The organism is Pseudomonas sp. GW823-FHT06B06 (genome assembly GCF_058795195.1).
The window spans coordinates 113152-162489 of sequence record NZ_JBXAHO010000014.1 but is presented as its reverse complement, the minus strand read 5'-3'; the positions used below and the strand labels follow the sequence as shown (position 1 = coordinate 162489).

General features: G+C 59.3%; 48 protein-coding genes, 4 tRNA genes and 1 pseudogene (1 of these 53 only partly in view). 23 read left to right on the top strand and 30 right to left on the bottom strand.

The features are described 5' to 3' along the window. The first annotated feature begins 339 nt into the window (after nt 1-339). From panB to AC1Q8Q_RS15410, 7 genes are all read left to right on the top strand, one after another. The gene (gene panB, locus AC1Q8Q_RS15440) at nt 340-1140 is read left to right on the top strand and encodes a 3-methyl-2-oxobutanoate hydroxymethyltransferase (RefSeq protein ID WP_492615211.1); all 801 of its coding nucleotides are present in this window, start codon (nt 340-342) and stop codon (nt 1138-1140) included. Then, nucleotides 1137-1997 (top strand): pantoate--beta-alanine ligase, encoded by an 861-nt coding sequence (panC, locus tag AC1Q8Q_RS15435; protein ID WP_020798595.1) that lies wholly within the window; start codon nt 1137-1139, stop codon nt 1995-1997. Before panB ends, panC begins: the two co-directional genes overlap by 4 nt. Before the next feature lie 222 nt (nt 1998-2219). Continuing rightward, nucleotides 2220-3884 carry a glucose-6-phosphate isomerase gene (pgi, locus tag AC1Q8Q_RS15430; RefSeq protein WP_020798596.1) on the top strand — a complete coding sequence of 555 codons (1665 nt, stop codon included), beginning with the start codon at nt 2220-2222 and terminating at the stop codon, nt 3882-3884. Nucleotides 3885-4044: 160 nt separating this feature from the next. Next, on the top strand, nt 4045-5982 hold the full coding sequence (acs, locus tag AC1Q8Q_RS15425) for an acetate--CoA ligase (RefSeq protein ID WP_020798597.1): 1938 nt from the start codon (nt 4045-4047) through the stop codon (nt 5980-5982). Nucleotides 5983-6089: 107 nt separating this feature from the next. Then, nucleotides 6090-6959 carry an oxygenase MpaB family protein gene (locus AC1Q8Q_RS15420; RefSeq protein WP_033039530.1) on the top strand — a complete coding sequence of 290 codons (870 nt, stop codon included), beginning with the start codon at nt 6090-6092 and terminating at the stop codon, nt 6957-6959. 169 nt (nt 6960-7128) lie between these two features. After that, nucleotides 7129-8145 carry a class I SAM-dependent rRNA methyltransferase gene (locus AC1Q8Q_RS15415; protein ID WP_168758955.1) on the top strand — a complete coding sequence of 339 codons (1017 nt, stop codon included), beginning with the start codon at nt 7129-7131 and terminating at the stop codon, nt 8143-8145. Nucleotides 8146-8238: 93 nt separating this feature from the next. Further along, on the top strand, nt 8239-11193 hold the full coding sequence (locus AC1Q8Q_RS15410) for a DUF748 domain-containing protein (protein WP_033039526.1): 2955 nt from the start codon (nt 8239-8241) through the stop codon (nt 11191-11193). A gap of 162 nt (nt 11194-11355) precedes the next feature. Here AC1Q8Q_RS15410 and AC1Q8Q_RS15405 read toward each other — a convergent pair whose 3' ends face one another. Both AC1Q8Q_RS15405 and AC1Q8Q_RS15400 read right to left on the bottom strand, forming a co-directional pair. After that, entirely contained in the window at nt 11356-11709 is a 354-nt protein-coding gene (locus AC1Q8Q_RS15405; protein ID WP_168758957.1) for a BON domain-containing protein, read from the bottom strand. A gap of 311 nt (nt 11710-12020) precedes the next feature. Beyond that, on the bottom strand, nt 12021-12440 hold the full coding sequence (locus AC1Q8Q_RS15400; RefSeq protein ID WP_020798602.1) for a pilin: 420 nt from the start codon (nt 12438-12440) through the stop codon (nt 12021-12023). A 312-nt stretch (nt 12441-12752) separates the two neighbouring features. Here AC1Q8Q_RS15400 and AC1Q8Q_RS15395 point away from each other — a divergent pair, with 312 nt between their 5' ends. The 5 genes from AC1Q8Q_RS15395 (at nt 12753) to AC1Q8Q_RS15375 (ending at nt 16440) form a co-directional block, all read left to right on the top strand. Next, on the top strand, nt 12753-13970 hold the full coding sequence (locus AC1Q8Q_RS15395) for a type II secretion system F family protein (protein WP_492615210.1): 1218 nt from the start codon (nt 12753-12755) through the stop codon (nt 13968-13970). 1 nt (nt 13971) lies between these two features. Further along, nucleotides 13972-14844, top strand: coding sequence for a prepilin peptidase (locus AC1Q8Q_RS15390; protein ID WP_492615209.1), 873 nt, complete (start codon nt 13972-13974; stop codon nt 14842-14844). Further along, nucleotides 14841-15464, top strand: a complete 624-nt coding sequence (gene coaE, locus AC1Q8Q_RS15385; RefSeq protein ID WP_033039521.1) for a dephospho-CoA kinase — start codon at nt 14841-14843, stop codon at nt 15462-15464. The genes AC1Q8Q_RS15390 and coaE overlap by 4 nt, the downstream gene beginning before the upstream one ends. Next, nucleotides 15461-15661 (top strand): DNA gyrase inhibitor YacG, encoded by a 201-nt coding sequence (yacG, locus tag AC1Q8Q_RS15380; protein WP_020798606.1) that lies wholly within the window; start codon nt 15461-15463, stop codon nt 15659-15661. The genes coaE and yacG overlap by 4 nt, the downstream gene beginning before the upstream one ends. A gap of 218 nt (nt 15662-15879) precedes the next feature. Further along, on the top strand, nt 15880-16440 hold the full coding sequence (locus AC1Q8Q_RS15375; protein WP_020798607.1) for a hypothetical protein: 561 nt from the start codon (nt 15880-15882) through the stop codon (nt 16438-16440). A 21-nt stretch (nt 16441-16461) separates the two neighbouring features. Here AC1Q8Q_RS15375 and AC1Q8Q_RS15370 read toward each other — a convergent pair whose 3' ends face one another. From AC1Q8Q_RS15370 to AC1Q8Q_RS15350, 5 genes are read right to left on the bottom strand one after another with little or no spacing between them, the layout of a single operon-like run. After that, nucleotides 16462-16779, bottom strand: a complete 318-nt coding sequence (locus tag AC1Q8Q_RS15370; RefSeq protein WP_168759233.1) for a cytochrome C oxidase subunit IV family protein — start codon at nt 16777-16779, stop codon at nt 16462-16464. A 13-nt stretch (nt 16780-16792) separates the two neighbouring features. Next, nucleotides 16793-17497: a heme-copper oxidase subunit III family protein gene (locus AC1Q8Q_RS15365; protein ID WP_033039518.1), complete on the bottom strand. Its 705-nt coding sequence runs from the start codon at nt 17495-17497 to the stop codon at nt 16793-16795. A gap of 6 nt (nt 17498-17503) precedes the next feature. Beyond that, complete coding sequence (locus AC1Q8Q_RS15360; protein WP_492615208.1) at nt 17504-18196, bottom strand: cytochrome c oxidase subunit 3; 693 nt, start codon at nt 18194-18196, stop codon at nt 17504-17506. After that, a complete protein-coding gene (gene ctaD, locus AC1Q8Q_RS15355) occupies nt 18193-19968 on the bottom strand; it encodes a cytochrome c oxidase subunit I (protein ID WP_020798611.1) in 1776 nt (591 codons plus the stop codon). The genes AC1Q8Q_RS15360 and ctaD overlap by 4 nt, the downstream gene beginning before the upstream one ends. Nucleotides 19969-20016: 48 nt before the next feature. After that, nucleotides 20017-21477 (bottom strand): c-type cytochrome, encoded by a 1461-nt coding sequence (locus AC1Q8Q_RS15350; RefSeq protein ID WP_492615207.1) that lies wholly within the window; start codon nt 21475-21477, stop codon nt 20017-20019. A gap of 180 nt (nt 21478-21657) precedes the next feature. On the opposite strand from AC1Q8Q_RS15350, the gene AC1Q8Q_RS15345 reads away from it, so the two are divergent. After that, nucleotides 21658-21999, top strand: a complete 342-nt coding sequence (locus AC1Q8Q_RS15345; protein ID WP_020798614.1) for a hypothetical protein — start codon at nt 21658-21660, stop codon at nt 21997-21999. A 20-nt stretch (nt 22000-22019) separates the two neighbouring features. Here the strand turns inward: AC1Q8Q_RS15345 and AC1Q8Q_RS15340 are convergent, their stop codons facing one another. Together AC1Q8Q_RS15340 and AC1Q8Q_RS15335 are read right to left on the bottom strand one after the other, a co-directional pair. After that, entirely contained in the window at nt 22020-22709 is a 690-nt protein-coding gene (locus tag AC1Q8Q_RS15340; protein WP_020798615.1) for an energy-coupling factor ABC transporter permease, read from the bottom strand. 76 nt (nt 22710-22785) lie between these two features. Then, entirely contained in the window at nt 22786-23718 is a 933-nt protein-coding gene (locus AC1Q8Q_RS15335; protein ID WP_020798616.1) for a LysR family transcriptional regulator, read from the bottom strand. A 120-nt stretch (nt 23719-23838) separates the two neighbouring features. Between AC1Q8Q_RS15335 and AC1Q8Q_RS15330 the strand changes: the two genes are divergently transcribed. Beyond that, nucleotides 23839-24081, top strand: a complete 243-nt coding sequence (locus AC1Q8Q_RS15330; RefSeq protein WP_033039509.1) for a DUF2790 domain-containing protein — start codon at nt 23839-23841, stop codon at nt 24079-24081. 13 nt (nt 24082-24094) lie between these two features. On the opposite strand, the gene AC1Q8Q_RS15325 is transcribed toward AC1Q8Q_RS15330, so the two are convergent. From AC1Q8Q_RS15325 to AC1Q8Q_RS15315, 3 genes are read right to left on the bottom strand one after another with little or no spacing between them, the layout of a single operon-like run. Further along, nucleotides 24095-25363: an OprD family porin gene (locus tag AC1Q8Q_RS15325; RefSeq protein WP_020798618.1), complete on the bottom strand. Its 1269-nt coding sequence runs from the start codon at nt 25361-25363 to the stop codon at nt 24095-24097. A 17-nt stretch (nt 25364-25380) separates the two neighbouring features. After that, entirely contained in the window at nt 25381-26598 is a 1218-nt protein-coding gene (locus AC1Q8Q_RS15320) for a benzoate/H(+) symporter BenE family transporter (RefSeq protein ID WP_020798619.1), read from the bottom strand. Then, on the bottom strand, nt 26595-27962 hold the full coding sequence (locus AC1Q8Q_RS15315; RefSeq protein WP_020798620.1) for an aromatic acid/H+ symport family MFS transporter: 1368 nt from the start codon (nt 27960-27962) through the stop codon (nt 26595-26597). The genes AC1Q8Q_RS15320 and AC1Q8Q_RS15315 overlap by 4 nt, the downstream gene beginning before the upstream one ends. 221 nt (nt 27963-28183) lie before the next feature. Between AC1Q8Q_RS15315 and AC1Q8Q_RS15310 the strand changes: the two genes are divergently transcribed. Genes AC1Q8Q_RS15310 through AC1Q8Q_RS15295 form a run of 4 tightly spaced genes read left to right on the top strand, consistent with a single transcriptional unit; the run spans nt 28184 to nt 30919 of the window. Then, nucleotides 28184-28810: a DUF1780 domain-containing protein gene (locus AC1Q8Q_RS15310; protein ID WP_003228301.1), complete on the top strand. Its 627-nt coding sequence runs from the start codon at nt 28184-28186 to the stop codon at nt 28808-28810. Further along, nucleotides 28807-29334, top strand: a complete 528-nt coding sequence (locus AC1Q8Q_RS15305; protein WP_033039503.1) for an MOSC domain-containing protein — start codon at nt 28807-28809, stop codon at nt 29332-29334. Before AC1Q8Q_RS15310 ends, AC1Q8Q_RS15305 begins: the two co-directional genes overlap by 4 nt. A 52-nt stretch (nt 29335-29386) precedes the next feature. Beyond that, a complete protein-coding gene (locus tag AC1Q8Q_RS15300; RefSeq protein ID WP_020798622.1) occupies nt 29387-29560 on the top strand; it encodes a DUF3094 family protein in 174 nt (57 codons plus the stop codon). A 60-nt stretch (nt 29561-29620) separates the two neighbouring features. Next, nucleotides 29621-30919, top strand: a complete 1299-nt coding sequence (locus tag AC1Q8Q_RS15295) for an NAD(P)/FAD-dependent oxidoreductase (RefSeq protein ID WP_020798623.1) — start codon at nt 29621-29623, stop codon at nt 30917-30919. Between the two features lie 195 nt (nt 30920-31114). Here the strand turns inward: AC1Q8Q_RS15295 and AC1Q8Q_RS15290 are convergent. The 7 genes from AC1Q8Q_RS15290 to rluD all read right to left on the bottom strand — a co-directional run bounded on the left by AC1Q8Q_RS15290 (nt 31115) and on the right by rluD (nt 36370). Further along, a tRNA-Pro gene (locus tag AC1Q8Q_RS15290) sits at nt 31115-31191 on the bottom strand. 95 nt (nt 31192-31286) lie between these two features. After that, nucleotides 31287-31362 (bottom strand) — tRNA-Lys (locus AC1Q8Q_RS15285). 5 nt (nt 31363-31367) lie between these two features. Further along, nucleotides 31368-31444 (bottom strand) — tRNA-Pro (locus AC1Q8Q_RS15280). A gap of 9 nt (nt 31445-31453) precedes the next feature. Then, nucleotides 31454-31529: transfer RNA gene (locus AC1Q8Q_RS15275), tRNA-Asn, on the bottom strand. 301 nt (nt 31530-31830) lie between these two features. After that, nucleotides 31831-34395 carry an ATP-dependent chaperone ClpB gene (gene clpB / locus AC1Q8Q_RS15270; RefSeq protein ID WP_033040376.1) on the bottom strand — a complete coding sequence of 855 codons (2565 nt, stop codon included), beginning with the start codon at nt 34393-34395 and terminating at the stop codon, nt 31831-31833. 263 nt (nt 34396-34658) lie between these two features. Continuing rightward, nucleotides 34659-35411: a peptidoglycan editing factor PgeF gene (gene pgeF / locus AC1Q8Q_RS15265; protein WP_020798625.1), complete on the bottom strand. Its 753-nt coding sequence runs from the start codon at nt 35409-35411 to the stop codon at nt 34659-34661. Further along, complete coding sequence (gene rluD, locus AC1Q8Q_RS15260; RefSeq protein ID WP_033040377.1) at nt 35408-36370, bottom strand: 23S rRNA pseudouridine(1911/1915/1917) synthase RluD; 963 nt, start codon at nt 36368-36370, stop codon at nt 35408-35410. The genes pgeF and rluD overlap by 4 nt, the downstream gene beginning before the upstream one ends. Before the next feature lie 151 nt (nt 36371-36521). Here rluD and AC1Q8Q_RS15255 point away from each other — a divergent pair, with 151 nt between their 5' ends. From AC1Q8Q_RS15255 to AC1Q8Q_RS15240, 4 genes are all read left to right on the top strand, one after another. Continuing rightward, nucleotides 36522-37544: an outer membrane protein assembly factor BamD gene (locus AC1Q8Q_RS15255; RefSeq protein WP_020798627.1), complete on the top strand. Its 1023-nt coding sequence runs from the start codon at nt 36522-36524 to the stop codon at nt 37542-37544. A 136-nt stretch (nt 37545-37680) separates the two neighbouring features. Next, the gene (locus tag AC1Q8Q_RS15250; protein WP_033040380.1) at nt 37681-37914 is read left to right on the top strand and encodes a PP0621 family protein; all 234 of its coding nucleotides are present in this window, start codon (nt 37681-37683) and stop codon (nt 37912-37914) included. Beyond that, nucleotides 37904-39490, top strand: coding sequence for a sensor histidine kinase (locus tag AC1Q8Q_RS15245; RefSeq protein ID WP_492615206.1), 1587 nt, complete (start codon nt 37904-37906; stop codon nt 39488-39490). The genes AC1Q8Q_RS15250 and AC1Q8Q_RS15245 overlap by 11 nt, the downstream gene beginning before the upstream one ends. A 2-nt stretch (nt 39491-39492) precedes the next feature. Continuing rightward, nucleotides 39493-40824 (top strand): sigma-54-dependent transcriptional regulator, encoded by a 1332-nt coding sequence (locus AC1Q8Q_RS15240; RefSeq protein WP_168758962.1) that lies wholly within the window; start codon nt 39493-39495, stop codon nt 40822-40824. Between the two features lie 102 nt (nt 40825-40926). On the opposite strand, the gene thiO is transcribed toward AC1Q8Q_RS15240, so the two are convergent. The 7 genes and pseudogenes from thiO to AC1Q8Q_RS15205 form a co-directional block, all read right to left on the bottom strand. Then, nucleotides 40927-42027, bottom strand: coding sequence for a glycine oxidase ThiO (gene thiO / locus AC1Q8Q_RS15235; RefSeq protein WP_168758963.1), 1101 nt, complete (start codon nt 42025-42027; stop codon nt 40927-40929). Nucleotides 42028-42082: 55 nt separating this feature from the next. Further along, the gene (locus AC1Q8Q_RS15230) at nt 42083-42484 is read right to left on the bottom strand and encodes a type IV pilin protein (protein ID WP_033040385.1); all 402 of its coding nucleotides are present in this window, start codon (nt 42482-42484) and stop codon (nt 42083-42085) included. A 14-nt stretch (nt 42485-42498) separates the two neighbouring features. After that, nucleotides 42499-44331, bottom strand: a pseudogene (locus AC1Q8Q_RS15225) (pilus assembly protein); the annotation flags it as partial. Between the two features lie 103 nt (nt 44332-44434). Beyond that, nucleotides 44435-44905, bottom strand: coding sequence for a pilus assembly PilX family protein (locus AC1Q8Q_RS15220; protein ID WP_033040389.1), 471 nt, complete (start codon nt 44903-44905; stop codon nt 44435-44437). Nucleotides 44906-44916: 11 nt separating this feature from the next. Then, entirely contained in the window at nt 44917-45636 is a 720-nt protein-coding gene (locus AC1Q8Q_RS15215) for a prepilin-type N-terminal cleavage/methylation domain-containing protein (protein WP_020798636.1), read from the bottom strand. Beyond that, nucleotides 45633-46082, bottom strand: coding sequence for a type IV pilus modification protein PilV (gene pilV / locus AC1Q8Q_RS15210; RefSeq protein ID WP_020798637.1), 450 nt, complete (start codon nt 46080-46082; stop codon nt 45633-45635). Before pilV ends, AC1Q8Q_RS15215 begins: the two co-directional genes overlap by 4 nt. After that, nucleotides 46079-46552: a GspH/FimT family pseudopilin gene (locus AC1Q8Q_RS15205; RefSeq protein ID WP_020798638.1), complete on the bottom strand. Its 474-nt coding sequence runs from the start codon at nt 46550-46552 to the stop codon at nt 46079-46081. Before AC1Q8Q_RS15205 ends, pilV begins: the two co-directional genes overlap by 4 nt. Nucleotides 46553-46619: 67 nt before the next feature. On the opposite strand from AC1Q8Q_RS15205, the gene AC1Q8Q_RS15200 reads away from it, so the two are divergent. Then, a complete protein-coding gene (locus AC1Q8Q_RS15200; protein ID WP_151143308.1) occupies nt 46620-47132 on the top strand; it encodes a GspH/FimT family pseudopilin in 513 nt (170 codons plus the stop codon). 4 nt (nt 47133-47136) lie between these two features. Here AC1Q8Q_RS15200 and ispH read toward each other — a convergent pair whose 3' ends face one another. The 4 genes from ispH to ileS all read right to left on the bottom strand — a co-directional run. Further along, nucleotides 47137-48084: a 4-hydroxy-3-methylbut-2-enyl diphosphate reductase gene (ispH, locus tag AC1Q8Q_RS15195; RefSeq protein WP_020798640.1), complete on the bottom strand. Its 948-nt coding sequence runs from the start codon at nt 48082-48084 to the stop codon at nt 47137-47139. 163 nt (nt 48085-48247) lie between these two features. Further along, nucleotides 48248-48685: an FKBP-type peptidyl-prolyl cis-trans isomerase gene (fkpB, locus tag AC1Q8Q_RS15190; protein ID WP_173667185.1), complete on the bottom strand. Its 438-nt coding sequence runs from the start codon at nt 48683-48685 to the stop codon at nt 48248-48250. Between the two features lie 7 nt (nt 48686-48692). Then, the gene (lspA, locus tag AC1Q8Q_RS15185; RefSeq protein WP_020798642.1) at nt 48693-49205 is read right to left on the bottom strand and encodes a signal peptidase II; all 513 of its coding nucleotides are present in this window, start codon (nt 49203-49205) and stop codon (nt 48693-48695) included. Beyond that, nucleotides 49198-49338 carry the final stretch of an isoleucine--tRNA ligase gene (ileS, locus tag AC1Q8Q_RS15180; RefSeq protein WP_492615205.1) on the bottom strand. Its footprint extends 2691 nt past the window's final position, so the window shows 141 of its 2832 coding nt (coding positions 2692-2832); the start codon falls outside the window, past its right edge; the stop codon is at nt 49198-49200. The genes lspA and ileS overlap by 8 nt, the downstream gene beginning before the upstream one ends.

Sequence of the window (49338 nt, the reverse complement as noted above, 5' to 3'; positions counted from 1 at the left end):
CCCCCCCCCCCCCCCCCCCCCCCCCCCCCCCCCCCCCCCCCCCCCCCCCCCCCCCCCCCCCCCCCCGCTCCCACATTGATTTGCGTCGAACAAAAGGTCCAAGGCTGCTGAAACGCATCAGTCCCATCGGTAACACCCTCCTCGTAACAATGCGGTAACACACGCAATTGACTTCCCACGTTCTCCTCACGACTATAGGCGTCCCGCTGCCGCCATCACGGCATCAAGGGCGCAATCCAGGCCTTAAAAGCACGACAGAAGACCGTGCGCCTGTATTTAACGAAGAATCACGCGCGTTACTCGCAGTAGTTTCCACAGCGCCTGAATGAGGAACTTTTCATGCCAGCCATCACCCTGACCACTCTGCAAGGTCTCAAGCACAAAGGTGAAAAAATCACCATGCTGACCTGCTATGACGCAACCTTCGCCCACGCCTGCAACCAGGCCGGTGTCGAAGTGCTGCTGGTGGGCGACTCCCTCGGCATGGTTCTGCAAGGTCATGACAGCACCCTGCCAGTGACCACCGCCGAAATGGCTTACCACGTGGCGGCCGTCAAACGCGGTAACACCGACGCCTTGATCCTTGCCGACTTGCCCTTCATGGCCTACGCCACCACGGAACAGACCATGACCAACAGCGCCCTGCTGATGCAGTCCGGCGCTCACATGATCAAGGTCGAAGGCGCATTGTGGTTGGCGGACTCGATCCGCCTGCTGGCGGAACGAGGCGTTCCGGTCTGTGCCCACATGGGCCTGACCCCGCAATCGGTGAACATCCTCGGTGGCTACAAGGTCCAGGGTCGCAATGAAAACCAGGCGCGGCAGATGCGTGCCGATGCCATTGCCCTGGAGCAGGCCGGCGCGGCGATGTTGCTGCTCGAATGCGTGCCCAGCGAACTGGCCGCAGAAATCACCCAGGCCGTGAACATTCCGGTCATCGGGATTGGCGCCGGCCACCACACCGACGGCCAGGTACTCGTGCTGCATGACATGCTGGGCCTGTCCATTACCGGTCGCGTCCCCAAGTTCGTGAAAAACTTCATGACCGGCCAAACCAGTATTCAGGCCGCCTTGAGCGCCTATGTCATCGAAGTCAAGGCGTCGACTTTCCCTGGCACCGAACATGGATTCTCTGCATGAACACCGTCAAAACCGTCCGCGAACTACGGGCCGCCGTGGCCCGTGCCCGCGGTGAAGGCAAGCGCATCGGCTTCGTGCCAACCATGGGCAACCTGCACAGCGGTCATGTCGCACTGATCACCAAGGCCACCCAACGGGTGGATTTCGTGGTTGCGAGCATTTTCGTCAACCCGTTGCAGTTCGGTGCCGGCGAAGACCTCGACAAATACCCGCGCACCCTCGCCGCCGATCAGGAAAAACTCCTTGAAGCGGGCTGCGACCTGCTGTTCGCGCCAACCGTTGAAGAGATGTACCCCGACGGCATGGCCGGACAGACCCGCGTCAGCGTCCCGCAACTTTCCGAAGGCCTGTGCGGCGCCAGCCGTCCAGGGCATTTCGAAGGTGTGGCAACGGTGGTCAGCAAGCTGTTCAACATGGTCCAGCCGGACCTGGCGATCTTCGGCCAGAAAGACTTCCAGCAACTGGCGGTCATTCGCGCGCTGGTGCATGACCTGAACATGCCGATCCAGATCATCGGCGAGCCGACGGTACGGGCGGCCGATGGCCTGGCACTGTCATCGCGCAATGGCTTCCTCACCGAAGACCAGCGCGCCGTGGCACCGGTGGTGTATCGCACGCTGAGCGAGATCGCCGAAGCGATCAGGCAGGGTGAGCGTGATTACCCGGCCCTGATCCGCACCAAGCTGCAACAACTCGAAGCGGCGGGCCTGCGCCCCGACTACCTGGAAATTCGTCATGGTATGAGCCTGCGCCCGGCAACCCCGGAAGATCGCGACCTGGTCATCCTGGTGGCGGCGTTCCTGGGGACGACGCGCTTGATTGACAATTTGCACCTGAACCTCGACACCCCCGCCTGAATTCCCCCCCCACAACGCCCCCACGACTGCGCCGGTATAAAAAAGTACCGGTCGCAGGTCCGACAAAGCCAAGACAGATCGTCTCTCTGGGTTTACTGTTACCGGCCTGCGCTATTTAATCGTGTGCACGCAGGCTAACCGGATACCACTCAGACGGTGGTCAGGACATTCCGGTATTTTCAGTGTCTTAAAGGCAGTTCAAGTAAAAGGAAACCCGCAGCGATGGCGTACTACCGCACCCCCCACGACGTGACCGCCCTGCCCGCCTGGCAAGCGTTGAAAGACCACCGCCAGGCCATGCAGGATTTCAACATGCGCGAGGCGTTCAACGCCGACCCGCAGCGTTTTACCCAATTCACTCTCAGTAGCTGCGGCCTGTTTCTCGACTATTCGAAAAACCTGATCAACGCCCAGACCCGTGACCTGCTGGTAGGCCTGGCCGACGAAGTCGACCTCAAGGGCGCGATCAAGGCGCTGTTCGATGGCGAAATCGTCAATGCCTCCGAAGGACGCCCCGCCCTGCACACCGCCCTGCGTCGCCCGGTTGGCGACAAGTTGTCGGTCAACGGCGTCAACGTGATGCCTGAAGTGCACAAGGTGCTGAACCAGATCACTGACCTGGTGGGCCGCATCCACGACGGCCTGTGGCGCGGCTACTCCGAAAAGCCGATCACTGACGTGGTCAACATCGGCATCGGCGGTTCGTTCCTCGGCCCCGAGCTGGTGTCCGAAGCCCTGCTGGCCTATGCCCAGAAAGGCGTGCGCTGCCACTACCTGGCGAACATCGATGGCAGTGAGTTCCACGAACTGGCGCTGAAACTGCGCGCCGAGACCACCTTGTTCATCGTCTCGTCGAAATCCTTCAACACCCTCGAAACCCTGAAAAACGCCCAGGCCGCACGCGCCTGGTACCTGGCCCAAGGTGGTTCGGAAGCCGAGTTGCATCGCCACTTCATTGCGGTATCGAGCAACAACGCTGCCGCCGTGGCGTTCGGCATCCGCGAAGAAAACATCTTCCCGATGTGGGACTGGGTCGGCGGACGTTACTCGCTGTGGTCGGCCATCGGCCTGCCAATCGCCCTGGCCATTGGCATGTCGAACTTCAAGGAACTGCTGTCCGGTGCCTACACCATGGACCAGCACTTCCTCAACACCCCTTTCGAACAGAACATGCCGGTGCTGCTGGCCCTGCTCGGCGTCTGGTACGGCAATTTCTGGGGTGCGCAAAGCCACGCGATCCTGCCGTACGACCACTACCTGCGGAACATTACCAAGCACCTGCAACAGCTGGACATGGAATCCAATGGCAAGAGCGTGCGCCAGGACGGTACGCCCGTCAGCACCGATACCGGCCCGGTGATCTGGGGCGGTGTAGGCTGCAACGGCCAGCACGCTTACCACCAGTTGCTGCACCAGGGCACCCAACTGATCCCGGCCGACTTCATCGTGCCGATCGTCAGCTTCAACCCGGTGGCCGACCACCACCAGTGGCTGTATGCCAACTGCCTGTCGCAAAGCCAGGCGCTGATGCTCGGCAAGACACTGGCCGAAGCCCAGGCCGAGCTGCGTGACAAAGGCATGAGCGAAGAACAGGTGCAGAGCCTTGCGCCGCACAAGGTGATCCCGGGCAACCGTCCGAGCAATACCCTGGTGGTCGAGCGTATCAGCCCGCGGCGCCTGGGTGCGCTGGTGGCGATGTACGAGCACAAAGTCTTCGTACAAAGCGTGATCTGGGGCATCAACGCCTTCGACCAATGGGGTGTGGAGTTGGGCAAGGAGCTGGGCAAAGGCGTCTACAACCGCCTGGTTGGCAGCGAAGAAACCCCGGCTGACGACGCGTCTACCCAGGGCTTGATCAACTACTTCCGCGGGCGTCACCGCGGTTGATCTGACACCGTTCCTGCGGGGAACTAACCTTGTAGGAGCTGCCGCAGGCTGCGATCTTTTGATCTTCTAAAAGCAAAGTCAAAAGATCGCAGCCTTCGGCAGCTCCTACGAGGGTCGCGCAGCTCCCCTCTTGTCCTCAAAACAAGAAGAAGGAACCGTCATGTTCGATATCAGCACGTTCCCCAAAGCCGATGCCGTGCGCCGGGCTGCACAATTGAGTCAGGACGACTATCACCGCCTGTACCGCGAATCCATCGAGCACCCCAGCACCTTCTGGGCCGAACAAGCCACCCGCTTCCTCGACTGGAGCACACCGTGGCAAACCGTCCAGCGCTACGATCTGAAAACCGGTGAAGCCCATTGGTTTGCCGGCGCCAGGCTGAACGTCAGCTACAACTGCATCGACCGTCACCTGGCAACACGCGGCGATCAGACCGCGATCATCTGGGAAGGCGACGACCCCGCCGAATCCACGCAAATCACCTACAAGAAGCTTCACCATTACGTCTGCCGCCTGGCCAACGTGCTCAAGAGCCGTGGCGTGAAGAAAGGCGATCGTGTATGCATCTACATGCCGATGATCCCTGAAGCCGCCTACGCCATGCTCGCCTGCTCACGCATCGGTGCAGTGCATTCGGTGGTGTTCGGTGGCTTCTCGCCGGATTCGTTGCGCGACCGGATCCTCGACGCCGACTGTCGCACAGTGATTACCGCCGATGAAGGCGTGCGCGGAGGCAAGTTCGTGCCGCTCAAGCACAATGTCGACAAGGCGCTGCAAAGCTGCCCGGATGTCAGCACCGTGGTCGTGGTGGAACGGACCCAGAACCCGGTGAACTGGGTCGAGGGCCGGGATCTCTGGTATCACCAGGCACTGCGTGACGTCGGCGACGACTGCCCGCCCGAGCCGATGGACGCCGAAGACCCGCTGTTCATCCTCTACACCTCCGGCAGCACCGGCAAACCCAAAGGCGTGCTGCACACGACGGGGGGCTACCTGCTGCAAGCGGCAATGACCTTCAAATATGTCCTGGACTACCGCGATGGCGAAGTTTTCTGGTGCACCGCCGATGTCGGCTGGGTCACTGGCCACAGCTACATCGTCTACGGGCCCCTGGCCAATGGCGCCACCACCCTGATCTTCGAAGGCGTGCCGAGCTACCCGAGCACCTCGAGGTTCTGGCAGGTGATCGACAAGCACAAAGTGAATATCTTCTACACCGCCCCCACCGCATTGCGCGCTCTAATGCGCGAGGGCGCAGAACCGTTGCAGGAAACGTCCCGCTCCAGCCTCAGATTGCTCGGCACCGTCGGTGAGCCGATCAATCCGGAAGCGTGGGAGTGGTACTTCAATGTCGTCGGCGAACAACGCTGCCCAATTGTCGATACCTGGTGGCAGACCGAAACCGGCGGCATCATGCTCAGCCCGCTGGTCAGTGCGCAACGGATCAAACCAGGCTGCGCGACACAACCGATGTTCGGCGTGCAGCCGGTGTTACTGGACGAACATGGCAAGGAAATCAAAGGCGCCGGGAGCGGCGTGCTCGCCCTGAAATCAAGCTGGCCAGCGCAGATCCGCAGCGTCTATGGCGATCCGCAACGGATGGTCGACACATACTTCAAGCCCTACCCCGGCTACTATTTCACCGGCGATGGCGCCCGCCGCGACGAAGACGGTGACTACTGGATCACCGGGCGCATCGACGACGTCATCAATGTCTCCGGGCACCGCATCGGCACTGCCGAAGTGGAGAGCGCCCTGGTGCTGCACGACAGCATCGCCGAAGCCGCCGTGGTCGGTTACCCCCATGACGTCAAGGGCCAGGGCATCTACGCCTTCGTCACTCCCATGAACGGCGTCGAGCCCAACGAAGAACTGAAGAAAACCTTGCTGGCCCACGTCAGCAAGGAGATTGGCAGCTTCGCCAAGCCCGACCTGATCCAATGGGCGCCGGCCTTGCCGAAAACCCGTTCGGGCAAGATCATGCGGCGCATTCTGCGTAAGATTGCCTGTAACGAACTGGACAGCCTGGGAGATACCTCGACCCTGGCCGACCCGAGCGTGGTCCAGGGCTTGATCGACAAGCGCCTGAACCAATAACGTACTGCTTCTGTAGGAGCTGCCGCAGGCTGCGATCTTTTGATCTTGAAAAACAAAATCAAAAGATCGCAGCCTGCGGCAGCTCCTACAGAAATTACAGGGACACCATGGAATTCATTCGCAGCCGTATCGAAACCCAGATCATGAGCCTGACCGGCCTGTCCCTGGGCAAGCTCGACCTGGAAAACCCCAAGGGCGATCCTGGGCTGTTCGGACCGGATTCAGTGAGCTGGCAAGTCCACGGCGACTTCAGCAGCATGTTGATCGGCGGCATCAGCGCCCTGATGCTGCAAGCGCTGCACCCGCTGGCCTTGGCCGGTGTGTGGGACCATTCGAATTTCCGCGAGGATATGCTCGGTCGCTTGCGCCGCACCGGGCAATTCATCTCCGGCACCACCTTCGGCTCACGACAGGACGCCGACTGGCTGATCGAAAAGGTGCGCACCATCCACCTGCAAATCACCGGCACCGCGCCCGATGGCCGGCTCTATGCCGCCAGCGATCCCGACCTGCTGACCTGGGTGCACGTCGCCGAGGTCAGCAACTTCCTAGCAGCGCACCTGCGTTATCGAAATCCGCAGCTGTCCCTGGCCGATCAGGATCGTTATTACGCAGAGATCGCGTTAGTCGCCGAGCGCCTGGGCGCCCGTGACGTGCCGCGCTCCCGGCAGGAAATTGCCGCTTATCTTGAGCGCGTTCGCCCGCAACTGTTGTGCGACGAGCGCAGTCGTGAAGTACTTCGCCTGTTGTTGAACGCTCCCTCCCCCAGCCGTTTAGCCCGGCCTTTCGGCGGGTTGATGATGCAGGCCGGGATCGACCTGCTGCCGGATTGGGCCAGTGACATGCTCGGTGTGAGCCAGGGGCCGCTGCAACGCAAACTGATCCGCGCCAGTGTCAATCGCAGTGCGCCAATGCTGCGCTGGGCGGTGCGTAATGGCTCGGTGCATCGTGCGAAACGGCGTATGGGCCTGTCGTAGGAGCGAGCATGCTCGCGATGGACTTGAATACTGCGCGGAGTGTCAGGCACCCAGCGTCATCGTTGACGATCATCGTCGGAACGCCGCCCGGAGCATGCTCGCTCCTACAAGTGTTACTGCGCTCAAGCTGTTAAACTCCCGCGCCCAATTCCTCCTGTAGGCGCCCAGCATGTCTTCCTTGAATCAGGCGCTGCGCGCCGCCCTTGAACATCGCCAGGACCTGCTGGCCGAGTTGCACAGCCAGGGCACCGACTGCTATCGCCTGTTCCATGGCAGCCAGGAAGGCGCCGGGGGGCTGACGATCGACCGCTATGGCCCACAACTGATGGTGCAAAGCTTCCATCAGTCGCTGGACCGCGAGGCGTTGCTGCACTTGCATGAAATCGTCAATCAATACCTGGGGCTGGAAACCCTGCTGGTCTATAACGACCGCTCCCGCGGCAACTCGCGCATCGACCGTGAAGACACCGTCTACCGCGCCGAAGAAGCCGCACTGCAAGACCTGGTTGGCCACGAGTGGGGCTTGAATTACCGGGTACGCGGGCGCCATGCCGGGCAAGACCCGCTGTTGTTCCTCGACCTGCGCAACACCCGTGGCTGGGTCAAGGAGCACAGCAAGAACAAGCGCGTGCTGAACCTGTTCGCCTACACCTGCGGGGTCGGCCTCAGCGCCGCAGCCGGTGGCGCCAGCCAGGTGTGCAACCTGGATTTCGCCGAAGGCAACCTGGCGGTCGGGCGCGAGAATGGCTTGCTCAACCCGCAACTGCCAACCATGGAGTTCATCCAGTCCGACTACTTCCCGGCCATTCGCCAGTTGGCCGGCCTGCCTGTCAGCCAGCGTCGTGGGCAGAAATTGCCGAGCTATCAACGCCTGGAACAGCGCCAGTACGACCTGGTGCTGCTCGATCCCCCTGCCTGGGCCAAGAGTGCCTTTGGTACCGTCGACCTGCTTCGCGACTACCAGAGCCTGCTCAAGCCGGCATTGCTGACCACCGCTGACAATGGCGCGCTGATCTGCTGCAACAACTTGGCAAAAGTCAGCATGGACGACTGGCGCGAGCAGGTCTTGCGTTGCGCCGAGAAGGCTGGCCGGCCGGTACGGGAGTGGACAGTCATGAAACCCGGCGATGACTTCCCGTCGATGGACCAGCAGCCCCCGCTGAAAACCCTGATTCTGCAGTTCTGAAAGTCGCCGTTGTTTTCAGATAAATCCTGCTCGATGTAACGGCTTCGGAACCGAAATCGCGTGCCATACTCCAAGGCACTCCGATCCAGACAGATGAAGCCATACATGTACAAAGGATTGATTCGCGCCATCGGCGCCTTGTTGACTGCTCTGGCCCTCTACAGTCTGCTGGGCTTTCTCATTTTGCCCGGCATCGCGTTGCGCGTTGCCAACCAGCAACTGGCCAACTACGCCACGACGCCCGCCACGATCCAACGGATCGAACTCAACCCGTTCAGCCTTGAAGTAACCCTTTGGGGCCTGAACATTGGCGAGCCCGGAAAGGAGCAGGTCGGCTTCGAGCGCCTGTACGCCAACCTGCAACTTGACAGCCTCTGGACCAAAGCGCTGCACCTGTCGGATATCGAGCTGGAAAAATCCAAGACCGAGGTGCTCTTCGGCAAGGACGGCAAGCTCAACCTGATCGGGTTGTTCAAATTGCCGACCAGCGAACCGACACCCGTCGACCCTGACGCCAAGCCATTCCCGCTGCGCATCGACCGAATCAAACTGGTGGACGGATCGCTGCACTTCAAGGATGCACGCCCCAGCGAAGCCATCGAATTCCTCTACGACAAGCTCGATTTCGAACTCAAGAACCTCAGCACCCTGCCGGAAGACAGTGCCGACATGACACTGGTGGCAATTGGTCCCAACGGCGGCCAGATCGACTGGACCGGCAACTTCAGCCTGATCCCTCTCGCCTCCGAAGGTAAGCTGAAAATCACCGACGGCAAGATGAAAGCTTTTTGGCCCTATGTGCGCGACGCCGTGCCGCTGGACCTCGAAAGTGGCGTACTCAGCCTCAGTACCGATTACAAACTCAACCTGTCCAAGCAAACCGAACTGCTGCTAAACAATGTCGCGGTCAGTATCGCCCCCTTCGCGATCAAGGCCCCGGATGGACGGCCGCTGGCGAGACTCGAACGCCTGGACATCAGCGAAACCACTGTCGACCTGGCAAAGCAACAAGTGGTGGTCGGCAAGATCCGCAGCCACAAGCTGGAAACCTGGGCAGCCCTGGAAGCCGACGGGCAACTCGACTGGCAGAAACTGTTCGCCAGCCAACCGTCCAAACCAGCGGCCAAGGCCAACGCCGAACCGCCGAGCACCCCGGCGGCGGCCGATTCGCCGAAACCCGAACCCGCGACGCCAGGCAAACCGTGGCAAGTGCTTCTCAATGATGTGCAATTGCGCGATTACAAAGTGCATCTGGCGGACCGCAAAGCACAACCTGCGGTGGAACTGGAACTGAGCCCGCTGAATCTCGACTTGCAGAAGTTCGACAGTCTCAATGGCTCGCCCTTCCTCCTCAAGCTCGACACCGGCGTAGGCAAACAGGGCAAGCTCACGGCCGATGGCGAGGTCAACCTGGCCCCGGTCAGCGCCCGACTCAACGTACAAACCAAGGACATCGACCTGCGCGTCGCCCAGTCCTACATCAGCCCGTTCATTCGCCTGGAACTGCGCAGTGGCATGCTCGGCAGCGATCTGGCGGTCAACCTGAAAAGCACCGATCCGCTGGCGCTCAGCGTCACCGGCCGCGCCCAGGTCGATCAATTGCATACCCTCGACACCCTGAAAACCCGCGACTTTCTCAAGTGGCAACAATTGGTGGTAGAAGGCCTGAACTACCAACACGGCGACAGCCTGTCGATCGACAAGATCAATCTGTTGCAACCCTATGCGCGCTTCATGATCAACGATGACCGGACCACCAACATCGATGACCTGCTGATCCCGCAACCGGCCGACGCCGGCGCCAAGCCCGCCGCCGCCAAACCCACCGCCAGCAAGGACAAGCCCCTGGGCATCCACATCGGCGGCATCGCCATCAACGACGGTTCTGCGAACTTCGCCGACTTCAGCCTGACCCCGAACTTCGCCACCGCCATTCAACAGCTCAACGGTTCGATCGGCACCATCGACAGCCGTCAGGCGAAACCGGCCAGTGTCGACATCAAAGGCAAGGTTGACCGCTATGCACCAGTGACCATCAAAGGCGCGGTCAACCCGTTCGACCCGATGGCCAGCCTCGACATCGCCACCAGCTTCAAACGTGTGGAACTGACCACATTAACCCCCTACTCCGGCAAGTTCGCCGGTTATCGCATCCGCAAGGGCCGACTCAACCTCGATTTGCATTACGTGATCGTCAAGGGCCAGCTCAAGGCTGAGAACAAAGTGGTGGTCGAACAGTTGCAACTGGGCGAAAAGGTCGACAGCCCGGACGCCGTGAGCCTGCCATTGAAACTGGCCATCGCCTTGCTCAAGGATGTCGATGGCAAGATTTCCATTGAACTGCCGGTCAGCGGTGACCTGAACAATCCACAGTTCAGCGTGATGCCGATTGTCTGGCAGACCCTGCGCAACCTGATCGTCAAGGCCGCTGCCGCGCCGTTCAAACTCATTGGTGGCCTGGTGGCCGGTGGTGGTTCGCAAGACCTGGGTACCGTGGCATTCGCCCCGGGGTCAAGCGAACTGAACAAGGACGCTGAAGCGGCACTGGTCAAACTGTCCCAAGCCCTGAAGGAACGTCCGGCCCTGCGCCTGGAAATCGAAGGCACTGCCGCCAAGAGCAGTGATGGCCCGTTGCTCGCCGAGCAACGCCTGGAACGGGAATATCAGTACAACTACTACAAAATGCTCCAGCGCCGTGGCGACAAGGTTCCGGCCAAGGCAAATTTGCTGGAGGTACCCGATAGCGAGAAAGGTCCGCTGCTGGAAGGGATCTACCGCACACGCCTGAAGGTCCAGCCACCTGCTGAATGGAAAGACCTGGGCAAAGAAGAACGCACCGCGAAAATGCGCGAGCAGGTGATCCAGTTCTGGAGTTCCAGCGAAGTGCTGTTGCGTGAGCTGGGCCAGGAACGCGCCAGCAGCATCAAGGACTATCTGGTCGATAAAGGCCAGCTCGCCGATGACCGTGTGTACTTCATCGATGCCCAGTTGGGCGAAGCGGAAAAAGACGGCAAGGTCGTTACGCCCCTGCATCTGGACGCCGAGTGAACTAAACGTCTTTTGCCTTGAATAGAACAGGCCCCGACACGAATGCCAGGGCCTGTAATGGCCACATCCTTGTGGCCGGTCGCATGAACTACCAGGTTGCGGCAGACGTATGACTCAGCCCGTCTGCCGCGCCTTCTCCCAGTCCAGGCGAGAAGTCTTGCCTTATTCGGCTTTCAGGCCGTCAGCGGAGACCGCCTTGACGCCTTTGATTTTCTTGGTGATTGCCACTGCAGTGGCTTTCTGCGCGTCCGTTACCGCAACGGTGGACGACAGGGACACAACGCCTTTGTTGGTTTCTACTTTGATATCGGTACCTGGGATGCCTTTTTCGGTGACCAGGTCTGCTTTGACTTTGGTAGTGATCCAGGTATCGGAAACATCCTCTTTCGCTTCGGTGACTTCACCGGCGGCCAGCATCATGGGTGCTTGTGTGGCCTGAGCCTGGGCAAATGCAGCGTTGGCCATCGTCAGGGTCAACGCGGTAGCAGTAGCGGCAGCAATAGCGAACTTCTTCATACGAGTAACTCCTGTTTTTCTGGAAAGTCTGCTGGTTAGCGTGTCAGCAGGGTTACCAGAGATATTGCGAACGCTGTGCCAACTTTGAAACAGACAACAATTACTTATAAATCAATAACTTATAAAATCAGTCATTTTTCACAATCATGCAAAATGCATGAGTTGGAAATTATCTACATGCAAGTTGCGGGTTTTGAAGAAGGCCTAAGGCCATGAATTTTTGGAAGTTTTCTCAATTACTCGAAATTTCTCAACGGCGAGCAAAAAAATACCCCGCACTGAGCGGGGTATCGGGGCAACAAGCGTATGGATCAGGCTTTTGGCTCAACGCCCTTGCAGCCTTTCGGCGCGTACTCCTGTTCGACACCGGTGGTGCACGTCCAGCCAGTCAACGAGCGGGTCAAGGTAATGGTTTTATTCAACACCTGCGCCGGAGCATTGAGGATTGTGCAACCAATTGTGCCAGTACCTTCTGCTGCTTTGCCCACTGCGGTCGTGGCGCAGTTGGACGTGGTGGCGGAGCCTCCCACCTGCGTCAGGTCCGGATCTGTTCCTTGGTTCATCAAGTCTTCAAACGCCACCTTCAATGCTGAAATCTCGGCAAGACCTGCCGTGACCTTGGCCCGCGCCTGGTACTTGGAGTAAGCAGGGATCGCAAACGTCGCCAGGATCCCGATGATCGCCACGACTATCAGCAACTCGATCAGGGTAAAGCCTTTTTGATTATTCAATGACAGCCTCCGTGCATGAGTCGAAATCTCATGATCTGCACCTGCTGCAGCACAGCCCATGCCAAGCCCGGCGTGCCCTATTCCGGGGTCCAATCGTTGCCACGAAGCCCTTCCTAGCCCCAGAAAACGCACTATCTGACACTTTTTGTCACCTCAAGACCGCAGGTTTTGTTCCCCCGCTTGACTAGGCTATAAGTCTTCAATTGCTTGCGCCCGGAACCCCGAGGAACGCATCGGCACATTCACGATCTATGAGGCGGTCGATTGCAATCAATGCAACGGCGGTTATAACCGGGTCAGCAAGGACTGAACATGGCAGTCAAGGCAGCAAGAACCAGTGTGTACACCTGGGAAGGCACAGACAGGAAAGGTACGAAGGTGACGGGCGAATTGAGCGCCCAGAACCCGGCAATGATCAGGACGAAATTGCGCAAGCAGGGCATCAACCCCGGCAAGGTGCGCAGGAAAACCACGTCGATTTTCAATCTGGGCAAACGTATCAAGGCCCAGGACATCGCCCTCTTCACCCGGCAAATGGCAACCATGATGAAAGCCGGCGTGCCGTTGTTGCTGTCTTTCGACATCATCGGTGAAGGCTTCGATAACCCGGCCATGCGCAAGCTCGTTGATGAGGTGAAACAGGAAGTGGCGGCGGGCAATAGCTTCGCCACCGCCCTGCGTAAAAAACCGCAATATTTCGATGAGTTGTACTGCAACCTGGTAGACGCCGGGGAGCAGGCTGGCGCGCTGGACACGCTGCTGGAACGGGTGGCGACCTACAAGGAGAAAAGCGAAAGTCTCAAGGCGAAAATCAGGAAAGCCATGACCTACCCGCTGATCGTGGTGTGTGTTGCGATCATCGTGACTGGCATCCTGCTGGTCGAGGTGGTGCCGCAATTCGAATCGGTGTTCAAGGGCTTTGGCGCTCAATTGCCGTCCTTTACCTTGATGGTCATCGACCTGTCGCAATTCATGCAAGCATGGTGGTGGATGCTGCTGGGCGTACTGGTCACGGCTGCTTTCGCTGTACGCCATGCCCTGAAAACCTCGCAAGGTTTTCGTGACCGAATGGACACCTGGCTGCTGAAACTGCCGCTGGTGGGGACCTTGATGTACAAGTCCGCCGTGGCCCGTTTCGCCCGCACGCTGTCGACGACCTTCGCCGCTGGCGTGCCGCTGGTCGAGGCCTTGGAATCGGTGGCCGGCGCCACCGGCAACATCGTGTTCAAACGCGCGGTGTTGCGCATCCGACAGGACGTTGCGACGGGTATGCAGCTGAATTTTTCCATGCGCACGTCCGGTATTTTCCCGAATATGGCCATTCAGATGACCGCCATAGGCGAGGAGTCGGGCGCACTCGACGACATGCTCGACAAGGTGGCCGGTTTCTACGAACACGAGGTCGACAATATGGTCGACTCCCTCACCACCCTGATGGAACCGTTCATCATGGTGGTGCTGGGTGTTATTGTCGGCGGCCTGGTGGTCGCAATGTACCTGCCCATCTTCCAACTCGGCTCAGCGATCTGACATGCCCTTGAACGATATGCTTACCCACTACCCACTGGCTTTCGTCGTCATCGCCGGGGTGGTCGGCCTGCTGGTCGGCAGCTTCCTCAACGTACTGGTGTGGCGCCTGCCGAAGATGCTTGAGCGCGAGTGGCGCGTGCAGGCCCATGAGATCCTCGGGCTGCCCGGCGAAACGTCGCTGCCGACTTTCAATTTGATGCTGCCGCATTCCCAGTGCACACATTGCGGCCACCGGATTCGCGCCTGGGAAAACATTCCAGTGTTCAGCTTCATGTTCCTGCGCGGGCGCTGTTCCGCCTGCGCAACGCCGATCAGCAAACGCTATCCATTGACTGAGCTGGCCTGCGCCCTCCTGTCGGCGTTCATTGCCTGGCACTTCGGCTTCGGCTGGCAAGCCGGCATGGCAATGCTCCTGACCTGGGGCTTGCTGGCCATGAGCCTGATCGACGCCGAGCATCAACTATTGCCCGATGTACTGGTGCTACCGCTGATGTGGCTGGGGCTGATCGTCAACAGCCTCGATCTGTTCGTCCCATTGCCTGAAGCGTTATGGGGCGCCATTGCCGGCTACATGGCGCTGTGGACGGTGTTCTGGGTGTTCAAGCTGATCACCGGCAGGGACGGCATGGGGCATGGGGATTTCAAGCTGCTTGCGATGTTTGGCGCCTGGGGCGGTTGGCAGATCCTGCCGCTGACGATCGTCTTGTCATCCCTGGCGGGTGCGATCATCGGCGCGATTTACCTGCGCCTTCGCAAGGCACAAACAGCGACGCCTATCCCTTTTGGCCCCTATCTGGCCATTGCCGGCTGGATTGCCTTGCTCTGGGGTGGTCAAATAACCGCCTTCTATTGGCAGTTTGTCGGTCTGAAATGAATAACCCTGTGGAAAAACCCTGGATTCTCGGCTTGACCGGCGGCATTGGCAGCGGCAAAAGTGCGGCGGCCCAACATTTCATCGACCTGGGCGTGCATGCGGTCGATGCCGATCATGCCGCTCGCTGGGTGGTGGAACCCGGTCGGCCGGCGCTGGCAAAGATTGCCGAACACTTCGGTCCGGGGGTGTTGCAAGCCGATGGGCAACTGGACCGCGCCGCGTTGCGTAAACTGATCTTCGAAGTACCGGAGCAACGCCTCTGGCTGGAAGCCTTGCTGCATCCGCTGATCGCCGAAGAGATTGCCCATCACCTGGCGCTGGCAAAATCACCTTACGCGATCCTGGTTTCGCCACTGCTGATTGAATCCGGCCAGTACGCCATGACCCAACGGGTCCTGGTGATCGATGCCCCCGAACAGCTGCAGATCGAACGCACCCTGCGGCGTGACCAGACCAGCGAACAGCAGGTCCAGGCGATACTCAAGGCCCAGTCCAGCCGTCAGGATCGCCTAAGCCATGCCGACGACGTAGTGGTCAACGACCGCGACCTCGCCTGGCTGCACAGCGAGGTCGAACGCCTGCATCACTTTTACCTTACTTTGCGTGGAGGCCAGTCATGAGCCAGATTTCAACCGTCGAATGCCCAACCTGTGGTGCCCCTGTCGAATGGAGCCCCGAGAGCAAATTCCGGCCGTTCTGCTCGGACCGGTGCAAGCTGATCGACCTGGGCGCCTGGGCGTCGGAAGAGCACAAGATTCCAGTGGCCCCGGATGCCGAGGACGAAATGTTCAGCGGCGATTTCGACCCGCGCCACTGATCCGGATCATCCGGGGCCTGGCCTGTGCCAGGGAGTGAGCCAGGCCTTGGCTTTTAGAGCTTGCGCCCCGAAATCCGGCTTATTAGCGAATGCTATACTTCTCTCGAATTGCATGAATGTGCAACGTTCCCCACGGGTACCGTTACCGACGGCAAAATCTCGGTTATTGGCTGCAGGACAAAGGAGGTTCACCGCCAACACGAGATGGGAGGTGTGGCATGAATCGACACTATTACATCAGTGACAATCTCGACGATCTTGAAGCCGTTGAAAATGAGCTGGAAGCCAGCGGCATCAATTCCGAACAAATTCATGTGCTCAGTGAACAGGTTGCTGATGTTGAACAACATCACCTCCACGAAATCAGCTCGTTAATGGAGCAGGACGCCGTTCACTCTGGTGAGATTGGTGCGGTGGTCGGTATCCCACTCGCAGCAGTGGTCCTGGGTGGCGCCTATTGGATGGGCTGGACCGAATCCGCCGCAGGCTGGACACCCTTCGTCTTCCTTGCCGTGGTTGTTTTGGGCTTCTGCATCTGGGAAGGCGGCTTCTTTGGATTCCAGGTGCCGAACTCTCACTTCCGCAATTTCAAGCAGGCGGTGCATGAGGGCAAGCACATCTTCTTCGTGGATGTTGAGCCGAATCAGGAAACGGTACTGGACCAGGTCATCGGACATCATCCCATGCTGGAAATCGCTGGCACGGGAGCGGCAGCACCCCACTGGACAGTAGCCTGGCAGCACAAATGGCATCAGTTCAAGCGAGTGATATCAGGTTAACTGCCGAAGACTGATGGCCGCTTATTGGCCAAAGAAGATGACCCGACTGAGGAAAACATAGTCTGCCTCGGTGGCCATCAGTCCGACGAGTACCAGCAGACACAACGGTGGCACCAATATGGCGTAGACCAGTGCCAACCGTTCCCAAGCCATGTGCATGAAGATGGAGACGATCAAGCCTGCCTTCAACAACATGAACGTAATAATCAGGGCCCACCTGAGATAGCCGTGAAAATGGAAATAGTCGACAAGGTACGAGAGTGTGCTGAGGACAAATAACAGCCCCCAAATTTTCAGGTACAAACTGATTGGATGTTGCTGACCTTGAGCATGCGCCATCATCCGCGCTCCTCTACCATAAATAGAAGAAAGCAAAAATAAACACCCACACCAAATCCACGAAGTGCCAATAAAGCCCGGCTATCTCGACATTCTGATAGTTGCCGGAGCGCTCATAATCTCCGCGCAATACCTTCATCGCCACAATGCTGAGGTAGATGGCGCCGATGGATACATGCAGTCCGTGAAAACCGGTAATCATGAAAAAGCTGGCACCAAATTGCGCCGCCCCCATGGGGTTTCCCCAAGGGCGCACCCCTTCTGCGATGAGCTTGCTCCATTCAAAGGCCTGCATGCCGACGAAGGTCACCCCCAAGGCAGCGGTCGCCAGCATCAGGGCCGTGGTTTTCACGCGATCACGGCGATAGGCGAAATTGACGGCCATGGCCATGGTGCCGCTGCTACTGATCAGCACAAAAGTCATGATGGCGATCAGGATAAGCGGGATTTCCCTACCGCCGATCGTCAATGCAAACACTTCACTGGGATTGGGCCAGGCGTCGGTGATGGTCATGCGTACCGACATGTAGCCGGTCAAGAAACAGGTGAATATGAACGTGTCGCTCAGCAGGAATATCCACATCATCGCCTTGCCCCAGGGGACCTGTTTGAAGGCGTCTTTATCCGAGGCCCAGTCGCTGGCGATGCCCTGCCATCCCGGTGCAGGCAACGGGCTTGTTGGATCCGACTCGACTGGGGCTTGTGGATGCGCTGCCATGGTTTTTCACCTCAGGCCGCAGAGTCTGGCGATGGTTTCATAGGTTTGCGGCGTGCTGGTCAGTAGCGCGAACAGCACGAACCAAAGACCCAATAGGTAGTGCCAATAGATGGCACAGAGCTCTACGCTGGCGCTGAGTTGCGGCAACGGCACCTGACGCAGGAACTTGCCGACGGTCCTGCCCCAGGCCACCAACCCGCCCAACAGGTGGAGGCCGTGCACGCCAGTCAGCAGGTAGAAAAAACTGTTGGCTGGGTTACTGGCGACAAAGTAGCCCCAGGCGACGAACTGCTGCCAGACCCAGAGTTGCCCCGCCAGAAAGGCAATGGCAAATCCTCCCCCTACTACAAAAGCAATGACCGTTGCGTCCATTCGAACCCGGCGGGCGGCCATGCGCGACCACTGCAGAGAGATGCAACTCAATACCAGAAAAGCCGAATTCACCCACAATTGCCAAGGATTGGCCAACGGCGCCATGGGCTCTGTCAGGGGTAGCCAGTCGGCCATTTGCGAGCGGGCGATAAAGGCGAGCAGGAAGAGAAAGAACAGCGAGCTCACTACTGCCAGAAACAGGCGCAGGCCGGTTTTTGCAACGTGGCTTCTATCGGCACCCTCGCCGGCCTGAATACCTTCAGGATCGCGATTCCAACTGCCGCCGGGGTCAGCGCCATCGGCATTTCTCAATAGCAGTCTGTTCATGTCTTGACGTCCGCTATCCTGGTGCCCTCGCTGCGTTGCCGCATTTGCTCCAGTTCCTCGGCGGAGACCGTTTGCGGCACGAAATCCTGGTCTATCCCTGGCACGCTGTAGTCATAGGGCCAACGATGCACGACTGGCAGTTTCTCGCCCCAGTTACCGTGTACCGGCGGTGTGTCCGGTGTTTGCCATTCCAGACTGGCCGCGCCCCAGGGGTTACTGCCTGCGGGTTTACCCTTGAATACACTCCAGGCCATGTTGAACACGAACAGCAGTTGGGAAACACCGACGGTCAATGCAACCACCGTAATGAAGGCATTCAACTCGTGCGCCGACTGTGGAATGAACGCGTAGTTGTCATAGGCGTAGTAGCGGCGCGGCATCCCCTGGAAGCCCAGATAATGCATAGGGAAAAAGATCGCGTAGGTGCCCAGAAAAGTTATCCAGAAATGCAACTTGCCCAAGGTGTCGTTAAACATGCGCCCGGTGACTTTCGGGAACCAATGGTAAATGCCGCCGAACACCACCAACACCGGTGCGACCCCCATGACCATATGGAAGTGGGCGACGACGAAATAGGTGTCCGAGAGCGGAATATCGACGATCACATTACCCAGGAACAATCCGGTCAGGCCGCCGACCAGGAAGGTGACGATAAAGGCCAGGGCGAACAGCATCGGTACGGTGAGATGGATGTCGCCCCGCCACAGGGTCAGTACCCAGTTGTAGACTTTCAGTGCCGTCGGCACGGCGATGATCAAGGTGGTGACGGCGAAGAAAAAGCCAAAGTAGGGGTTCATGCCGCTGACATACATATGGTGCGCCCAGACCACAAAGCTGAGTACGCCGATCGCAATGATGGCCCACACCATCATTCGATAACCGAAGATATTTTTACGCGCATGGGTGCTGATCAGGTCGGAGACCAGGCCAAACGCGGGGAGCGCAACGATGTAGACCTCCGGATGGCCGAAGAACCAGAACAGGTGCTGGAACAATATCGGGCTGCCGCCCTGGTGATCGAGTTGCTGCCCCAGCGAGACCATCGCCGGCATGAAGAAACTGGTGCCCAGGAGTTTGTCGAACAGCATCATGACCGCACTGACAAACAACGCCGGGAACGCCAGCAAGGCCATGATCGATGCCATGAAGATGCCCCACACCGAAAGCGGCATGCGAAACAACGTCATACCGTGCGTGCGCGCCTGCAACACCGTGGTGACATAGTTCAATCCACCCATGGTGGCGGCGACAATAAAGATCGCCAATGAGATGAGCATCAGCACGATGCCCCACTCGAACCCAGGTGTGCCCTGGCTGATCGACTGCGGCGGATAAAGCGTCCAGCCCGAACCGGTGGCGCCGCCCGGGACAAAGAAACTGGAAAGCAACACCACTACCGCCAACAGGTAGAACCAGTAACTGAGCATGTTGACGTAGGGGAAGACCATGTCGCGGGCGCCCACCATCAACGGGATCAGATAGTTACCGAAGCCCCCCAGAAACAAGGCCGTCAGCAAGTAAATGACCATGATCATGCCGTGCATGGTCATCGCCTGATAGTAAGTACTGGCATCCATGAACGCCAAACTGCCGGGGAAGCCTATCTGCATGCGCATCAAGCCGGACAACACCACGGCGATAAGCCCCACGAACAGCGCCGTCAAGGAATACTGGACGGCGATGACCTTGTGGTCCTGACTCCAGATGTATTTGGTCAGGAAACTCTTGGGTTCGTGCAGTGCTTCTGTTTCGGCTTGCTCCGCATAAGCCATCACGTCATCCTCCTGTCGAAGTTTCAGTGCATTCCTGGCTGTTTACGGCTACTTCCCTGGTTGCGCCTTGCTCGCATCGGCATTGGCTTTGGATTTGATAAGGGCGATCAGTGCGTTCAACTCCTGATCAGTCGGCGTAAAGGCCGGCATGACGGCGGCATAGCCTTTGACGATCCTGGCGCCGGGATTGAGGATCGAATCCTTTAGATAACCCTCGTCGACCTTGATACTCGATCCGTCGGCAAGCGTCACTGTCGAGTCATACAGGCCCTGCCAGCTGGGGCCGACACCCTTGCTGCCATCGACGCTGTGGCAGGCCAGACAGCCGAGCGACTCGGATAGCCGCTGCCCCTGAGTCGCCAAGTCGTCCCCCCTGGCCAGCTTTTCGCTGGCAGAAGGTTCCTGCTGCGCGCCGCCCAGTGATTTGATCAGGGCGACGACAGCCGTCAGCTCATCGTCATTGAGAGTATAGGCCACCATCACCGGCGGGTAGCCCTGCACCAGACGGGCCTGCGGCTTGAGAATCGACTCTTTCAGGTAAGCCTCATCGACCAGCGCACTGCTGCCGTCGGCAAACTGTTCAGTGCGACCGTACAGCCCCTTCCAGGTCGGACCAAGACGGGTACTGCCATCCAGGCTATGGCAGGCACTGCAGCCGTATTGTTCGACCAACTGGCGACCTTTTTCCAGCACGCTGTCCTGACCTGGTTTCGCTGTGCTCACCAAGGTCTGCGCAAAGGTCGGTTGGCCGCTCAGCCATTGATCAAAGGCGCCCTGCTCCTCCACGATCATCTGGCCGCGCATGTTGTAATGGCCTACGCCACAAAACTCAGCGCACAGGACCTCATATTTGCCGGTTTTAGTTGGAGTAAACCAGAAGTAAGACACCATCCCTGGCACCATATCCATCTTGCTGCGAATTTGCGGGATATAGAAATCATGCAACACATCTTTAGAACGAAGTAAGACTTTTACCGGCCTATTCAGCGGCAATCGGATTTCATTATTTTTTATAAGTATATCGTCCTGTCCGGCAGGGTCCTTGGGATCAATGCCGAGGGGATTGATGGCATCGACAAACTTGATATCCGACCTACCCAGCTTCCCATCCTGCCCGGGAAAACGATAGGTCCACTGCCACTGTTGAGCAACGACTTCAAGTTCATAAGCCTCTTTCGGCACCCGGATGAACTCGTTGTAGACAACCAGGCCTGGCGCCAACATGGCGGCGATACCGATCGAGGTCACTACAATCAACCAGAACTCCAACTTTTTACTTTCCGGCTGGTAGTGCGCCCTGGCGCCTTCCTTATGGCGATACCGCATTATGGCGACTGCCATGAATACCGTAATGGCGATGAAAAATATTCCGCTAATGATCAAAGTAATGAACAGTGTGGTGTCTATTGATCCCCAGTTGGAAGCGGGCGGTGCTGCATGCCAAGGCGCTAGTACATGAAAGAGCACTGAGGCAATAACGATTAGAATCAAGATAATTGCTATCGCCATTTCTCTTCATCCTATTCCTGTTGTTCGTTGGTTATGCGCAAGCATCGCCACTGACGTCCAGGCACGACAGGCAACTACCACCCGTGGTGGTAAAGTCATTGCAAAGTATAGGTCGGCAAGCGAAACCCGGTTGGCGGCTATACTCAATTGCAGTCCAGCAGCCCCGATGGAGGATTCGTCATGAGTGACCTGACGCTCGAAGGCAGGTGGAAACCCAGCGCCGACCAAAAATCCGAACCAATAGGTGAGATACGTTTTTACGTCGACGGCCCTCTTCATCTACGGCTGGAGGAAGCGGAAGAACGCTTGCAGAAGACCCCTGGGTTGAAAGAAGTCATGGTCGATGTCGACATGGACACATTGAACCTGGTCTTGCCAGAGGGTTACGGCCCCTTGTCCGACTGTCAGATGCGCGTGTATTTGCACTACGAGCGTGGTCAGTTCCATCTGGTCGGACACCGGGCGAGCGATGGCAGCCTGATCTATTCCAACGTGGTTCTGATTGATCAATTGATCGATTGAAACGGCGGATTTGAAAGGACTCAAGACTTGGGATCGTCGTCCTTCCAGGGCGCCGAGAGGTAGCGCGTGCGATTGAAAGTTTCGAGCCACTCGGGTGAGAACACCACCAGCGCGCTGACCACCATGCCGTTGATGAACGCCTCCGGAAAAATGAGCAGCCACAGGTAGCCGATGAAGTCTTCGAGCCAGTAAGGCATGGCAAAACGCTCGTCGTACCACAACAATGTCAGCGATAGCACCAGGCACAGCAACGCTGTAAGGGCTGCGGCGAAAAAACCGGAAACGAAGATGTACACGAAGGGATTTCTGGGCTGCGCGCGCTCCACCAGAATCGCACAGCATTCGGTGATCAACACTGGCAATAAAATAAACAGCGCGCCATTGACCCCCATGGCCACAAGGTCCTGACGGCCCAGCAGCACCAGTCCCGTCTGCGCCACCAATCCACCGACGATCGCCAGCGGCCAGTCGAGCAACAGCGTCACCGCGGTCATGCCGATGAAGTGATAAGACACGCCGGTATCGAAATCGCGCCGCACCAGCCACAACGCAAAGAGCGCAAACACCGTGCCGAACAGCAAGTGCTGGCGACGGCTGTCGCTGAACAGCTCGACCCAGGACACTCGCGCAACGGCCCAGATCAGCACCGGCACATAGATCAGCCACCCCACCGTGAGGGTTTCAGGTGACAGCAACTCGGCACCGATCATGACAGGACACACTCCCTTGGCTTGCCAATAGAGAACAGGCCTTCAGTCTACACCGCCCTTTGCCGCCCCCTCGATTTCATGCCCAATGCCGGGGATCGTTAATCACCGCTTCATGTTCGGCGAACAGCTTGGGCAGCTCAGCCTTGAGAAAATCCACCCACGTACGAACTTTGGCATCGAGAAAGCGTCGCGACGGATACACCGCATACACATTGCGTTGACGCGGCCGATAGTCCGGTAGCAAACGCAACAAGGTGCCATCGCTCAAGGGCCGCGTGGCGGTGTAGAACGGAATCAGGCTGATGCCCATGCCGGCTTCCGAAGCCTTGACCATCGACTCGGCAACATTGCACTGAAAAGTCCTGGACGGGCTGACCGCATGCTCGCCCTCCTCGTCCTGAAACACCCACTGATCGCTGTACAACGGGTCGAGCATGCGCAAGCACTGATGATCGTCCAGCACCCGCGGATGGTCCGGCACACCCCGGCGTTGCAGGTATTGCGGGGAAGCACAGGGCACGCTGTAGAACTGCCCGACGGCCTGGGCGACCAATTGCGAATCGGCCAGTTCGTGGGCAGTCGAAATCACCACGTCGTGCCCTTCCTCCAACGGATCGGGATTGCGCTGCGACAGGGTTAGCTCGAACACCACATCGGGATAAAGCTCGCTGTAGCGAGCAATCAGCGGCGTGATCAGCACCCCCAGGCCGTTCATGCTATGCACCCGCAACCGACCGCTTGGCTTGAGATGCGCACCGCGAGCCTCTGCGGTCGCCTCCTCCATTTCCTCAAGTATCAGACGACTGCGCAGCAGGAATCGCTCGCCGGCCTCGGTCAGGCTCAAGCGCCGTGTGGTGCGCTGCAGCAGGCGGGCTTGCACATGCTGCTCCAAGTCCGCGACCAGGCGCGAGACTTGCGCGGTGGACAACTCCAACGCATCGGCCGCGGCGGTGAAACTTGCGCAGTCGACGACACGGACGAACACGCGCAAGTTGTTAAGCAAATCCATGAGCCCTCCAGGCTGGGTGACTGTTACGTTTCATGTAAGGCTGTATCAGGCGTTCGCCCCTTTATCCAGCGGTGGCAAAGACTAGACTTTACCCATCGAATCCACATGGAACTCGCCATAATGAAAACCTTGATCAGCCTGTTTCTGACCCTCGTCGCCACCTCGGCCATGGCCGCTGAAAACGAGCCCCTCGCTGTCCTGTACAACCCGGCGCAGCCGCTGGACATCGCCAAGGTGGTTTCGGTGTCAGACACTGCGACCGCCTGCGGGGTTGTACCAGCGACCATGGTCTATATCGATCATCAGGGCCAGACCCGCCGCGTGACGTACAACGTCATCGGTGATTGCACCAGCAGCCTGTGATCCACCTTGGCAATTAGAGCAGCGTCCAGGTGTAACTCAGGATCAAGCGGTTTTCATCGATATCACTGCGGTAGTTGGAACGCGCCATTGCATTGCGCACACGGATACCGAGGCCCTTGAGGCTGCCGCTCTGCAGCACATAGCCGATGTCCAGGTCACGCTCACGATCCTTTCCCTCATAGCCCTTGCCGGTATCGACATTGTTGCCGCTGATGTAGCGCAGGGTGCTGGTCAACCCCGGTACTCCCAGAGCCGCAAAGTCATAGTCATAACGCGCCTGCCAGGAGCGCTCGTCGGTGGAGGCAAACTCGTAGGTCGGTACTTCGTTGCCCAAGGGCGAAATGTTGGCAAATACCCGCGGGAAGGCACTGTCTCCGAACATGCCCTGATAGCCGACATAAAAAGTGTGACCGCCACGCTTGGCCGACAGCAGCGAAAAGAATGCCTGATTGTCGATGTTGCCCAGCAATTTCTTGCCGTCCTCGCGCGAATCGAAGTAGCCGAGGTTCGCCCCCAATATCCAGTCGCCCGTCGGCTGGCTGTGCTTGAGCCCCAGGAAGCGCTGGTTGTAGATATCTTCCAGCTGCCCGTACCAGGCGCTGACCGAGCTGCGTTTATCGTTGAAGGCGTAATCGGCCCCGGCAAAGTTGAAACCGTCACTGCTGACTTGACGCTGCGGCACATGGCCGAGCATGGCTTGCATCTTTTCGTCACCGGCTTCGTTGCGCAGGCTGGTCGAAATCAAATGGCCGGCCTGCAATGTCAGGCCATTGATCTCATTGGAGCTGATACTTGCCCCCTGATAGCTGGGCGGTAGCAGCCGGATATCACTGAACACCAGCACCGGCAGGTTGGGTTGCAATTCACCCGCCTTCAGTTCGGTTTTGGAGTAGCGCACCTTCAAGGCGCCCTCCAGGCGGCTGTAATCGTTCGCCGCACGCCCGTCATCCTGCACTGGCAGCAAACCGGTATTGACCCGGTCCGGGCTGCTGTCGAGCTTGAGGCCGAGCAGGCCGATGACATCCACGCCGAAGCCGACGGTGCCCTGGGTATAACCGGATTTGACGTTGAGAATGAATCCCTGCGCCCATTCCTCGGCCTTCGATTGTTGATTGGCCCCGACGATGTCGGAATAGTCCCGGCTGAAGTAGTAATTGCGCGCTTGCAAGGTGGCCGTGGTGTCTTCGATAAAACCACTCTCGGCGGCCATCGTGCCGGTGGAGAAACTCGAGACGACAGCCATGGACAACACTGAACCGGTTGTTGGGAGAATCTGTTTCATCGTTTTTTCTCTTATTTTTATTGATCGACAGGTTGAAGTGCTTCTGCAGTGGACTCACTGCGCGAGACGGAGCGGCGGGCGTTCAATATCAAGTGGGTGGCCATGCCGAAAATCAGTCCCCAAAAAGCCGCGGACAACCCAAACAGCGACATACCCGAGGCTGTGGTGAGAAAGGTCACCAGCGCGGCTTCGCGATCGGTTGGCACCGCCATCGCGCCCGCTAGCGCTCCAGCAATCGCAGCGAACAGCGCCAATCCGGCGAGGGCCGCGATCAGTTCCTTGGGGAATGCCGAAAACAGTGAGACCAGGGTGGCGCCGAAGATCCCCAGCACCAGGTAACACAGACCACCCATCACCCCGGCCACGTAACGCTTGCCAGGGTCTTCGTTGGCTTCGCGGCCAGTGCAAATAGCCGCGGTAATCGCTGCCAGGTTCAGCCCGTGGCAACCGAACGGTGCCAGCAGGGCCGTGCCCAATGCGCTGCTGGCGATGATCGGGCCCGATGGCGTGGCGTAACCACTGGCGCGCAGCACCGCCATGCCAGGAACGAACTGGCCAGTCAGCGCCACCATCACCAGCGGCAAGGCGATGTTCAGCGTCGCGCTGAGGCTGAACGCCGGAGTGATCCACACCGGCGTGGCCATACCGACGACCAACGCCTCGCCATGCAGATCTCCGGCGAGCAATGCCATCGAGCAGCCCACCAGCAGGACCATCAGCACCGCATAACGCGGCATCAGTCGTTTGCAGATCAGGTACGTGGCAAACATCGCCAGCACCAGCAACGGCTTACCCTGCAACGAGACAAACAACCCGGTGCCGAAGCTGAACAGAATCCCCGCCAGCATCGCTGCCGCCACCGCTGCCGGCAGCTTGCCGATGATCCGGTCGAACGCCCCCGACACCCCGACCAGGAAAATGATCAGGCTGCTGACCAGATAGGCGCCCACCGCTTCCGGCAAGGAGATCCCTGGCAACAGCGCCACGAGCAACGCCGAACCGGGTGCCGACCACGCGATGATCACCGGCACGCGGTAACGCAAACTCAGACCGATGCCAAGCACGGCGCTGCCGATGGAAATCGCCCAGACCCACGACGACAGCACTTCGCGCGACAGGTGCGCTGCCTCGGCGGCCTGGAAAATAATCACCAGGGGGCCGGCGTAGGAAATCACGGTGGCGATGAACCCGGCGACGGCCGCAGACAGGGAAAAATCCCGCAGCAAGGTTTTCATGAAGCCTCGCCGACAGCTCCGCCAGACGAGCCCTGCTGATCATCCAACAGGGATTGTCGGGCACTGCGCCGACTGCTGATGGCGAACACCGTCATGGCAATGGCGGCAATCGCACCAGGCAAAGCAAACGCCATGAAGTTCAGTTGTAGCGGCAGGCTGATCCCGAGCAAAGCGCCACCCAGCAGTGGTCCGACGATCGCACCATTGCGCCCGATGCCCGAAGCCCAGCCAAGACCGGTGGACCGAATGTTCATTGAGTAGAACTGGGCAGCGCAGGCGTAAAGCAGAATCTGCGAGCCGATGGTGGTGGCACCCGCGACAGCGATCAGCAAGTACAACACCGGCATCGGACTATTGAAGCCCAACAGGGTGATCGACACCGCCGCCATGGCAAAGAACACCGATAGCACACGCGGCAGATTGAGCTTGTCACCCAGCACACCGCCGCCAACTGCGCCGAAGATCGCGCCGAAATTCAGCACCAGCAGGAACGACAGGCTCGAGCCCAGGCTGTAACCGGCGTTGGCCATCAGTTTCGGCAGCCAGGAGCTCAAGGCGTAGACCATCAGCAGGCAGCAGAAAAACGCCAGCCACAACATCAACGTACGCAGTGCACGGCCCTCGCGGAACAACTGCAACACCGGGGTCCCGGTGCCCTTCACTTCACTCATGTGCAACTGGTCATCGGCCTCTGCGACGTAGGCCGGGTCGATCCGCTGGAGAATGTTGCGAGCTTCGTCATTGCGCCCCTGGCGCAGCATGAACCCCACTGACTCGGGCAGGAAATACATGATCAGCGGCAACAGCAGCAACGGCAGGACCGCCACATAGAACACCGACTGCCAGCCGAAACTCGGGATCAGCACTATACCCAGGCCGGCGGACAGCATGCCGCCCACCGAGTAGCCGCTGAACATGATCGCTACCAGGGTGCTACGGATTTTTTTCGGCGCGTATTCGTTCATCAACGCCACGACATTGGGCATCACGCCACCAATGCCCAGTCCGGCAATGAAGCGGCAAAGACCAAACTCAGTGGGGTTTCGGGCGAACCCGTTGAGCACGGTGAAACCACTGAAGAGCATCACGCAGATCGTGATGGCTTTCTTGCGGCCGATCCTGTCCGACAGCGGACCGAAGAACAGCGCACCGAACATCATGCCGAACAGTGCATAGCTGCCCAACGCCCCCGCTTGCAGAGGGCTGAGCCCCCACTCTTTCATCAGCATCGGCAAGACCACGCCGTAGATCACCAGATCGTAACCGTCGAAAATGATGATCAGGGCACACCAGAACAGCACCATCCAGTGGAAGCGGTTGAACCGAGCATTGTCGATAACCTCATGTACGTCGATCTTGCGCATGGCATTCATCTCTTGTTGTTGTTTTTTTCAGGAGCAGCGGAAGCACGGCTCACGTCCGTACAGCCGAGGGTAGAGTCAACAGGCTCGGGTCAATATCCGCATCGCGCAGACCACTATCCGTTTTGTGCAGCGCCCTGAACCGGGCTGGGAGGCGCGCGCAATTGCCCCTCTCCGATAAACTGTCTTCTTTACAATCGCATTTGAGCGCTAAGCTTGGGCGTATGGATGATTCAGATTACTTACGCCTGCTGACCATTGCGGCCGAGCAAGCCAACGCGTTCCTGTCCAATGCCCGCAAATGGGAGCGCGAGCGTTGGGTCTGCCAACGCCTGCTGCAAGGCTTGAACATTCCCTACCGGGCCGACGAATTTGCTCCGGCGGGAGAACCGCCGGACGTGTTGTTTCGCGACGCCAATTTCGAGGTGTTCTTCGTGCTCGACGAGGGCCGACGCCTCAATGATGAATGGCGCGACGAATTGCAGAGGCGGCGCAGTGCGTTCTCCCTGAGCCAGCTGGTACGGCGCGAAGCCAAGCCCCGCCGCATACCGGCCAACGAGTTCTTGTTGCGGCTGGCGCCGACCTTGCGCAAAAAAGCACACAACTACAAAGAGCGCGGCATGGACCTGGGCGAGCTTGACATCATTGCCTTCGCCAGCCTCAAGCGTGAAGTGCTGGACCTCAACAGTCATTTCCCACCGCCCACCGAATACCTGCGCCAGGGCTGGCGCTCGCTGTCACTGGTGGGCCCGACCTTCGCCCGCGTGCTGTTCGCTCATCCCGATGCGCCGGATTTCCTGCGCAGCAACCTGGGACGCAGCATCGTGTTCGACGTCGGGATCAGCCTGTGAGCCCATTGCAGGAACTGATTGCCGAAGTACCGCAGATCGGCCGCGTACGCTGGATTGGCGTGCGCCCGGAACGTCACGTGCCAATGATCGAACTGGAGGCCGTGGAAGCGCGACTGGAGGCCGGCTTGACGGGCGATCGCGCCCGCCCCGGCGTGCGCAATGCGCGGCAGGTGACGCTGATTCAGTGGGAGCATCTGGCAGTGATCAGTTCGCTGATGGGCCGCCCGGACGATCAACCGGTCAAGCCTGAAGATTTGCGGCGCAACCTCGTTATCAGTGGCATCAACTTGTTCAGCCTCAAGGGCCGGCGTTTCCGCATCGGCCAGGCGATTTTCGAAACCACTGGCTGGTGCCAGCCCTGCGCACGCCTGCAGAACAACCTGGGCCCGGGGACCTTTCAGGCCGTGCGCGGGCATGGCGGAATCACTGCCCGAGTGCTACAAAGTGGCATCATTCGCCTGGACGACAGGGTGAGCGTCGAGCCCCTAACTGACAGCGGCTATGCTCCGTTCAACGTTCGTTGAGTCTGCCTGTAGCTTCTTCACCTTCAGCAACGTCTACCTGACGAGGCCTTTTATGACCAGCCGCCTGAACCCCGAAGACCAAAAGCATGTCGAAGCATATCTGCAACTGTCCCAACACCAAGTCGAGCGCCGGCCTTTCCGGCCGTGGATGCTCCTTGTGCTGGTATTGGCAGTGACCATTGGCCTGGGCCTGTTGAGCCGACTTATCAGTTACCTGACGCTATGAGCTGCTTGGCGCTCGCTCGGGTAATTGCACCGATTTCTTTTAGCCTTGCGAGATATCCCCATGACTCATCGTATTGTCATCGTTGGCGGCGGCGCCGGCGGTCTGGAGTTGGCTACCCGTCTGGGTAAGACTCTGGGCAAACGCGGCACGGCCAGCGTGATGCTGGTCGACGCGAACCTGACCCACATCTGGAAACCGCTGTTGCACGAGGTCGCGGCCGGGTCGTTGAACTCGTCCGAAGACGAACTCAACTATGTAGCCCAGGCAAAATGGAACCACTTCCAATTCCAACTGGGGCGCATGAGCGGGCTTGATCGCGCCAATAAAAAAATCCAGTTGGCCGCCACTTATGATGACGCCGGCCTGGAACTGGTGCCTGCCCGGGAAGTGCCTTACGACTCGTTGGTGATTTCCGTCGGCAGCACCACTAACGATTTCGGCACCCAGGGTGCAGCGCAGCACTGTCTGTTCCTGGATACCCGCAAACAGGCCGAGCGCTTCCATCAGCAGTTGCTCAACCACTACCTGCGCGCCCATGCGGGGCAGACCGACAAGGTCGAGCAGATCAGTGTCGCCATTGTCGGTGCCGGTGCCACCGGGGTCGAACTGGCCGCCGAACTGCATAACGCAGCCCATGAACTGGCGGCTTATGGCCTGGATCGGATCAAACCGGAAAACATGCACATCACCCTGATCGAAGCCGGGCCTCGCGTGCTACCGGCCCTGCCGGAACGAATCGGCGGCCCGGTGCATAAAACCCTGGAAAAACTCGGGGTCAATGTCATGACCAACGCCGCCGTCAGCGAGGTGACGGCCGACAGCCTGATCACCGTAGATGGCAAAGTGATCAACGCCAGCTTGAAAGTCTGGGCCGCCGGGATTCGTGCGCCAGGGTTCCTCAAGGACATCGATGGCCTCGAAACCAACCGCATCAATCAACTGCAAGTGCTGCCGACCCTGCAAACCACTCGTGACGAGAACATCTTCGCCTTCGGTGACTGCGCGGCCTGCCCGCAACCGGGCACTGATCGCAATGTGCCGCCACGCGCCCAGGCGGCGCATCAACAGGCGTCGTTGCTCGCCAAGTCACTGAAACTGCGGATCGAAGGCAAGCCTCTGCCTTCTTACAAGTACACCGATTACGGATCGCTGATCTCGCTGTCGCGTTTTTCGGCTGTGGGTAACTTGATGGGTAACCTGACGGGTAGCGTCATGCTGGAAGGTTGGCTGGCGCGGATGTTCTACGTGTCGCTGTACCGCATGCACCAGATGGCGCTATACGGGCCATTTCGCACTGCGATGCTGATGCTGGGCAGCAAGATTGGACGCGGGACAGAGCCGCGCCTGAAATTGCACTGATCAAGCTGCTTTCTGTAGGAGCGAGCATGCTCGCGAAGAACCTGAGAGCGCCGCGTTAAACCAGAAACGCTGCGTTTTCGTTAACGATCTTCGCGAGCATTCGAGCGTCGACCGGCTGCTCCTACAGTTGATCCGCGGCAAGCAATTAGCAGGCAAAAAAAATCCCCGTATCTTTCGATACGAGGATTTTTAATATGGTCGGGGTAAGGGGATTCGAACTCCTGACATCCTGCTCCCAAAGCAGGCGCGCTACCGGACTGCGCTATACCCCGGTAAAAAAAAGGCACCTTTGAAAGGCGCCTTCTGCGAACAGAGCTTTTGGCGTCTGATCTTAAGATTCGATTCCAGCGTTAACTGGTTTCAAAAATGGTGGGTCGTGTGGGATTCGAACCTACGACCAATTGGTTAAAAGCCAACTGCTCTACCAACTGAGCTAACGACCCAAAAATGGTCGGGGTAAGGGGATTCGAACTCCTGACATCCTGCTCCCAAAGCAGGCGCGCTACCGGACTGCGCTATACCCCGGTTTGAAATTGGCTCCGTGACCAGGACTCGAACCTGGGACCCAATGATTAACAGTCATTTGCTCTACCGACTGAGCTATCACGGAACTACATATTTCAATTTACAACTGTGAAGCTTTACTGCGTTCTCTTCAACCCGTTTGCATCGCTGCGTTCGTGTGTCTGAGGCGCGCTATTCTACAATCTCTACAACCTCTGTCAACCCCCTAAATTGCTTTCAAGTTAATGATTTGCAACTTATTTTCGATTCCTGCTTGGGGAGCAGAAACCCTGGCGGGTGACTTACTGCGGGGCGCACTTTACAAGCCTTTTCCTTAGAGTTCAACAGCCTAGATGAAAAAAAGGCCTCGCAATGCGAGGCCTCTTCAATTTTGCCGCCGATCTGGATCAGACGAAGACGATTTCGTCGTTCTCCACCACGCCATGGGCCGTGTCTCCCGGCATGAATCGACCGGAAAGGATCAACTGCGCCAGCGGGTTCTCGATCCAGCGCTGGATCGCTCGCTTGAGCGGCCGTGCGCCGTATACCGGGTCGTAACCCACCGCGATCAGCTTGTCCATGGCTTCTGGGCTCAGCTCCAGCTTCAGCTCCCGCTCGGTCAGGCGACTGCGCAGGCGACCCAGCTGGATCTCGGTAATGCCAGCGATCTGATCCCGCGCCAAAGGCTCGAAGATCACCACTTCGTCGACCCGGTTGATGAACTCCGGCCGGAAGTGGGTGGAAATCGCGTCCATCACCGCCGCACGCTGGGCCTCGCGATCACCCACCAGCTCCTGGATCTGCACCGAACCCAGGTTGGAGGTCATGACGATCACGGTGTTCTTGAAGTCCACCGTACGGCCATGGCTGTCGGTCAGGCGACCATCTTCCAGCACCTGGAGCAAGATGTTGAACACGTCCGGGTGCGCCTTCTCGACTTCATCCATGAGGATCACCGAGTAAGGCTTGCGGCGCACCGCCTCGGTCAGGTAACCGCCCTCTTCATAACCGACGTAGCCCGGTGGCGCACCGATCAGGCGAGCCACGGAATGTTTCTCCATGAACTCGGACATGTCGATCCGCACCATCGCCTCTTCGGTATCAAAGAGGAATTCGGCCAGCGCCTTGCACAGCTCGGTTTTACCGACACCGGTCGGGCCGAGGAACATGAACGAGCCGCTTGGCCGGTTCGGGTCGGACAACCCGGCGCGGGAGCGCCGTACCGCGTTGGAAACCGCCACGACCGCTTCATCCTGGCCGATCACACGCTGGTGCAACAGGCTTTCCATCTTCATCAGTTTTTCGCGCTCGCCCTCGAGCATTTTCGACACGGGAATGCCGGTCCATTTCGACACGACTTCAGCAATTTCCTCTTCGGTCACCTTGCTGCGCAGCAGCTGGTTCTCGGGTTTGCCATGCTGGTCGACCATTTGCAGGCTGCGTTCCAGGTCCGGGATCACCCCATACTGCAATTCGGCCATGCGGTTCAGGTCGCCTTTGCGGCGGGCTGCTTCCAGCTCCTGACGTGACTGTTCGATCTTCTGCTGGATCTGCGCCGAACCCTGCACCTCAGCTTTTTCCGAGTTCCAGATTTCTTCGAGATCCGAGTACTCACGCTCGTGACGGGCAATTTCTTCCTGGAGTTTTTCCAGGCGTTTTTTCGCCGCATCGTCGCTTTCTTTCTTCAGCGCCTGGGATTCCACCTTCAGCTGAATCAAACGGCGCTCCAGGCGGTCCAGCACCTCCGGCTTGGAGTCGATCTCCATGCGGATGCGGCTGGCGGCCTCGTCGATCAGGTCGATGGCCTTGTCCGGCAATTGCCGGTCAGTGATGTAGCGATGGCTGAGCTTGGCCGCCGCAATGATCGCGCCGTCGGTGATCGCCACCTTGTGGTGGACCTCGTAGCGCTCCTTCAGGCCACGCAGGATGGCGATGGTGTCTTCTTCGCTCGGCTCGTCCACCAGCACTTTCTGGAAGCGTCGCTCCAGGGCGGCGTCCTTCTCGATGTATTGGCGGTACTCGTTGAGCGTGGTCGCACCGACGCAGTGCAACTCACCGCGTGCCAGGGCCGGCTTGAGCATATTGCCTGCATCCATCGAGCCCTCGCCTTTACCGGCACCGACCATGGTGTGCAGCTCGTCGATGAACAGAATGATCTGCCCTTCCTGCTTCGACAGCTCGTTGAGCAACGCCTTCAGGCGCTCTTCGAACTCGCCACGGTATTTGGCACCGGCGATCAGCGCCCCCATGTCCAGGGACAGCAGGCGCTTGCCCCTGAGGCCATCAGGCACCTCACCGTTGATGATGCGCTGGGCCAGGCCTTCGGCGATGGCGGTTTTACCGACGCCTGGCTCACCGATCAGCACCGGGTTGTTCTTGGTGCGACGTTGCAGGACCTGGATCGTGCGGCGAATTTCATCGTCACGGCCGATCACCGGATCAAGCTTGCCCTCCTCGGCACGCTTGGTCAGGTCGACGGTGTACTTGTCCAGTGCCTGACGCGCTTCCTCGTGGTTGGGGTCATTGACCGCCTCGCCACCACGCAGGTTGTTGATCGCATTTTCCAGGGCTTTCTTGCTCACGCCCTGGCCGAGCAAAAGCTTGCCGAGCTTGCTGTTCTCGTCCATGGCGGCGAGCAGCACCAGCTCACTGGAAATGAACTGGTCGCCCTTCTGCTGGGCCAGGCGATCGGCTTGATTGAGCAGGCGCGCCAGATCCTGCGACATGTTCACGTCGCCGGTGGGATTCTGGATTTTCGGCAGCTGGTCGAGCTCTTTGGTCAGCTCTTTACGCAAGCTGTTGACATCGAAGCCCACCTGCATCAGCAGGGGCTTGATCGAGCCACCCTGTTGTTCGAGCAGGGCTTGCATCAAATGCGCCGGTTCAATGGCCGGATGATCGAGACCGACAGCCAGGGATTGGGCGTCGGACAAGGCTAACTGCAATTTGCTGGTTAAACGGTCTATACGCATGGGTCACCTTCCTTTTGAGCAGGTCGGACCTATAAAACATCCTGAATGAAGAAACCTGCCAGATACCACAATAGATGCGGTCGATTCTGGGAGTTTCAAGCGTTGTGATGTTGATGCAGGTCAGAGAAGTCTAGCCTGGTGCCCTGCCTCGCAAATACGTTCCTCTTTTGACGAGTGGCTGTTGCTGTCAGGCAAGGCGCCGCGACGAGTCATAGCCCGCTATGGCGAGGAGCGGCAACGCAGCATGACGGCAACAGACGCCGTCAAAAAGGAACAGTATTTGTGAGACAGGGCACTTGAAGCCAGATCAGGGAGGCAAAGCGGCCGGTGCGCGACGCACGGCGATAAGAAAAGAAGCGCGGATCGGTCACGGTACAGAAACCGCCGCCGTAAACAGCGGTTACACCACGAGCCGCCAGACGCAAACGCGCCAGCATATAGATGTCGGCCATGAACTTGCCGGGGTTTTGGCTTGGCACAAATGCCTGGGCGGCTTCGGGCAATTGCCCGACGAAGGTTTCGCGCACTTCCGGGCCGACTTCAAACGCTTGCGGGCCAATGGCTGGGCCGAGCCAGACCAGGACCTCGGCAGGCGCAACAGCCAGACTGTCGAGCGTGGCTTCCAGCACACCGGCCGCCAGCCCGCGCCAACCGGCATGGGCTGCGGCAACGCGGGTACCGGCACGGTCGCAAAAAAGCGCAGGCAGGCAGTCGGCAGTCATCGCCGCACAGGCAATGCCCGGCGTTGAAGTCCAACTGGCGTCAGCAGTCATCACCCGGCTCGGGTCCGCATGGGCCACGACGATGCCGTGAACCTGCTGCAACCAGGCCGGTTGAATGGAGAAGTGATCAGTAAGGCGACGGCGATTTTCGGCGACAGCTTCGGGGCTGTCGTCGACATGATCGCCAAGATTGAGGCTGTCGAACGGCGCCAGGCTGACGCCGCCCGCACGGGTGGTCACACAGGCTTTGACCCCGGCCGGCGCGGGCCAGTCAGGAATCAGCCAGTCACTCATCCGACAAACGCCTCGCGATCTTGCTTGAGCAGGGTCAGCAACCAGACAAAGTCTTCCGGCAGCGGCGATTCCCAGCTCATACGGACACCGGTCGTCGGATGGTCCAGCTCCAGGAACCGTGCATGCAGTGCCTGACGCGGGAAGTTCTTCAACGATTCAACCATGGTCGGGTTGGCTGCCGGCGGAATCCGGAAACGACCGCCATAGGCAGGGTCTCCGACCAACGGGAAGTTGATGTGCGCCATGTGCACGCGAATCTGGTGCGTACGACCGGTCTCCAGCTTCACCCGCACGTGGGTGTGGGAGCGGAAACGCTCGAGCACGCGGTAATGGCTGACGGCCTGCTTGCCACCTTCCATCACGGCCATGCGCTGGCGTTGCTGGCCATGGCGACCAATGGGCGCGTTGATCTTGCCACCCGCCGTCACCACGCCGATCACGATGCACTCGTAGATCCGGCTGACGCTGCGACTCTGCAACTGTGTCACCAGCTGCGTCTGCGCCTGGATGGTCTTGGCCACCACCATCAGGCCGGTGGTGTCCTTGTCCAGGCGATGCACGATCCCGGCGCGGGGCACATTGATGATGTCCGGCACGTGATGCAGCAAGGCGTTGAGCAAGGTGCCATCAGCGTGGCCAGCAGCCGGGTGAACCACCAGGCCCGCGGGCTTGTTGATCACAAGGATGTCGTCGTCTTCGTAGACGATGTCCAGCTCGATGTCTTGAGCGATCCATTCGCCCTGAGCTTCCTGCTCGGCGGTGAGTTCAAGAATGGCGCCACCGTGAACGATGTCTCGCGGGCGGATAACCGCCCCATCCACAGTCAGGCGGCCGTCTTTGATCCAGGCGGAAAGGCGCGAGCGCGAGTGCTCAGCGAATAGTTGTGCGGCGACTTGATCGAGGCGTTGGCCGCCCAATTCGGACGGCACCTCTGCGCGAAGTTCAATTTTATCGGACATGCTCGGACTGGGCGTCGGCACAGCCTTTGGTTTCGGCTGCGCGCTTGTGGTTAAATACGGCGTCTTTTGCCCCGAGGCTATTCAACGGGGCGCTCATCATAACAGGACGGCCTCGCCCAAGACAGCGGCCGTCATAGGGACGCAAGCCGCCATGCAAGTGAAACACCTGCTGCTGATCGCCATCCTCGCATTGACCGCTGCTTGCTCTTCGAAGGAAGTCGTAGACGAAAACCTGAGCGAAGTCGAGTTGTACCAACAGGCTCAAGCCGATCTGGACAATAATAGCTACACCAGCGCCACTGCCAAGCTGAAGGCTCTGGAATCGCGCTATCCGTTCGGCCGCTATGCCGACCAGGCTCAGCTGGAACTGATCTACGCCAACTACAAGAACGCCGAACCGGAAGCCGCCAAGGCAGCTGCCGAGCGCTTCATTCGCCTGCACCCACAGCATCCGAATGTCGATTACGCCTACTACCTCAAGGGCCTGACTTCTTTTGACCAGGACGTTGGCCTGCTGTCGCGTTTCCTGCCGCTGGACATGACCAAGCGTGACCCGGGTGCCGCCCGCGACTCCTACAACGAGTTCGCCCAGCTGACCAGCCGCTTCCCCAACAGCCGTTACGCGCCGGATGCCAAGCAGCGCATGATCTACCTGCGCAACCTGCTGGCAGCCTACGAAATCCACGTGGCCGACTACTATCTGACCCGCCAGGCCTATGTGGCTGCCGCGAACCGTGGCCGCTACGTGGTGGAAAACTTTCAGGAAACCCCTGCAGTCGGTGACGGCCTGGCAGTGATGACCGAGGCCTACCAGCGCCTGCACCTGGACGACCTGGCGGCCACCAGCCTCGAAACCCTGAAGCTCAACTACCCGAACCACCCAAGCCTGGTGGACGGTCAGTTCGTGCCATCGGTTGCCGAAGCCGACAACCGTTCGTGGCTGAGCAAGGCTACCCTGGGCCTGATCGAATCCCGTCCACCGCTGCCACCGGGAGAAACCCGCGCCAACCAGGACGTGCAGAAGCAGTTCCAGGACGCCAAGGACGCGATTCCCAACGAGCTCAAGCCTAAAGACAGCAGCGGCGATGTGATCGAGGAAGAGGACCACGAGGCAGAGGGCAACAACGAAGACCGCTCGTGGTTCAGCTACATGACCTTCGGCGTGTTCGACTGATACGACCGACGGTGCAGGAAGGGAGACTCTCGAGTCTCCCTTTTTTATTGCGCCGTTTTTATCCAGCGCGAATACGCTGTGCGCCTGCCATGTCCTTGGCTAAACTGGCGGTTCATCCGTCATATAGCAGCTCACCATGCTTCGTTTATTATTCTGGATCGCCGTGATTGCCGCCGCTGTGTGGTTCTGGCGCAAGTACAAGGGCCAGGCGTCTGCACCCAAGTCCTCCGCCGAGCTGGAAGCAGCCCCCATGGTCCGCTGCGCCCATTGCGGCGTGCACCTGCCCCGCGATCGTGCACTGCGCCTTCAACAACAGTGGTATTGCAGCCAGGCTCACCTGGAGCAAGGCCCCGGTCCTAGTGATCGCTGAGACGTCCAGTCCCGGCGAAAAACAGGCCCAGCGACTGCTGCGTCTCTATCACCTCTACCGTTTAAGCATCGGCATCACCTTGGTATTGCTGATTTCCAGCAACCTGGACAACCGCTTGCTTACGGCCGCCAATGACGACCTGCTGCGCAGTGGCAGCTGGTTGTACCTGGTGCTGAATATCCTGCTGGCAGTCTTCTTCCAGAGCACCCGACGCCCGACGCAACTGCTCAGCCTGGCTCTGGTCGACGTCCTGCTGCTTTGCGGGTTGTTCTACGCCGCTGGCGGAGTGGCCAGCGCTATTGGCAACTTGCTGATCGTCTCGGTGGCCATCAGCAATACCTTGTTGCGAAAACGCATCGGCTTGCTCATTGCCGCCATCAGCACACTTGGCATCCTGGGTTCGAGCTTCCTGCTGAATGTCAGCCATCGTGCCAATCCCAACGATTATTTGCAGGTCGGCACGCTTGGCGTGCTGTGTTTTGCCGCGGCGCTGCTGGTACAGGGCCTGATCCGACGACTGGAAGTCAGCGAAACCCTGGTGCAACAGAAGGCCAGCGAAGTGGTTGGCCTGGAAGCCCTCAATGCACTGATCCTGCAACGCATGCGTACTGGCATCCTGGTGCTTGATGACCAATGGCGCGTGCAACTGGCCAATCATGGCGCCTTGACCCTGCTGGGCTGCGAGCGCCTCGAAGGCCAACGAATTGACGAACATGCACCTGCCCTGGTCGAGCGCCTGCAACGGTGGATCAACAATCCGACGCTGCGCCCGCAAAGCCTGAAAATCGCCCGTAGCGGCCTTGAACTACAGCCAAGCTTCATCGCCCTGTCCTCCAGCCCACACCGCCAGACCCTGGTCTTTCTCGAAGACCTCGCACAGATCACCCAGCAGGCTCACCAACTGAAGCTCGCCGCCCTGGGTCGCCTGACCGCCGGTATTGCCCATGAAATCCGCAATCCGTTGGGCGCCATCAGTCACGCCGCGCAGCTATTGCGAGAATCGGAGGAACTGAATGCCGCGGACCGGCGTCTGACGCAGATTATTCAAGACCACTCTCAGCGCATGAATCGGGTTATCGAAAACGTCCTGCAACTGTCCCGCCGCCAGCAAACCGCGACCCAACGACTCGACCTGAGGCCTTGGCTGGAACAGTTCGTGGCGGCAACCCGCGACCAGGCGAGCGAGCACCAGAAAATCCATCTGCGCATTGCGCCCGGTGACTTCGAGACCTTGATGGACCCGAACCAGCTGGAGCAGATTCTCGACAACCTGATAGGCAATGCCTGGCGCCATAGCGCCCTGGACCACGACCCGGCGCAGGTCTGGCTTGAATTGTTCACCGATCCCGAAAGCCAGCTTCCGGTCCTCGAAATCCTCGACGACGGCCCCGGAGTGGCCCCGGATCATCAAGCACAACTGTTTGAGCCCTTCTTCACCACCAGCCAACAGGGCACTGGCCTGGGGCTATACCTGTCACGTGAGCTGTGCGAGAGCAACCAGGCTCGCCTGGACTTCAAACCACGCCAAGGCGGCTGCTTTCGCATCACCTTTGCTCACGGACGCAAACAAGGTTGAACATGAGCCCACGGAAAAAAGTTCTGGTCGTCGACGACGAACCGGACATCCGCGAACTCCTGGAAATCACCCTGGGACGGATGAAACTCGACACTTACAGTGCCCGTAACGTTGGCGAGGCCTTGGCCCTGCTCCAGCGCGAGACGTTCGACCTGTGCCTGACCGACATGCGCCTGCCGGATGGCAGCGGTCTTGTGCTGGTGCAACACATCCAGCAACGCTATCCACAGATTCCGGTGGCCATGATCACCGCCTATGGCAACCTCGATACGGCGATCAATGCGCTGAAGGCCGGCGCTTTCGACTTCCTGACCAAGCCGGTGGACCTGACCCGCTTGCGGAAACTGGTCACCAGTGCCTTGCTGTTACCCGCCCCTGGGACCACCATCGATCGCCGCTTGCTAGGCGACTCGCCGCCCATGCGCAATCTGCGCCAGCAGATCGACAAGCTGGCCCGCAGCCAGGCTCCGGTGTACATCAGTGGCGAGTCCGGCAGTGGCAAGGAACTGGTCGCCCGCCTGATTCATGAGCGAGGACCACGGGCCAACCAGCCCTTTGTCCCGGTCAATTGCGGCGCGATTCCGACGGAGCTGATGGAAAGCGAGTTTTTCGGCCATCGAAAAGGCAGCTTCAGCGGCGCCATCGAGGACAAGCCCGGATTGTTCCAGGCGGCCCACGGCGGCACCCTGTTTCTCGACGAAGTGGCAGACCTGCCTCTGCCCATGCAGGTCAAACTGCTGCGGGCGATCCAGGAGAAAGCCGTACGCAGCGTCGGTGGGCAACAGGAGAGGGTGGTTGATGTGCGCATACTGTGCGCCACCCACAAAGACCTTGGCGCCGAAGTCGCCGGCGAACGTTTTCGCCAGGATCTGTACTACCGCCTGAACGTGATCGAACTACGCGTGCCACCGTTGCGCGAACGCCGTGACGACATCGAGCCGCTGGCCTGCCATGTGCTCAAGCGCCTGGCTGCAGACACCGGGCAGCCCGCGGCAAAACTCCACCCCAATGCCCTCGACGCCCTGAAAAGCTACCGTTTTCCGGGCAATGTGCGGGAGCTGGAGAATATGCTCGAACGCGCTCACACCTTATGCGAAAACAACCGGATCGAGGCCAGCGACCTGCGCCTGGCCGAGGGCAACTGCTCCGCCGAAGGGGGCGTGCCGGACCTCACGCAGATCGATAACCTGGAGGCGTACCTGGAAAACGTTGAGCGCCAACTGCTTCTCCAGGCCCTGGAAGAGACCCGCTGGAACCGCACGGCGGCGGCTCAGCGGTTGAATCTGTCGTTTCGGTCGATGCGCTACAGGCTGAAGAAATTAGGGTTGGATTGAGGGCCTCTTCGCGAGCAGGCTCGCTCCCACAGTTGATCGCATTCCATTGTGGGAGCGAGCCTGCTCGCGAAGGTCATCTAACAGACGCCAGATCTTTCCAGGTTAGATCCGCCCGGCCGGCGCATAGGGTGCCGGATCAATGATCGGCGCCCTGCCCAACATCACATCAGCGAACAACTGACAGGACGCCGGCGCCAGTACCAGCCCGTTACGGTAGTGCCCGCAATTGAGCCATAGGCCATCGAACCCCGGCACCCGGCCAATGTAGGGAATGCCCTCCGGCGAACCTGGCCGCAATCCTGCCCAATGTCCCACCACCTCGGCGTCGGCCAACGCCGGGATCAATTCCACGGCCGAAGCCTTGAGGCTCTCGAGTGCCGACTCGGTAGGCGTCTTATCGTAGCCTTCATGCTCCAGGGTGCTGCCAATCAGGATGTGCCCATCGCGCCGCGGTATTGCATAACGCCCTTTGGCCAGCACCATGCTCGGCAGGAAATCCGCCGCGCACTTGTAGAGGATCATCTGTCCTTTCACCGGTTCGACCGGCAGCTCAAGGCCCAGGCTCTTGAGCAAGTCGCCGCTCCAGGCGCCAGCGGTAAGAACCACTTGATCGCCATGAATCGCACCGGCGGAGGTCTGCACACCGACTATTTTTTCGTCTTGGGCAATAAACCCGCTGACTTCGCATTGCTCATGAATCGTCACGTTCGCCAGCGCCTGCAATGCCGCCTTGAGCGACTTAACCAGCCGTGGGTTGCGCACATTGGCGACGTTGGCCATGTAGATCGCTCGGGAAAAGCCGCCACCGAGCACCGGCACCGCATCGTGGGCCACCGAGATATCCACAGCCCGCAGTGGCCGGCCCTCGCTCGCGGCCCAGGCCAGCGCCTCGGCTTCATCGTCCAGGTCCAGCCAATACAGGCCCGTGGTATGCACCTCGGGATCGATCCCGGTAGCAGCGAACAAGCGCTCGCCCAGCTGTGGATAAAAATCCTGGGACCAATGCGCCAGCGCGGTAACCGCAGGGCTGTAGCGCCATGGATAGAGCGGAGAAACGATGCCGCCGCCCGCCCAGGACGATTCCTGGCCAACGCTCGACCGGTCCAGCAGCAGCACGCTCTGCACCTGGGACGCGAGATTGAATGCCGTCAGCAGGCCGATTACCCCACCACCGACGATCACCACTTGCTGTTGCCTGGTCATGTTCTGATCCAACCATTAAATAGACAAAGGCGCAAAGGGCGCCCGAAAAGGAAACTCAGCGACCCCAGCAATCCTTGGTGGTCAGGCCGGCCGTGGCATTGACCATCGCGCGCGTCCCCGTATTGGTGATGGTGAAATCACCGCACTTGTCATTGGCCATGCTGGTGCCAGGCTTGCGCACCGCCGTCAGCAAGAAGGTCTGGTCGGTGAGAGTCGGCGTGATGGTGTAGTAGTCATTTCCGGCGCTGAGACCCGGGACACCGCTATAGACGTTTTTCTGTGAATAGAAACGCTCAAGGATCTGCGCCTGCTCGGAAAGCAGACCGGCCACTTCGGTGCGGCGCCCCTTATTGAGGTATTCGGTGAAGCTCGGCATAGCGATGGTCATGACAATCCCGATGATCGCAATCACGATCATGATTTCGATCAGGGTAAAACCGCGGTTGGATCTGTGCATGCCTCAACTCTCGCTTACTGTATTTGTCGCCACATGATGCGACGGCTGCCGCCGCCGGATTTTTCCACCAGCGTGGAGATACCGCCACTGGAATCGTTCACGATCTTGCGCGTCGCGCCATTGACGATGGCGTTCAAAGTCGGAATGCCGCCGGTAAAGACCACGCCGCTGGACAGCGTGTCGGTGCTGTCGATCACTGCGTCGCCGTTACTGTCGAGCACCGCGTAATTGAGCATCTTACCGCTGAACGCATCGAGTTCGACCAGTTTGCCGCTACCAGAGCTGGCGCAAGGTAGCGTGGTATCCACGCTTGCCGTGGTGAAGACGATCCGCCCGAGCACCAGGCTGGCCTGGTTGAGCACCCGCTCACCGGTCAGCGTGCTGTTATACAGCAGCGGCAAGTACCAGCCCTTTTTCGCCGGGTAGGTCACCTCGTTCTGGCTGGTAGTGATCAACTGCCCCGAACTTCCCGAAAGCACCCCGGTCACGGCCTGAGCCTGCAGACTGGCGGTGGTGATTTGTCCGGAGCCCCCGTTCGCGTCCCACACCGCGTAGAACGCCTGCAGGTCCTTGTTGGTCTTGTCTGCCGCCTCGTTGAGTTTTCCAGTGCCGAAAAACACCAACTTGCCACCCAGGGCGTTGTCCGCCAGCAATGGCTGCGCGGTGATTGGCTGGGTAGCGCCACCGGCTGTGGTAAACAACGGCTGGCCGGCAAATGCCAGGCCCCAGGCATCCGGGGTGGTGCCACTCAGGTCAAACTTCCAGAGCCGTCCCTTGAGATCGCCCCCATAGGCCGCCTGCACCACATTCATCGAGTTCACCTTGAGTTTCACCGAAGACAAGCCATTAGTGGTTTCGTTGCTGTCGATCACGACCTTCCTGATCAGGCTGCCGTCACGAATGTCCACCACGTACAACGCCGCTACCCCTGAATTGCTGCCGTAGCCGTTGGCAATGAACGCCGCCCACCGCCCATCCGCCAAGCGTGCCACCTCCGGACGGGCGTAGGCATAACCCAGGTCATTGAACGCGTTCGCCGCACTGGCAGTGACCGGCGCGCTGATTTCCCACAAGGCCTTCATGACATTGCCCGCCGACGCGTCGAACAACTGCAGCGCATAGAAGGTTCGCCCGCCCGCCCCCGTTCCGCCCAGTGCGAGGGTTTTCCAGGCACTGTTGAGCTGAGCATCGAACACGCCCACCTGCCCATCCACCAGAAACTTGTGGCTGACACCGTTGATGTAGGCGTTATCGGCGATGTAACGCAAAGACGGCAGTACGCTGGAGGGCATGTAGGCGTAGCGCCGGGCACCGTTGCCGGTATTGATGACGCTGACGAAACCATCGTTGGCGTTGACCACCAGACTCGCACTCATATTGACCGCCTTGATCGCCAGGTAAGCGCTATAGCCGGTGTCCCCCGACAAGTCCGATGCGGTTTGATCCGAAGGTGCCGCCAGGACCAGCGGTGAGTTGATGATATCGCCCAGCAACACACTGCGCGCCTTCAGGCCAGCCTTGTTGGTGCCCTTGCTCCACTCCACCAGATCGCTGCCCGTGATATCGCCGGGCAAGCCCTGGTTGAGAACGGCTTGCTGGGTCGTGGAAAAATTGGCGAAGGCCAATGGCACGACGCTGTTGCTCTGGTTGTTCCATGATTGATAGGTCGGTGCCGTAGCGCCCGGCACGATGGTGTTATCGGTGGACCACAGCACCGACGCGGTGTTGACCGCGCCACTGGCGGTGAGGCCGTAGGCCTTGATCGTGCCACGCCAGTCCTTGGGGTCGTAGCGGGTCTGGAAATAGCGGGTGGCGCTGGCGACACCACTGCCGCCGGAGCCGGCGGCGCACAACAAGGGTGAATCCGAGGGCGTGAAGGCACCGGCGGGAGCTGCCAGGAACAAGGCGCAAAAGACCCCGCTCAACAATCTCCACCGCTGCGTGCGGTTATCAATATTTCGCATAAATGCTCTCCACCACACTGCGTGAGCTGCCCGCAATGCCCACGGCGGTGACCCGGTACAAGGTCACCGAGGTGTTACTCGGCACGTTCACCGCGGCCAGGCTGGTGCCAATGTTCTGCACGCCATAGAAGCCGGCGCCCGACGCGATCCAGGTCACCCCCGAGGTGGAGTTGAACCCGGCCGACTTGAGAGTCGTCGATTCGGCAGGCGGTGCGCACCGGAACGTGCCGCTGCACACCGGCAACGAATAACTGTCGAGCTGAACCGCGCTTTCGCCTACGCGCAACACCGCTTCGGCAGCCTGGAATGACTGGTTGCGCAAGCTCAGGCTACCGGCCATTTTTTCCTGCAGCGTGGCGTTTTGCATCGACGAGATGCCGATCAGCGTCAGCAGTAACAGGAACACCAGGCTGACCAGCAGCGCCATGCCGCGCTGGCAACCAGGGGACACACGCATCGGCCCGCCCTTCATGGCAGGCGGTTGCGCAAGGCGGCAACCACGTTGAAGGTTTGGTCGCTCACCCGGTGGTTCGGGTCCGTGAGTGTCAGGTTCAGGCGTACGCTACGGATGCGCGCCGGGTCCGACGGGTTGCTGCTGTAACTGGACACCGCCGAATCGGCAGCCGAGCTGGCGAGGCCGAAGCTCACGTCGAAGGCACTGACGTTATCCACCAGCACTTGCTGGAGCGGTTTCGGCGTCTCCCTACCGGCACCCAACGTCAGCTGACCGTTCTTCAAGCTGTAGATCAATCGCCGGATAGGAAATGCCAGTTGCCCCGTGGCAGGTGTGCGCAGGTCGGAGTAAGCCGTCGCACTGCTTCGACAATCGGAAACCACCGTCCAGGCCGGGGTCCCGCCATTGCTGCCGACATCCGCCGTGACCAGGATTAGCTTGAGACTGGCGTTGTCCCAACTGATCGGTTTTATCTGGCTGGCAGCGAAATCACCCTCTTTGCTGGCATCGGTGATCGTCCCCAGGCAGCCGAACATGCCGACCATGCGGATTTCCTGGATCATCTTGCTCAGCACAAAGCGCGCGTCCTCCTGCATGGCTGCGGCGGCATTCTGGCTGATGTAGGTGTTTTTTGCGGCGATGAACACCTGCACCACACCCAGTACCACCACGAGGCTCAACGCCAGGGCAATCAGCAACTCGATCAGGCCGAACCCGCGATTGGAGCGGCTCATGGCGTGGTCACCGGGTCGGTGGTGGCGCGGCTTGTGAGGACGAAACTGCGCCTTGAGTTCGCGCTGTTGGCGGCCCGCGAGTCGTCCCAATTAATGGTGATGGTGTACACCCGCTGGCTCAGGGAGATGGTGCCGGTCGCCGTGGCACCACCGAAATTGACGATGTTATGGGTGAAATCGTAGAGATCCTGGTCCCGGGCGACGTTGAGATTGCCTGAGGTCGGCGGTGTCACGGTGTAATCGGCGGCGGCATTGGCGCGAATGCGGTCCAGCATGTCGTAGGCGATAAAACTGGCCTGGCTGGTCATGCGCGCACTGTCAGTGTATTTCAAGGCATTCAATTGAACGGCGGCCGCGCCCAACAGCCCCACGCCCAGAATCAGCAACGCCACCAGCACTTCGATCAACGTCATGCCCTCCTGGGCACGCTTGCTCCATGGCCTCATCCGCAATTTCCACCCAATAGAATTCGTCCGTTCAAACACACATTCAGCATCCTGCTTTGCGTTCCGAGCACATAGCTGATCACCACTGCCGTGGAGGGTGACGACAGCCCGCCCAAATTGTTGAAATCGATGGCCGACACTCCCGAGGTTAGCGTCAGAGTCGCACCGCTGCTGATCGGTGGAACAACCCGCAATACATTCGCCGGGGTGCCCGTACCGTCATAGACCGACAACTCCCCCGTCCACACGTCCCCACCCGCCGTAGGTCGTACCCGAATGGTCACGCCGCGATCGATGGCTTCGAGTCGGGCGAAGTTGAGGCCACGTTGCAGATCCCTGATCTCGGTGTCGGCCTTGGTGCTTTGCGACGAACGGATAAACGCCGGGACCACCAGGGTGATCAGGGCCAGGAAAATCGCCAACGCAACCAACAACTCGATCAACGTGAAACCTTTTGTACGATGATCCATCGTTGCTCTCTACTGCCGTCGGCTATACCTGTTCCACGCGCTAGAACATTCCAGGGAGGAAAATCTCATGCGTGAGCAAGGTTTCAGTCTGATTGAATTGCTTATGGGACTCGCGATTCTCGGGATTGTTCTGCAACTGGTCAGTCCGGCATTCGCTGCGCTGACAGAATCGAACCATCGCGAGGAAGCGGCCAAGTCACTGGTCAGCGGTCTGCGCAGTGCAAGGAGCGAAGCGGTATCGCGCGGTCAGGTCGTCGTCGTTCACGGCATAAACGATGACTGGAGCCAGGGCTGGCGAATCATTCTGGATGTCAGCGGCAAGGGGCACGACGACCCTGGAAATCCGCTGCTGATAGAGCGTCGCAGCGGCATTGGCGTGGCTATTTTCGGCAACCAGTATGTCAGGACTGCCGTACGTTTCGGCCCAGGGGGTGAGCCGGTGTCCGGAGGTTTCCAAGCAGGGACATTGCATGTTTGCGCTGCACGCGAAGCGCAAAGCCAGCACCAGGTGGTGCTGGCCTCGAACGGTCGCATCAGCCTGCGCAGTGAAAAAACCGCGCAGGCGTTATGCGCAACCTGAAGGGTCAGAGCAGCGAACGGACCCGGAGTTCTTTTGGCATGGAGAACGTGATGTTCTCTTCACGCCCGGCCAACTCATCGGCACCGGTAGCACCCCAGGCCTGCAATTGCTGAATCACGCCGCGCACCAGGACTTCCGGAGCGGAAGCGCCAGCGGTGATACCGATCCGCTCGACACCGTCGAACCAACTCTTGTCGAGGTCCTCGGCACCGTCGATCAGGTACGCCGGGGTTGCCATGCGTTCTGCCAGTTCACGCAGGCGATTGGAGTTGGAGCTGTTCGGGCTACCGACCACCAACACCACATCACATTCGTCGGCCAATTGCTTGACCGCGTCCTGGCGGTTTTGCGTGGCGTAGCAGATGTCGTCCTTGCGCGGGCCGCCAATGGCCGGGAACCGAGTACGCAGGGCGTCGATGACGCGACTGGTATCGTCCATGGACAAGGTCGTCTGGGTGACGAACGCCAGTTTATCCGGGTTGTTCACCTGGAGTTCGGCGACGTCCTTTTCGTCTTCGACCAGATAGATCGCCCCACCGTTGCTGCCATCGTACTGGCCCATGGTGCCTTCGACTTCCGGGTGACCAGCGTGACCAATAAGGATGCATTCACGTCCATCGCGGCTGTAGCGGGCGACTTCGATATGCACCTTGGTGACCAGCGGACACGTGGCGTCGAACACTTTCAGGCCACGGCCGGCGGCTTCAGTACGTACGGCCTGGGACACGCCGTGGGCACTGAAGATGACGATCACATCGTCCGGCACCTGATCCAACTCTTCGACGAAGATCGCCCCGCGGTTACGCAGGTCTTCGACGACGAACTTGTTGTGAACCACTTCGTGGCGCACATAGATCGGCGGCCCGAAAACCTCCAGGGCGCGATTGACGATTTCGATCGCCCGGTCCACGCCGGCGCAGAAGCCACGGGGGTTGGCGAGTTTGATTTGCATGCTGTGCCTCGTGTCTTGCGCGCAAGAAAAAGCGAAAACTGTAGAAACCTACTGTGGGAGCGAGCCTGCTCGCGAAAGCGGTGTGTCAGACGACATCAATGTTGAATGTCTGTCAGCCTTCGCGAGCAGGCTCGCTCCCACATTTTTGACCGTGTTCGGTCAGTTACAGCGCTTTGACGGAAATGATTTCCACGTCAAAGGTCAGGGTCTTGCCCGCCAGTGGATGGTTGAAGTCGATGGTCACTTGCGTGTCATCGAACTCTTTGACCACACCCGGCAATTCAGTATTGGCCGCATCGTTGAAGATCACCAGCAAACCTGGCGACAGGTCCATGTCCTGGAACTGTGAGCGCGGGATGATCTGCACGTTTTGCGGGTTGGGCTGGCCGAACGCGTTTTCCGGCTCGATGCTCAGGGTACGCTTGTCGCCCGCCTTGAAACCGAACAACGCCACTTCGAAACCTGGCAACAGGTTGCCGTCACCGACCTTGAAGGTCGCCGGGGCCTTGTCGAAGGTGCTGTCCACCGTGTCGCCGTTCTCCAGGCGCAATGCGAAATGCAAGGTGACTTCCGTGTTCTGGCCGATGCGTTGCTCAGCCAATACCTGTTCAGTCATGAACGGTTTCTCCGGTCTTTTTACTTTTGAACATATCCAGTGCCAGCATTACAGCACCAACCGTGATTGCACTGTCGGCAAAGTTGAAAGCCGGGAAATACCAGCGATTCTGCCAATGCACCAGAATGAAATCGATCACATGGCCCAAGGCTATGCGGTCATACAAATTGCCCAGCGCGCCACCCAGCACCAACGCCAACGCGATGGCCACCCAGGTTTCGTTACGTCCCAGACGCTTTAGCCACACCACCAGCACGGCACTGACCACCATCGCGATCAGGGCAAACAACCAGCGCTGCCAGCCGGAGCTGTCAGCCAGGAAGCTGAATGCCGCGCCGGTGTTGTAGGCCAGGGTCCAGCTGAAGTAATCGGGGATCACCACGATTTGCTGGTACATCTCCAACGAGCCTTCGAAGTAGAACTTACTGGCCTGGTCGATGACCAGGACCAGCAAACTCAACCAGAGCCAGCCCAGCCGCCCAAAACGGCCAACGGCATTAGGCATAGTGACGAACCTCGCCCGCGCCGCTGATGTTGTCGACGCAACGACCGCAGATTTCCGGATGCTCCGGGTTCACGCCGACGTCTTCACGGCAATGCCAGCAACGGGCGCACTTGGCGAAGGCCGACTTGACGAT

Excerpts from the sequence above, each read along its gene's own strand:
- panB (WP_492615211.1), top strand. The coding sequence starts at position 340 with ATGCCAGCCATCACCCTGACCACTCTGCAAGGTCTCAAGCACAAAGGT.
- panC (WP_020798595.1), top strand. The coding sequence starts at position 1,137 with ATGAACACCGTCAAAACCGTCCGCGAACTACGGGCCGCCGTGGCCCGT.
- pgi (WP_020798596.1), top strand. The coding sequence starts at position 2,220 with ATGGCGTACTACCGCACCCCCCACGACGTGACCGCCCTGCCCGCCTGG.
- acs (WP_020798597.1), top strand. The coding sequence starts at position 4,045 with ATGTTCGATATCAGCACGTTCCCCAAAGCCGATGCCGTGCGCCGGGCT.
- AC1Q8Q_RS15420 (WP_033039530.1), top strand. The coding sequence starts at position 6,090 with ATGGAATTCATTCGCAGCCGTATCGAAACCCAGATCATGAGCCTGACC.
- AC1Q8Q_RS15415 (WP_168758955.1), top strand. The coding sequence starts at position 7,129 with ATGTCTTCCTTGAATCAGGCGCTGCGCGCCGCCCTTGAACATCGCCAG.
- AC1Q8Q_RS15410 (WP_033039526.1), top strand. The coding sequence starts at position 8,239 with ATGAAGCCATACATGTACAAAGGATTGATTCGCGCCATCGGCGCCTTG.
- AC1Q8Q_RS15405 (WP_168758957.1), bottom strand. The coding sequence starts at position 11,709 with ATGAAGAAGTTCGCTATTGCTGCCGCTACTGCTACCGCGTTGACCCTG.
- AC1Q8Q_RS15395 (WP_492615210.1), top strand. The coding sequence starts at position 12,753 with ATGGCAGTCAAGGCAGCAAGAACCAGTGTGTACACCTGGGAAGGCACA.
- AC1Q8Q_RS15390 (WP_492615209.1), top strand. The coding sequence starts at position 13,972 with ATGCCCTTGAACGATATGCTTACCCACTACCCACTGGCTTTCGTCGTC.
- coaE (WP_033039521.1), top strand. The coding sequence starts at position 14,841 with ATGAATAACCCTGTGGAAAAACCCTGGATTCTCGGCTTGACCGGCGGC.
- yacG (WP_020798606.1), top strand. The coding sequence starts at position 15,461 with ATGAGCCAGATTTCAACCGTCGAATGCCCAACCTGTGGTGCCCCTGTC.
- AC1Q8Q_RS15375 (WP_020798607.1), top strand. The coding sequence starts at position 15,880 with ATGAATCGACACTATTACATCAGTGACAATCTCGACGATCTTGAAGCC.
- AC1Q8Q_RS15370 (WP_168759233.1), bottom strand. The coding sequence starts at position 16,779 with ATGGCGCATGCTCAAGGTCAGCAACATCCAATCAGTTTGTACCTGAAA.
- AC1Q8Q_RS15365 (WP_033039518.1), bottom strand. The coding sequence starts at position 17,497 with ATGGCAGCGCATCCACAAGCCCCAGTCGAGTCGGATCCAACAAGCCCG.
- AC1Q8Q_RS15360 (WP_492615208.1), bottom strand. The coding sequence starts at position 18,196 with ATGAACAGACTGCTATTGAGAAATGCCGATGGCGCTGACCCCGGCGGC.
- ctaD (WP_020798611.1), bottom strand. The coding sequence starts at position 19,968 with ATGGCTTATGCGGAGCAAGCCGAAACAGAAGCACTGCACGAACCCAAG.
- AC1Q8Q_RS15350 (WP_492615207.1), bottom strand. The coding sequence starts at position 21,477 with ATGGCGATAGCAATTATCTTGATTCTAATCGTTATTGCCTCAGTGCTC.
- AC1Q8Q_RS15345 (WP_020798614.1), top strand. The coding sequence starts at position 21,658 with ATGAGTGACCTGACGCTCGAAGGCAGGTGGAAACCCAGCGCCGACCAA.
- AC1Q8Q_RS15340 (WP_020798615.1), bottom strand. The coding sequence starts at position 22,709 with ATGATCGGTGCCGAGTTGCTGTCACCTGAAACCCTCACGGTGGGGTGG.
- AC1Q8Q_RS15335 (WP_020798616.1), bottom strand. The coding sequence starts at position 23,718 with ATGGATTTGCTTAACAACTTGCGCGTGTTCGTCCGTGTCGTCGACTGC.
- AC1Q8Q_RS15330 (WP_033039509.1), top strand. The coding sequence starts at position 23,839 with ATGAAAACCTTGATCAGCCTGTTTCTGACCCTCGTCGCCACCTCGGCC.
- AC1Q8Q_RS15325 (WP_020798618.1), bottom strand. The coding sequence starts at position 25,363 with ATGAAACAGATTCTCCCAACAACCGGTTCAGTGTTGTCCATGGCTGTC.
- AC1Q8Q_RS15320 (WP_020798619.1), bottom strand. The coding sequence starts at position 26,598 with ATGAAAACCTTGCTGCGGGATTTTTCCCTGTCTGCGGCCGTCGCCGGG.
- AC1Q8Q_RS15315 (WP_020798620.1), bottom strand. The coding sequence starts at position 27,962 with ATGCGCAAGATCGACGTACATGAGGTTATCGACAATGCTCGGTTCAAC.
- AC1Q8Q_RS15310 (WP_003228301.1), top strand. The coding sequence starts at position 28,184 with ATGGATGATTCAGATTACTTACGCCTGCTGACCATTGCGGCCGAGCAA.
- AC1Q8Q_RS15300 (WP_020798622.1), top strand. The coding sequence starts at position 29,387 with ATGACCAGCCGCCTGAACCCCGAAGACCAAAAGCATGTCGAAGCATAT.
- AC1Q8Q_RS15295 (WP_020798623.1), top strand. The coding sequence starts at position 29,621 with ATGACTCATCGTATTGTCATCGTTGGCGGCGGCGCCGGCGGTCTGGAG.
- clpB (WP_033040376.1), bottom strand. The coding sequence starts at position 34,395 with ATGCGTATAGACCGTTTAACCAGCAAATTGCAGTTAGCCTTGTCCGAC.
- pgeF (WP_020798625.1), bottom strand. The coding sequence starts at position 35,411 with ATGAGTGACTGGCTGATTCCTGACTGGCCCGCGCCGGCCGGGGTCAAA.
- rluD (WP_033040377.1), bottom strand. The coding sequence starts at position 36,370 with ATGTCCGATAAAATTGAACTTCGCGCAGAGGTGCCGTCCGAATTGGGC.
- AC1Q8Q_RS15255 (WP_020798627.1), top strand. The coding sequence starts at position 36,522 with ATGCAAGTGAAACACCTGCTGCTGATCGCCATCCTCGCATTGACCGCT.
- AC1Q8Q_RS15250 (WP_033040380.1), top strand. The coding sequence starts at position 37,681 with ATGCTTCGTTTATTATTCTGGATCGCCGTGATTGCCGCCGCTGTGTGG.
- AC1Q8Q_RS15240 (WP_168758962.1), top strand. The coding sequence starts at position 39,493 with ATGAGCCCACGGAAAAAAGTTCTGGTCGTCGACGACGAACCGGACATC.
- thiO (WP_168758963.1), bottom strand. The coding sequence starts at position 42,027 with ATGACCAGGCAACAGCAAGTGGTGATCGTCGGTGGTGGGGTAATCGGC.
- AC1Q8Q_RS15230 (WP_033040385.1), bottom strand. The coding sequence starts at position 42,484 with ATGCACAGATCCAACCGCGGTTTTACCCTGATCGAAATCATGATCGTG.
- AC1Q8Q_RS15220 (WP_033040389.1), bottom strand. The coding sequence starts at position 44,905 with ATGCGTGTGTCCCCTGGTTGCCAGCGCGGCATGGCGCTGCTGGTCAGC.
- AC1Q8Q_RS15215 (WP_020798636.1), bottom strand. The coding sequence starts at position 45,636 with ATGAGCCGCTCCAATCGCGGGTTCGGCCTGATCGAGTTGCTGATTGCC.
- pilV (WP_020798637.1), bottom strand. The coding sequence starts at position 46,082 with ATGAGGCCATGGAGCAAGCGTGCCCAGGAGGGCATGACGTTGATCGAA.
- AC1Q8Q_RS15205 (WP_020798638.1), bottom strand. The coding sequence starts at position 46,552 with ATGGATCATCGTACAAAAGGTTTCACGTTGATCGAGTTGTTGGTTGCG.
- AC1Q8Q_RS15200 (WP_151143308.1), top strand. The coding sequence starts at position 46,620 with ATGCGTGAGCAAGGTTTCAGTCTGATTGAATTGCTTATGGGACTCGCG.
- ispH (WP_020798640.1), bottom strand. The coding sequence starts at position 48,084 with ATGCAAATCAAACTCGCCAACCCCCGTGGCTTCTGCGCCGGCGTGGAC.
- lspA (WP_020798642.1), bottom strand. The coding sequence starts at position 49,205 with ATGCCTAATGCCGTTGGCCGTTTTGGGCGGCTGGGCTGGCTCTGGTTG.